Genomic DNA, 57,671 nt, shown 5'->3' with positions numbered 1-57,671 from the left:
TGGCCGCGGCCGCACCGGTCCTCGACCGCGTCGAGGAACTCCTCGCGGACTGCACGGCCGGCGTGGTCCTGGCCGACGCCGAGGCCCGCGTCCTGACCCGCCGGGGCGGCGACCCCGCCGTGGTCCGCCTGATGGACCGGGTGCACCTGGCACCGGGCTTCAGCTACGCCGAGGAGGCCGTCGGCACCAACGGGATCGGCACCGCGCTGGCCGAACGGGGCCTGAGCACCGTCTTCGGATCCGAGCACTTCGCCGAACCGCTCCGGCGCGCCGCGTGCGCCGGCATGCCCGTACGCAACCCGCTCACCGGACGCCAGGAAGGCGTGGTCAACCTGACCTGTCTGCGGCAGGACGCCTCGCCGCTGATGGCCGCGGTGGTGCGGCAGGCCGCCGCCGACATCGAGGAACGGCTGCTCGACCGGTACTCCGGCAAGGAGCGCGCGGCCCTGGACGCCTTCCTCGCCGCCGGCCGCCGCACCAGCGGTCCGGTGATCCTCGTGACCCCCACCCTGCGCACGGCCAACACCGACGCGGTCAGCCTGCTGGAGCCGCAGGACCTGCGCCAGTTGGGCGCGCTGGCCGCCGATCTGCTGGCCGCGCCGCCGGACGGCCGCCGCAAGCGCGTCGACGCGTCGCTACGGCTGGCCTCCGGCCCCGACGTACGGGCCCGCTGCACCCTGATCGGCCCGCCCGACCGGCCCATCGGCTGCCTGGCCGGTGTGACGATGCCGGAAGGCCGGGCCGCAGCCGCCGCGGAAGGCCGTCCCCCCGTCCCGCCGGCCCTGGCGCGCTCCGCCCCGGCAGCGCTCCCGGCGCTCCTGCCGGGGCTGGCCGGCAGCTCGCCGTCCTGGCGTTCGGCGAGCCGGGACGTCGCGTCCGCCTGCCGGCAGCGGCTGCCCACCCGTGTGGTGGGCGAGGCGGGCGTCGGCAAGCTGGCGCTGGTGCGCGCCGCCCACCACTGGGTACGGCCCCGGGCCGGGCTGCGCGTCCTGGACCTGGCCGCGATCCCGCGCACCCCGCACGTACTGGCCCGCGCCGAGGAGGCCCTGCGGGACGAGGACGGCACGGTGGTGCTCCAGCACCTGGAACTGGCCGGCCCGGAGCTGATGCGCCGGCTGGAGGCGCTGTTCGCCGGGGCCCGGCGCAACCGGGGTACGGGCCCGTGGGTGGTCGGCCTCCACACGGTCACCGGCCCGGGGCCGGTCCCGCCCGCCGGCCCCGTGCCCCCCGCGCTGGACAGCGCCGTCTTCCCGTGCACGGTGGCGGTGGCGCCGCTGCGCTACCGGCCCGAGGACATCCGCGACCTCGTCCCCGCCCTGCTGGCCCGGCACGACCGCGGCGGCACCGTGTCCTGCACCCCGGCGGCGATGCAGGTGCTCACCCGCTACGACTGGCCCGGCAACGTACGGCACTTGAGCCGGGTGCTCCAGCAGGCGGCCCGCGGGCGCCGGCAGGCCGACCTGCACCCGCACGACCTCGCGCCGGAGTGCCACAGTTCCTGCCGCCGCACCCTGACGCCCTGGGAAGCCGCCGAACGCGACGCGATCGTCCGGGCCCTGCACGACGCGGCGGGCAACCGCGACGCGGCGGCCCGGCAACTGGGCATCTCCCGGGCCACCATCTACCGCAAGATCCGGCTCTACGGCGTCACCGTGGCACCCGCGAGGGCCCGGTGAGGAGCGCACCGGCCACCGTCCGCGTGCCGCGAGTGACCCGGACACCTCAATAGCGCCCCGGAATTGCACAGTTGGACGTCACCTTTCGCTGCGCCGGGATGGATAGCATGACCGGGATGTCGTGCTGTGCGATCGCTGAGCGGAGCGGGGGCCGCGCACATGGGAAAGCCGGAATTAGCCGATATCTGGCCGCTGACCGCCATGCAAACGGGCATGTTCTTCCATGCCGGTTACGATCCGCGGGCCACCGACATCTACCGCAGCCAGACGGTCCTGGATTTCGAGGGGCCGCTCGACCTGGGACTTCTGCGGTCCACCAGCCGGCAGTTGATATGCCGCCACGCGCCGTTGCGGGCGGGATTCCGTACGCTGGATTCCGGGGAAACCGTACAGTTCGTGCTGCGCGAGGCGGACGTCCCGTGGGCGGAAATCGACCTGAGCGCGGCGGACGAATCCGCGGTGGAAGAGATGCTGGACCGGGAATGGCGGCGCCGGTTCGACCTCGCCGAATCCCCGCTGCTGCGGGTCACGGTGCTCCGGCGCGCCGCGGACCGGCACCGTGTTCTGCTGGCCCTGCACCACATTCTCTGCGACGGCTGGTCCATCGCGGTCTTCCTGCACGAGTGGATGACGCTGTACGCGCACGCGGGGGACGCCGCCTGCCTGCCGCCCGTCACGCCCTACGCCACGTACATGTCCTGGCTGGGCACCCGGGACCGGGACGCCGCCCTCGCCGCCTGGGGACAGGTGCTCGCGGGCGCCCGGCCCACCCTGGTCGCGCCCGGCAAGGGCACCCGCGCGCCGGCCGACCCCGCCGAGGTCCCGGTCGCCGTCACCGCGCCGCTGGCCGCCCGGCTGGAACGGCAGGCGCGCCGCCTCGGCGTGACGGTGAGCACCCTGGTCCGCGCCGCGTGGGCGCTCCTGCTCGGCAGGCTGACCGGCCGCGACGACGTGGTGTTCGGCACCACCACCTCCGGCCGGCCGCCGGAGGTGCCGGGCATCGAGAACATGGTCGGGATGTTCATCAACACGCTGCCCGTACGGGCGCGTTGGGGCGAACAGGAGCCGCTGGCGGACTTCCTGCGCCGGCTGTCCGCGGAGCAGGCCGCGCTGCTGGCCCACGAACACGTCGGCCTGTGGGAGCTGCACCACCTCACCGGCACCCGGGAACTGTTCGACACGCTGGTGGTCTACCAGAACCTCCCGCTGGAGATGCCGTCCGGTGACCTCGGCAACGGGGTCCGGCTCGACGAGGTCACCGGACGGGCGGCGGCCCACTACCCGCTCGTGCTCAACGCGCTGCCCGGCGACTTCCGGCTGACCTACCGCCCGGACCTGTTCGGCCGGGACGCGGCCGAGGCGGTGGCGGCACGCCTGGCGCGGGTGCTGGCGCAGATCGCGGGCGACGCCTCGGTCCGGCCGGCGGGGATCGACGCCCTGCTGGACGGCGAGCGGGAGCGGCTGACGGCCGGGGTGAACGTGGGGCCGCCCGGCGCGGCGGGGGAGACGGTGACCGGCGCGTTCGCGCGGGTGGTGGAGCGGTGCCGGGACCGGGTGGCGGTCGTGGGCGGGGACACGCGTCTGACGTACGGGGAGCTGGACCGGCGGGCGGACGCCGTCGCGCGCTTCCTGCGGGCGCGGGGAGTGGCGGCCGGGGACCGGGTGGCGGTACGGCTTCCCCGGTCCCCGGACCTGCCGGCCGTGCTGCTCGGCGTCGTCAAGGCCGGGGCGGCGTACGTGCCGGTCGACCCGGGCGGCCCGGCCGGACGCACCGGCCTGATGACCGGGAACGCGGCACCGGCCTTCGAGGTGACCGGAGCCGTGGTGGAGGACGCCCTCGCCGGTGCGGGCGGCACGGAGCCCGTACCGGTACGGGTGACGGCGGACTCGGCGTTCGCCGTGCTGTACACCTCCGGGTCCACCGGGGAGCCGAAAGGCGTCACGGTGACCCACGGCGGCGTCGCGGCCCTGGCCGCGGACCCCTGCTGGGGCGGCTGCGCCACCGGCCGGACGCTCTTCCACGCCCCGCACACCTTCGACGCCTCCCTCCTGGAGGTCTGGGTGCCGCTGCTCAACGGCGGCCGCGTCGTCGTGGCCCCCGCGGGCGTGGCCGACTCCGACCTGCTGACGGGCCTGGTCGCCGATGCCGGCCTGACGACGGTCCACCTGACCGCCGGCCTGTTCCGGGTGCTGGCCCAGGAGACCCCGGAGTGCCTGGCCGGCCTGCGGCACGTCCTCACCGGCGGCGACGTGGTGCCCGCCGAAGCCGTGGCCCAGGTCGCCCGCGCCTGCCCGGAGGTGGAGATCCGCCATCTGTACGGGCCCACCGAGGCCACCCTGTGCGCGACCGTCCACACCCTCCGGCCGGGCGCCCCCGTGCCGTCCCCCCTGCCGCTGGGCGGCCCGCGCGCCGGCGTCCGCCTGTACGTGCTGGACGGCGGGCTGCGTCCGGCACCGGCCGGTGTCCCGGGGGAGCTGTACATCGCCGGGCTCGGCGTCGCACACGGTTACCTGCACCGGCCCGCGCACACCGCCGAACGGTTCGTCGCCTGCCCCTACGGCGGGCGCATGTACCGCACCGGCGACCTGGTCCGCTGGAACGCGGACGGGCACCTGGAATTCCTCGGCCGCACCGACGACCAGGTCAAGATCCGCGGCTACCGCGTCGAACCGGACGAGACGGCCGCCGTCCTGGCCCGCTGCCCGGAGCTCGCCCAGGCGGCCGTGGCCGTACGGGAAGACGCCCCCGGCCACAAGCGGCTGGTCGCGTACGCCGTGCCCGCGCGCCCCGGCACCCCGGTCGCCGACGCCGTACAGCGCTTCGCCGCGGCCCACCTGCCGGAATACCTGCGGCCCGCGGCGACCGTCGTGCTGGACCGGCTCCCGCTGACCGCGAACGGCAAGGTCGACCGGGCCGCCCTGCCCGCACCGGACCCGGCCCCCGAAGCCGCCGCCGATCCGGCGGCCACTCCGCACGAGGAAGTGCTCTGCTCGCTCTTCGCGCAGGTGCTGCGGGCGCCCCGGGTCGGGCCCGGCGACAGCTTCGTCCGGCTCGGCGGCGATTCCCTGCTGGCGACCAGGCTGGCGAGCCGGATCCGTACCGTACTGGGCGTCGAGGTCTCCAACCGGATGCTGTTCGAGCACCCGACCCCGGCCCTGCTGGCCCGGCGGCTGGACCGGCTCGGCGCCGCGCGCCCGGCGGTGGTCCGGGCCGCGCGGCCCACTCCGCTGCCCATGTCGTCCGCGCAGCAGCGCATGTGGTTCCTCGACCGGCTGGAAGGCCCGGAGAGCGTCAACAACATCACGCTGTGCCTGCGGCTGAGCGGCGCACTGGACCCGGCGGCGCTGGCGGCGGCCTGGCGCGACACGGCCGCGCGGCACGAGGCGCTGCGCACGGTCTACGGGGAGGCGGACGGCGGCCCCTACCAGCAGGTCCTGGCGGAGGCCGCGGTACGGATACCGACGGTGGACGTGTCCGAGGACCGGCTCCAGGACGCGCTCGCCGCCGAAGCGGGCCGGGGCTTCGACCTGACGGCCGCGCCGCCCTGGCGCACCACCCTGTTCGCGACCGGACCCGGCGAGCACGTCCTGCTCGTGGTGCTGCACCACATCACCGCCGACGGCTGGTCGCTCGGCATCCTCGCCCGGGACCTGTCGGCCGCTTACACGGCACGCGTCGAAGGGCGCGCACCGGACTGGGCGCCGCTGGCCGTCCAGTACGCGGACTTCACGCTGTGGCAGCGCGCGCTGCTGGCGGACGAGGAGGACCCGGCGAGCCTGTTCGGCAGCCAGCTCGCCTACTGGACCGGGGCCCTCGCGGACCTGCCGGACGCGCTGGACCTGCCCGCCGACCGGCCGCGCCCGGCCGTCGCGAGCCACCGGGGCCGGACGCTGGCCGTCCGCACGTCGGCCTCCACGCACCGGCGCCTGCTGGAGATCGCCCGGGAGTGCGGCGCGACCCTGGCGATGGTGACGCAGGCGGCGTCGGCGGTGCTCTTCTCCCGGCTGGGCGCGGGGGACGACATCCCGTTCGGCGCGCCGGTCGCGGGCCGGGTGGACGAGCCCCTGGACGACCTGGTGGGCTGCTTCCTCAACACCCTGGTGCTCCGGACGGACGTGCGCGGCAACCCCACGTTCGCCGAACTGGCCGCCCGGGTCCGCGAAGCCGACCTGGCCGCCTACAGCCACCAGGACCTGCCGTTCGACCGCCTGGTGGAGGTGCTGAACCCCGACCGGTCGCTGTCCCGGCAGTCGCTGTTCCAGCTCGGCTTCGCCTTCCAGAACACCCCGGGCACCGCGCTCTCCTTCGCCGGGCTCACCACCCGGGCCGAGCCGTGCGCACTCTCCTCGACACGGTTCGACCTGTCGCTCCTGCTGCGCGAGCGGCACGACGCGGACGGCGCCCCGGCGGGCCTGGCCTGCCACCTGGAGTACGCCACGGACCTGTTCGACGCGGACACTGTACGGGCCGTGGGCGACCGCCTGGTCCGCGTGCTGGAGCAGGCCGCGGATGATCCGCACACACGGATCGGCGACCTCGACGTCCTGGACGAGGCCGAACGGCACCTGCTGGTCGAAGGATGGAACGCCACCGAGCGCCCGCTGCCCGACGGCACGTTCGTGGACCTCTTCCGGGCGCAGGCGGCCCGGACCCCGGACGCGGTGGCGCTGCGCTGCGGCTCCGAAGCCGTGACGTACACCGAACTGGACGCCCGGACCGACCGGTTGGCGCGCTTCCTGGCCGGTAAGGGGGTGGGGCCCGAGACCCGGGTCGGGCTGTGCCTGCCGCGCGGGGTGGACATGATCGCCGGGCTGCTGGCGGTGTGGAAGGCCGGCGGCGCGTACGTACCCCTGGACCCGGACTATCCCGCTGACCGGCTCGCGTACATGGTGGCCGACAGTGGCGCGGCCCTCGTCCTGAGCACGGCCGGCACCTCGGCCGGCATTCCGCCCGGACCGGCGGTGGTGGCGCTGGACGACGCGGCGGGGATCATCGACGCCGAGGCCACCGAGCCCGTTCAACTTGAGACTGCGCTCGACCAGTTGGCGTACGTGATCTACACGTCCGGTTCGACGGGACGGCCCAAGGGCGTGGCCGTCCCGCACCGTGGCGTGGTGAACCTCGCCGCGGCGCTGCGGCCGGTGCTGGACGCGGGCGAGGGAGTGGCCGCGCTGCAGTTCGCGTCGTTCAGCTTCGACGCGGCGGTGATGGACGTGGCGGTCACCCTGGCCGCCGGGGGCACCCTGGTGATCGCCACCGGACCGGAGCGCGCCGACCCCGTGGCGCTGGCCCGCCTGGTCGTCTCCCACGGCGTCACCACGGCGTGCATGGTGCCCTCCCTGCTCGGCATGCTCGACCCGGCGGCCCTGCCGGGGATACGCAACCTGGTCGTGGGCGCCGAGCGGCTGACCGCCGGCCCGGCGAGCCGGTGGGCGGGGCGGACGCGGATGTGGAACACCTATGGCCCCACCGAGGCCACCGTGATCAGCACCGCCGCCCGGGTGGCCCCGGACACCGGCCCGCGGGACAAGCCGCCGCCGATCGGCCGCCCGGTCGGCAACGTCCGGACATACGTGCTGGACGACGCCCTGCGGCCGGTGCCGCCCGGGGTGACCGGCGAGCTGTACACCACCGGCCCCGGCCTGGCCCGCGGCTACGCCAACCGGCCCGCCGCGACCGCGGAACGCTTCGTGGCCTGCCCGTACGGCGGCCGGATGTACCGCACCGGCGACCTCGTGCGCTGGACCGCGGGCGGCGAGCTGGAGTTCCGCGGCCGGGCCGACGACCAGGTCAAGATCCGCGGGTTCCGGGTGGAGCCGGGCGAGATCGAGGCGGTGCTCACCGCGCATCCGGCGGTCGCCCAGGCCGTGGTGACCGCCCGTGCGGACCGTACCGGCGACCGGCAGCTGATCGGCTACGTCGTCCCCGAGGAGCGCGCCGACGGCGGGCCGCCCCCGGACGCGGACCCGCAGCTGCTGCGCGACCATGTGGCCCGGTTCCTGCCCGGCCACCTCGTCCCGGCCGCCATCGTGCCCCTCGACGCGCTCCCGCTGACCCCGAACGGCAAGGCCGACCGGGCCGCCCTGCCCGCCCCGGACCGGATCCGCCCGCCCGCCGACCGCGGCCCGCGCACCGCGACCGAACACGCCGTCCACCGGATCTGGTGCCGGGTGCTGGGCCGCCTGGAGTTCGGCATGCGGGAGAAGTTCTTCGACGCGGGCGGCACCTCGCTGAAGCTGATGGCCGTACGCGGCGAACTCGCCCGGTTCAGCGGCCGGGACCTGCCGGTCGCGCTGTTCTTCGAACACTCGACCATCGAGGCGATGGCCGAGACCGTCGACCGCCTGCGGCTGGTCCCCGTGGACGACGACCACAGTCACGAGCTGTAGCCCGCACCGGCCGGACCGCCACGAGCATCGGAGAGACACATGAGGACGGGTGACGTCGCGATCATCGGGGCTGCCGGGATCTTTCCCGACGCGGCGGACCCGGAGACGTTCCACGACAATCTGCGCCGGGGCCGCGACAGCGTCGGCGGGCCGGGACCCGCCCGGCTGCACGCCGGCGACGACCCCGGCGAACGGTACCTCGCCATGGGCTACCTGGACCGCATCGACCTGTTCGACCACGAGCTGTTCGGCATCCCGCGGCGCGAGGCCGAGCTGATGGACCCGCACCAGCGGCTGCTGCTCCAACTCACCCACCAGGCCATCGAATCCGCGGGCTACGCCCCGGCCGCGCTGCGCGGTTCGGCCGCCTCGGTCCTGCTCGCCGCCGTGGAGACCGGCCCCGAATGGGCGGCGGAGACCGACCGCGACGTGGTGCAGATGCTCGGCACCTCCACGGCCGCGCTCGCCGCCCGCCTCAGCTACCTCTTCGACCTGCGAGGGCCCGCCCTGGTGGTGGACACCGCGTGCAGCAGCGGACTGACCGCGGTGAGCCTCGCGGTCCGGCAGCTGCGCAACGGCGAGACGCCGCTGGCGATCGTCGGCGGCGTCAACCTGCTGCCCCCACCGGTCAGGAAGGCCGACTGGACACCGCTGCCGGGCCTGGAGTCCAGCGACGAGCGCTGCCGCCCGTTCGACGCGGACGCCAACGGCATGACCGCGGGGGAGGGCGGCGGCATCGTCATCCTGAAACCCCTGTCCGCGGCGCTCGCCGACGGCGACAACGTGCTGGCCGTCCTCAAGGGCGTCGCCGTCAACCACAACGGCTACCGCGCCGCCACCATGGCCGCGCCGAGCCAGGCGGCACAGGCGGCCGTGCTGACCGAGGCGTGGCGGGACGCGGGCGTCGAGGCGGGCACCATCGGCTACGTCGAATGCCACGGCTCGGGCACGCCGCTCGGCGACGTCGTCGAGGTGGACGCGCTGCGCCGCGCCTTCTCCGCCGCGGGCGTGACCGGCCGGCAGTGCGCGATCGGCTCGGTCAAGGCCAACATCGGGCACCTCGGCAACGTGGCGGGCATCGCCGGCCTGTTCAAGGTCATGGCGGCGCTGCGGCACGGCGTCCACTACCCGGCCGTCAACTTCACCGCCCCCAACCCGCTGATCGACTTCAGCGGCCCGGTGTACGTCAACGAGCGGCCCCGCGCCTGGCAGCCGGACGCACCCGCCGTACGCCGCGCCGGGCTGAGCAGTTGGGGCATGACCGGCACCAATGTGCACGCCGTGCTGGAACAGGCGCCCGTCCTGGCGCCGCAGGCGGCCCCCGCGCCGGACACCGAACTGGTCACGGTCTCGGCCCGGTCGGCCGGCGCTCTGGACCGCTACCGCACCCGGCTGGCCGACTTCGCCGAGCGCACCGACCAGCCGCTGCCGGCCGTCGCGCACGCGCTGAACCGGGGCCGTGACGACCATCCGTACCGGCTGGCGGTGACCGCCACGACGACCGGCGAACTCGCCGCGCGGCTGCGCGCGGTGGCTGTCCCCGGGGCCCCCGCGGCCGACGCGCCGCGGCCCGTCCTGCTGTTCTCCGGGGACGCGCTCCTGGACGACGCGGCCTGGGCGCGGCTGTGCGCGCAGTTCCCCGTCCCCGTCACCTGCGCGGAACTCGACGCCGCCACCCCCGACCCGGCCGGCCGCACCGTCGTACGGCAGTACGCCCTCTACCGCGTGGCCGAGTCGCTGGGGCTGACGGACGTCGGCCTGATCGGCTCCGGGGCGGGCAACCCGGCCGTCCGCGCCGCACGGGACAAGGCCGCGCTCGCCGACGCGGTCGCCGAGGCCGTCCGGAAGCAGCCCGACGCGGCGCCCGACCGGGCCCGGCTGGAGCCGGTGGCGGCCGGCCTCGTCCGGGACGGCGCCCTGCTCGTGGAACTCACCGGCGGGGGCGTCCTCGCACGCGAGATCGGCGCCCTGGCCCCGGATCTGCCTGTCGTGGACCTGGCCGGGGACGGGTCCCGCGCCGGAGTCCTGGCCCGCCTCGGCCGCCTCTACGAACTCGGCGCCGCCCTCGACTGGGAGCGCTACTACCGCGACACCGGCATCCGGCGCATCGAGGCACCGACGTACCCCTTCGCGCCGACCCGGTGCCGGTTCGGCCGCCCCCGCGCCGAGCGGCCCGCCACCTCCCGCCCTGTCGAAAGCGCGCCTGTGGCGCAGCCCGGCCGCGCGGAGGCCGAACGGCGCGTCGCCGCGGTCTGGTCCGACCTGCTCGACCAGCCCGCCGTCGGGCCCGACGCGGACTACTTCATGCTCGGCGGCACCTCACTGGTCGGCGTCGGGCTGCTGCGCCGCCTCCAGCAGGAATTCGGCGTACCGGTCACCTTCGCCGACCTCTACGCCCACCCCACGGTCCGCGCCCTCGCCGGGCGGCTGCACGAACTCACCACCGAGGCGCGCGGGGCCGACGAGCCCGCCACCGCGCCGGACGACCGTCCGATCCCGCGGATCGGCCGCGACGGCCCGCTGCCGCTCTCCTTCGGCCAGGAACCCCTGTGGTACCTCGACCAGGTGAACCCGGGCAGCCCGCTCTACAACGTCCCCGCGCCCCTGCACCTCACCGGCCCGCTGGACACGGCCGCCCTCCAGGACGCGCTGGCCGACATGGCCGGGCGGCACGAAGTGCTGCGCAGCGCCTTCCTGACCGACGAGAACAGCGCGCCGTACGTGGCGTTCACCGCCCCCGAACCGCTCCTGGCCGTCCTGGACGTCAGCCGGCTGCCCGAGGAACAGCGCGGCCCCCGCGTCCGCACCCTCATCCGGGACGCGGTCGCGCAGCCCTTCGACCTCACCCGGGACACCCTGCTGCGGGTGCTGCTGATCAAACGGGCCCCGGAGGACCACGTCCTCGTCCTGACCTTCCACCACACCGTCTTCGACGGCGGCTCCACCGCGCTGTTCACCCGCGACCTCGCCGAGTTCTACCGGGCGCGCAGCACCGGCACCCCGGCCCGGCTGCCCGAACTCCCCGTCCAGTACCAGGACTACGCCGCCTGGCAGCGTTCCCTGCCGGGCGGGCCCCGCTGGCGGCGCAGCCTGGACTTCTGGCGCGCGGAGCTGGCCGGGCTGAGCCGCCCCGAACTGCCCCTGGACCGCCCGCGCCCGGACGTGCAGTCGTACCAGGGGGAAGTGCTCCCCTTCCTCGTCGACGCCGAGCGCGCCGAGCGCGTACGGGAGTACAGCCGCCGCAGCGGGGTCACGACCTTCGTCACCATGCTCGCCGTGCTCGACGCGCTGGTCCACCTGTGGTCGGGGCACCGCGACATCGTCATCGGCGTCGCCACCTCCGGCCGCGTCCACCCCGACGTGCAGGACGTCATCGGCTACTTCAACAACCTTCCGCCCTTCCGCACCGACACCACCGCGGAGCTGACCTTCGACGAGCTGGTGCGGCGGTGCGCGGGCACCGTCGCGGGCGTCCTGGACCACGAGGAGATCCCGGTCAGCCAGATCGTCTCGGCGGGCGGCGCGCGGCGCGACCTCGCCCGGCACCCGCTGTACGACGTGACGTACACCTACCAGAACGTGCCGCAGTACGAAGGCGGCCTGGCCGGTGTGGACATCTCCCGGTACGCCGATACCGACGTGGGCGGCGTGGTCCCGGGCACCGCCAAGTTCGACCTGTCCTTCGGGATCGTGGACGCCGGGGCCGGGCCGATGATCGGCGAACTCGACTACGCGACCGCCCTCTTCGACCGGGCCACCGCGGACCGCCTCGTCCGGTGGTTCCCCGCCCTGGTCGCGGCGGCCGTGGCGGAGCCGGGCCGGCCGCTCGGCGAACTGGGGCGGGAGCGGGCGGCGCGGGCGGAGCGGCCCAGCGCGCCGCAGACCGTACCGGAGCCCGCCCCCGAGGCGCCCCGCGCCGCCGAGCCACCGCCGCACACCGCCGAGCCACCGCCGCACACCTCCGAGCCCGCCCGCGTGCCCGCCGCGGAGCCCTCACACGTGCCCGGACCGCCCGGCGACGCCGAAGCGGTCCTGCGCAAGCTCTTCGGCGACCTGGTGGGCGCCGCCACGGTCCGCGCCGGCGACGACTTCTTCGCCATCGGCGGCGACTCGGTGATGTCCATCCAGCTCGTGGCCCGCGCCCGCCGCGCCGGGGTGATGATCTCGCAACGTGACGTCTTCGAGCACCGGACGGCCGCGGCGATCGCGGCGGTGGCCACGGCCGGGGCCGCACCCCCGCGCGCCGAGCCGGACGACGGGACGGACCAGCGGACCCCGCTCACGCCCGTGATGCGGGAATTCGCCGGACGGGCGGGGATGCCGGGCCGGTTCGCCCAGACCGTGACCGTGGCGGTCCCCGCCGGAACGGACCCCGCCGCGCTGACCGCCGCCTTCCGGGCGGTGCTGGACCACCACGCCATGCTCCGGGCCCGGCTGACGGGGGAGGAGGGCACCGACCCCGCCACCTGGTCGCTGACCGTGCCGGGGGCCGCCCCGGACCGTACGGACAGCGCGGCCGACGCGGGTGCCACGGGCAGCGCAGACGGCACGGCCGACCGGGTCCGCCGGGTGGACGCGGCGGGGCTCGGCCCCCGGGAGCTGGCCGGTCTCGCCGAACGGGAGGGCCGGTCGGCGGCCGGACGGCTCGACCCCCGCGCCGGTGTGACGGCGCAGCTCGTCCTGCTGGACCGGGGGACGGCCGAGGAGAGCAGGCTGCTGCTCGTCGTCCACCACCTCGTGGTCGACGTGCTGTCCTGGAAGGTCCTGCTGCACGACCTGGAAGCGGCGTACGAAGCGCTCGCCGCGGGCCGTCCCGTGGCGCTTCCGCCCGTACCGACCTCCTTCGGGCAGTGGGCGCGCACCCTGGCGTCGCTCGCGGGCACGCCCGCGTGGCAGGCCGAACTCCCGGTGTGGCAACGCGTCCTCGCCCCCGGCGAGCCGCTGCCCGGCGGGCGGCCCCTCGACCCCGCGCGCGACACCACCGCGCACGCCGGACAGGTCTCCGTACCGCTGCCCGCCCCGGTGACCGCCGGGCTGCTGACGGCCGTCCCGGCGGCCTTCTACTGCGGCACCGGCGACCTCCTGCTCGCCACGCTGGCCGCCGCGGTGGCCGAATGGCGCGCGGCGCGCGGGGACGGCACGGGCCCGGTGCTGATCGACGTGGAGGGCCACGGCCGGGAACCGCTCACCGACGCCATGGACCTGTCGCGTACGGTCGGCTGGTTCACCTGCGCGTACCCCGTGCGGCTGGACCCCGGCACGGCCGATCCGGCCGAGGTCCGGGCCGGCGGGCCCGCCGCCGGACAGCTCGTCAAACGGATCAAGGAACAGCTCGGTGTCGTGCCCGGCAACGGCCTGGGATACGGAGCCCTGCGCTATCTGCACCCCGGAGCCGGGCGCGCACTGGCCGGACTGCCCGCTCCGTCGATCGGCTTCAACTATCTGGGCGGACTCCTCGGCGACGGCACCGCCGCGGACGGTGCCGCCCCGGACGGCGCGGCCGGCCGCTGGCGGCTGCTCGAACTCGGCGGCGAGGTCGCGGAGCACACCGCCCTGGGCCACGCCCTGGAGGCGTCCGGCTCGGTCGTGGACGGGCCGGACGGACCCGAGCTGCACCTGTCCCTGTGGTGCTCGCGCCACCTGATCGGCGACAGCGCGGCGCGCGAGCTGTGCCGGGGCTGGGCGGCGCTGCTGACCGGGCTGGTGGCGTATGCGGACCGGCCCGGCGCGGGCGGTCACGTACCGTCCGACTTCCCGCTGGTCGCGCTGAGCCAGCGGCAGATCGAGCAACTGGAAGCGGGGATCGGGGAATGAGCGTCGCCCTGCACACCACGGCCACCCACCTGCCCGGCCGCACCGCCGTGGCCGGCCTGCCGGAACTGGCCGAACTGGACGCCCCGGAACGGGCGGCGTGCCTGGCCCTCGGCATCGAGCAGGTCGCCGTCGGCGCGGACCTGTCCGCGACGGACCTGGCGGGCCGGGCCGGGCAGCAGGCACTCGCCAGGGCGGGGCTGAGCCCGGACCGGCTGGACGGCCTGATCCTGATCGAGCCCCGGGCGCCGGAGGCGTTCGCCACCTCCGAGGCGACCCGGCTCCAGGCGCTGCTCGGCGCCGGCCGGGCCTGGGCGTTCTCGGTGGGCGGCCTGGGCTGCGCCTCGGTGGTGCCCGGCCTGCTCGCCGCGGCCGGCCGGCTCGCCACCGATCCGTCCGCCGCCCACGTCCTGGTCGTGCACGGCAGCAAACCGGTCACCCCGCGCCGCTACCGCCACCCGGTGACCGTCAACGGCGACAGCGGCCAGGCCGTCCTGGTCTCCCGGGACGGCCCGCTGCGCGTCCGGGACGTCCTCCTGGAGACCAGCGGTACGTACTGGGACCTGTTCCACGTCGACTACCGGGGCCGGGCACCGGAGCAGTGGCGCGAGGAGTGCACCGACGTCCCCACGTACGCCTTCCGGCTCGCGGTGGAGTCCAGGAAGCGGATCGCGGCGCTGACCCGCCGGCTGCTGGAGCGCAACGGCCTGGACCGGGACGCGGTCGCCTGCTACGTCGGGCAGAACCTGTCCACCGCCGCGCACCGGATCGTCGCCGAGTCGCTGGACGTCGAGCTCTCCGACGCCTGCGCCGACAACCTGCGGGACAACGGCCACCTCGGCCCCAACGACGCCCTGCTCAACCTCACCACCGCCATGGACCGCGGCCAGCTGCCCGAGGGCGGACTGGCCGTCGTCCTCAACATGAGCCCGGCCGCGGCGTGGAGCGCGATGCTGGTCGAACACGGGCCGGGGGAGGGCGGCGCGGTCTGCCTCTAGTGCCCCGTCGCTCAGTCCGTGAGCTGCCGCGACGGATCGTCCCGCAGGTCCTTGCCGTGGCGGTGGAGGTCCTCCAGGGCGTTCAGCAGGACCGTGCGCCGGTGCCAGTCGAGCCATCGGCCGGCTTGGACGGCCAGCCCGTCCACGGCGGTGGCCTGGGGCCGCGTGAGGTCCTGTCCGGCCCGCGGGAGGTGGAGGGAGAACACACCGACGGTACGGTCGGCGGCCGACAGCATCGGCACGCTGTGCGCGGTGCGGCTGCCGACCGCCAGGATCATTTCGCGGGCGGGTTCGCTGATCGCCGCGTCGGTGGCGATATCGGCGACGACGCGGACCCGGCGCCGGGCGGCGAGCGCGCAGGACGTGCCCTCGCCGACCACGGCGAAGAAGTCCAGGAACTCCGCGCTGAGCCCATGGTGGTGTTCCATCCGCAGCCCGACCGCGGGCTCCAGCGTCTGGAGGTCCCCCATCTCGGCGTCGGTGAACGTGAGCGCCTGGTGCAGCACCTGCTTCAGCACCGTACTGCGGTTGACCTTGTCCGGCCGGTGGCCGGGCAGGAAGCGCAGCGGGGGAGGGGTCCGCCCGGTGCGGCCCGGGAACCACGGCCCCCGCTCGTCGTCGGGACGCGGCACCGACACCACGGCGGACGCCAGGGACCGCAGTTTCAGGTTGTGCTGTTGTGAACAGTGCTTCAGCAGCGCGAACGCGGTCTGCGCGTCCGGCAGCCGGTAGCGCTCCTGGAGCATGCCCTGTGCCTGCGAGATCAGCGGATGCGCCAGCAGCTTGCCGCGCAGGTCCCGTACTTCCCGGCGGAGCCGGTCGAGCTCCGCCTGCCCGCCGTCCGCCTGCCCGCCGTCCCGCGGCCCGCCGTCCCGGGTACCGTCCGCGCCCGACGGCGCGGCGGCCGCCTCGGGACCGTGCGCTGCCGACGGCGGCTCCACTGGCTCTTGCATCGCGTCTTCTCCCGGGTAGGACCGTCACCAGGGCGCCGCGAGCGGACAGCGGACAGCGAACCACAGATCACCGGCCACCCGGACGGCGCCTCGACTTGTGAACCTAACCCATACGCCGACGGCGCCGCGCACGGCGGGGGATGCGCCGTCAGGGCCTCGGGTCGGTGTGGCGCAGCCGGTGCGGGAACGCCTCGACGAGCGTGCCCCAGCCGCCGAGGGGGAGGAACACCGTCACCCAGGACCCGTCGGCGAAGCCGATCTCGTGCGTACCGTGCCGTACGTCCTTGCGGTCGCGCAGCCAGGTGACGTCCCGGCGGGCGACGGCGCAGGCGTGCTCGGCGGCACCGGCCGTCTTCTTCCCGTCCGAGGTGAGCCGGACGCGCACCACGTGCAGGCCGCCCTCGGTGAGCAGCAGCACCGACAGGTACTTCTCCTCGGTGCGCGGGCGCAGGGCCGCCGCCAGCCGCCCGGCCGCGCTCTCCCAGCCGCCGTGCCACTGCGCGTCGCGGTCCTCGCCGCGCCGGTCCCACGCGTCCAGCGCCGCGTTGAAGGGGTTGATCCGGTCCAGCGCCAGGTCGACGCGCTCCGCGCCGTTCAGCAGCCGGCCGCCGACCGTGGGCCGGTTGCCGAAGGCGTCCACCCGGTACGGCTTCGGCGGCTGCGGCACCCGCTCGCCCGGCTCGACGGTGTGCCCGTCCACCACGGTCTCGCCGGGCGGCAGCAGGGCCGCCGCCCGGGCCCTGGCCTCGCGCGCGACGGCGTGCCGGTCGGGCGGCGACAGCCATGCCTTGAAGCCGGACCAGGAGGTGAGCACTTCGCCGATCTTCATCCGAAAGCCTCCCGCACGGACTTCTCGGCCTGGTCGGGGCCGGGCCCCATACGCTCGTCGAAGCTCTGCGACGGCGGGCGCCTGCCGTACTCGTACGCCTCTTCCGCGAGCCCGGGGCCGTTCTCCGCGACGGAGCCCGTCACCGCACCGCCCGGGTCGACGCCGAGCATGCCTTTGGCGAGGTTCTTGCCCTGCTTCCACGCCAGGTACTGGGCGATGTCACCCGCCGCGGGCACCTCACCGCGCCGCAGACTCCCGACGATCTTCCACTTGGCGCCCTTCCACTCCTTGATCTTCGCACGGTCCAGCCCGCGCAGGTACCGGCGCAGCCGGGAGAGTTTCGCCAGGGCCTGCGTCTGCCGGGCGATGTCGGCGAGCTTGTCGGCCAGTTTCGCCGCGATGCGGGTCGCCTTGGCCGCCCGGTACGCCACGTTCGCCGCGCCTGCCAGCGGACCGATCGCCGCCGCCGCGCCTGCCGTCAGTACCGACAGGATCGCCGTGGTCGCGGCGGTGACCATCAGCGCCTCGACGATCTCCACGAGCAGGTCCGTCATCGCCTGCTCGGCGATCGTGCAGGCCGCCGCCGCCATCTCCAGCAGCTCGGCGACGGTGTCCATGTCGTCTGCCTCGTCGAGCAGCGCCTGTTCGAAGTCGGTCATGGTCCTGCTGAAGCCCTGGGCGGCCTCGCTCTCCCACACCCGCTCGACGGACTTGCGCTCGGCGACCAGGTCCGCCACGACGTCCCGCAGGTCACGGGCGGCGCTCCGCCACTCCTGGGCGGTCTTCTCCAGCAGTTCGCTGTCCCCGGTGACCCAGTCGAACCAGTCGTCGGCACCGCACTGCTTGAGTATGCCCTTGATGACCTCGTCGAGGGTGGCGGCGAGCGGATTGCTCCAGTCCAGGACGTAGTTGACGCGGTCGAGCGCACTGCCCGCGGCCTGGCCGGCACCCATCAGGCACCGCCCCCGAAGCCGCGCGCCGTCCCGTCCTCGTTGGCGTCGTAGTTGTCCGCGGACCCGCGGACCGCCTCGGCGACGGTGCGCAGCATCTCCGCGCTGTCCTCCAGGTCCGTACCGGACTGGTCCTTCTGCTCGGTGTAGTCGGCGCGCAGGCTGTTGGCCTCCGGCAACTGGCCGAAGGTGCCGTCCGACAGATCCAGCCCGGTCGTACGGCTGCGGATCTTCGCGATCCGGTCGGCCGCGCTCTCGGCGGCGCGTGCGTAGGTGCGCAGCGCGTCGCTCTCGACGTTGGTGCCCTGACTCATGAGACCCCCGTTGCCATTTCTTTGCCGAGTCATGACACACGAGCCCCCGGCGTACGTCAATCCGCTCCCTGGCCGACGGTGGTGTTGGCCCCTTTTTCGGCGGATGTGGGAGCGGAAATCGGCTCCGCGTACGGCATCAGCCGACCGTCTCGCCGGATGCCATCAGCCGCGCCAGCTCGGTCCGCGAGCGGACGCCCAGTTTGCGGTAGACGCGGGTGAGGTGGGCCTCGACCGTCTTGCGCGAGACGAACAGGGAGGCGGCCGCCTCGGTGTTGTTCAGGCCGCGCGCCACCTGGAACTCCTGCGGTGTCAGCTGTTGCAGGGCGCCGTCGCGGGCGTCCGGCGCCGCCGAGGGGGCGCCCGTCGCGGCCAGTTCACCGGCGGCCCGGCGGGCCCACGGTACGGCGCCCAGGCTCTCGAAGCGCGCCAGTGCCGAGGTGAGCGGCGTGCGGGCGGCGGTGGGACGGCGGTAGCGGCGCAGCAGTTCCGCCTCGCACAGGAGCGTACGGGCCTGCTCGAACGGGTCCCGGGCGCGCTGGTGCGCCACGAGCGCGGCGGCGAACGCGTCCCGCGCCGCCTCGTACGACTCGGCCAGCAGGCCCCGGCAGCGGGCGGCGGCGGCCTCCGGCGCGGCCAGCCCGGTGGCCCGCGCGCGCTCCTCCAGCCAGTCGGTGACCTCCGCGGCGCGCGCGGTGTTGCCCGCCCGCGCCTGCACCTCCGCGAGATCGGCAGCACACGGCACCACCAGCGGATTGCCCACCCCCTGCGCGGTGACCAGCGCGAAGCTCTGCTCCAACTGGTCGGCCGCGGCGCAGTGGTCACCGTGCGCGAGCGCCGCCAGGCCCAGCGCGGCGGACAGGTGCATCTCCAGGCAGCCGATGCCGTACCCGCCGACCTCCCGCCGCGCCCGGCTCACCTGCTCCCCGCAGCGCACCCGGTCGCCGCGCAGCGCGTCCAGCCGGGCGAGGCACGCGAGGCCGTAGCCGGCGCAGGAGATCTGGCCCAGCTCCTGCGCCCAGTGCAGCGCCTCGGTGGCGTCGCCGTACCCGGCGGTCCAGTGCCCGACGCGGGCCTCCAGGTCGCTGCGTACGGCCAGGGTGAACGGCAGCACACCGGGCGCGCTGTGCCGACGGGCCTCCTCCGCCGCCTCGGCCAGGGCGGCGGCGGCCTGCTCGTCCGGGCCGGTGGCGGCGGCAGCCCGGTACCAGGCGCGCAGCGGCCCGCGGGTGACCTCCGCGAGGGCGCCGAACGCGGCGAGCCGGTGCGCCAGCGGCGCCCTCCCGAGGACCAGCGGACGCAGCACGGGGTGGCGGAAGTCCAGCCCGTCGCCGGTGGCCGTCACGAGCCCGTCCTCCTCGGCCGGGCACAGCGCCTCCAGCGACAGACCGAGCACCGCCAGCGCCGCGCACAGCCCGGTCAGCTCCGTCGACCGGTGCGCGGCGAGCACGGTGAGCGCCTGCCGGGTGGCCTCGGGAAGCGCGCGGATCCGGGCCGACCAGGCCCGCTCCAGGTGCCGGCCCAGCGACGGCGGGTCGTGCATCGGCTCCTCGCCGCGCCGCTGTTCCGGGGTCAGGTGGTGGGCGGCCTCCAGGAGGGCGAGCGGGTTGCCGCCGCTGATCTTCACCAGCTCCGCCTCCACCGCCGGCGCGGCCACGATCCCCTGCTGCCGCAGCAGCTGCCCGCACTCGCTCCGCGACAGCCCGGTGACCTCGACGGACGGCAGGCTGTGCGGCGCGCCCGGCTCGCCGTGGTCGTCGCGCGAGGTGAACGCGAGGGCGACCCGCTCGCCCGCCACCCGCCGCGCGATGAACAGCAGCACCCGCTGGGAGGACGGGTCCACCCACTGGAGGTCGTCGACGAGGACGGCGACCGGCCGCTTCTCGCCGAGCGCGGCCAGCACGTTCAGCGCGCCCATGCACGCCGCGTACGGATTGGCCAGCGGCTCGTCCGACAAGGCCGGACACGATTCCAGCGCCGCGCGCTGTACCCCCGGGAGTTCCCTGAATTCTGAACGAAACGGGAGCAACAGGTCGGCCAGGACCGCGAACGGCAGGACCGTCTCCGACTCGATGCCCCGCGCCCACAGCGCGTTGTCCCCGGCCTGCTCGGCCGCGTACTCCAGCAGCGCCGTCTTGCCCACCCCGGGCTCGCCCCACAGCAGCAGCGCCGCGCCCCCGTCCGCCCCCGCCGCCAGCAGGTCGTCGAGCAGCCGGCGTTCGCGCTCGCGGCCCACGAGGCCCGCACTCGCCGGGCGGGGGAGCCGGGACCAGCCGGAGGTCCGTTGCCTGCCGTCCATGTCGCCCCCTGGGCGCTCAGGTGCCGTGTGCGGCCCGTACTCGGACGCCGGGGACCATCATGTTCCCCGGGAGAGCGGCCCTGAAGAGCCCGCGCGCACCGGGGGCACATGTGGGGACATCCCCGAAGCGCGGGCGCGGTGAACGGAGTTGAGTGGCAGCACGCGCGGACGGAGGACACGGGGGGCACGTGATGACAGGCTCCGCAGGACCCGGACCCCGGCTGGATGCGGTCGGGATCAAGGTCACGTTCTCCGACGCGCGGGCGGAGGTGGCCGCCAAGGCTCTGGCACCGGGCGACGGGGGCGTCTGGTGCCAGGTCTTCTTCTGCGAAGGTCCCCGCCGCCACCGGCCGGGAGAACTTCCGCTGCTGGAGGCCGGGGTGATCCTGCGGCTGCGGTCACGCCAGGGCAGGGCGGGTGACTCCACGGTCCGGCTCCGGCCCTGCCGCCGGGCCCGGGTGGCCGGCCACTGGCTGGACTTCCGCCGGAGCGGCGACGACGAACTCCGCCTGGAGAGCGACTGGTCGGGCGAGGGCCGGGTGCTGTCGGCCTCGCTGACCCGTACCCGCGACCGCCACGACATCGACGCGGTGGACCGTCGGGCACCGGCCGCCCCGGAGTGTCCTGGAGGCGCTGACAGCGGACACGTGACCGTACGTCACTCGTTGCCCGCCCTGGCCTGCGTGTCCGGCACCCGCCGGCGCGCGGTACGCCGACCGGAGAAGGAGACCACCATGGCCTATCCGCCAGGTCCGCCCGGTGAGGACTGGGGCGGCGACACCCCCTGGAACGGCCGGCCCCAGCCACCGCCCGCCGGGCCGCCACCGCAGTACCAGCCGCAGTACCGGCCGTACGCCGAACCGCCCCGGAGCTACCTCGTCCCGGCGGTCCTGGTGACGCTGCTGTGCTTCCTGCCCACCGGCATCGCGGCCATCGTCTTCGCCACCCAGGCCAGTGCGAAGTTCCACGCGGGTGACCACGCCGGTGCCGAGCGGGCGTCGGCAAGGGCGAGGCTGTGGACGTTCATCAGTCTGGGGGGCGGTCTGGTCCTCCTGCTCCTTGTGCTCATCCCGGGTGCGGCAGGGGGCGGCGGCCGCTGACCGTGCCGCCGTGGCCGTACTGCTGGGGCAGACAGGTGAAACCCGTACCGCTGGTGTGTCTTTTCCCGGCTCGCGGATAGTTCTGTGGCATTCGTCCCTGGCGGTGGGGTGCCGTCGCGCCGCGCGGCGTTCCGGCCCCGCGGCCTTCCGCCGTGGGCGGCGCCCGCCGACGCGCCGCGGACGAGCCCGGACCACCAGCGAGGTGCAGGAGTGCCATGACGACGACAGCCGACGACGCGCCACGGGAGAAGAGCCCGGACCCGGCGGGGGAGGAGACGGTCGCCTTCGCCTTCCCCCCGGCCGACGGGACGGAGGACGCGGCCCGGCGCGCCGTGCAGCGGGCCGCGGGCCACTTGCTCGCGCGGCAGCACGGTGCGGGCTGGTGGAAGGAGGTCTTCACGACGGACGTGAGCTATGACGCGCACGATCTGTTCCTGCGGCACCTGCTGGGCACCCTGGACGAGCGGGTGGCCGCGGCGAGCGGCCGGTGGATCCGTACGCAGCAGAGTGCCGACGGCTCCTGGCCCCTCGTCTTCGACGGAGCCGGCCACCTGGGCACCACCGTCCAGGCATACGTGGCACTCCGGCTCGCCGGGCACCGTCCGGACGAGGAACACATGCTCCGGTGCGCGGCATGGGTGCGCGAGCAGGGCGGCGTCGCGGCCGCCCAGCTGGAGCCCCGGGTGTGGCTCGCCATGTTCGGCCTGTGGAGCTGGGACGACCTTCCCGAGGTCCCGCCGGAGATCATCGCCCTGCCCTCGTGGGCGCCCATGAACATCCACTCCTTCAGCGCCATCATGCGGGTGGCCCTCGTGGCCCTCGGCGTCATCAGCGCCCACCGGCCCGTGCGACCGGTCCCCTTCGGCATCGACGAGCTCTTCGCCACCTCCGACGGCACCGACGCCCCCGCGCGGGGACCGGCACCGCTCCTCGGCTGGGAGGGCGTCTTCCGGCGTGCGAACGCCGTGCTGCGCGGGTACCGCAGGGTCGCCCCCCGCCCGGTGCGCGGGGCCGCGCTGAACGCGTGTGCCCGCTGGCTGCTCGAACACCAGGAGGCGGACGGCAGCTGGGGAGCCTGCACCCCCATGACCACCTGGGTGCTCATCGCCCTCCACCTGCACGGTTATCCGTCGGACCACCCGGTGTTCCAGGCCGCGTTCAGGTACCTGGACGACTGCGCCTCCTGGCCCGAGGACGGCGTACGGAAGCTGCAGACCGTGCACAGTCCGGTGTGGGACACCTGCCTGTCCATGACCGCGCTGCTCGACGCCGGCCTGGCCGCCGGCCACCCCGTGCTGGTCAAGGCCGCCGACTGGCTCCTCACCCGGCAGTCCGACCGCCCCGGCGACTGGGCCGTACGGCGCCCCCGCCTCGCGCCCGGGGGCTGGGCCTTCCAGTTCCACAACCGGAACTACCCCGACCTCGACGACACCGCCGAAGCGGTCCTCGCGCTGTACCGCGTCGACCACCCCGACCGGGACCGCCTCGACGGCGCGGTGGACAGGGCGGCACGGTGGAGCATCGGCATGCAGTGCGCGGACGGCGGGTGGGGGGCCTTCGACGCGGACAACACCAGCGGCCTCCCCGGCAAGCTGCCCTTCTTCGACTTCGGCGAGTACTGCGTCGACCCGCCCACCGCCGATGTCACCGCCCACACCGTGGAGATGCTGGCGGCCCTCGGGAGGGAGCGCGACCCCGCCACCCGGCGCGCCGTGCGCTGGCTGCTCGGGCAGCAGGAGGACGACGGCGCGTGGTTCGGGCGCTGGGGGGCCAACCACATCTACGGCACCGGCTGCGTCCTCCCGGCCCTCGTCGCCGCCGGGACCCCGCGGGATCATCCGGCCGTCAGGCGCGCCGTCACCTGGCTGACGTCGGTGCAGAACGAGGACGGCGGCTGGGGTGAGGACTGGGAGTCGTACGCCGATCCCGCGTACCACGGCCGTGGCTCCTCCGCCCCGTCGCAGACCGCCTGGGCACTGCTCGCGCTGCTCGCCGCGGGGGAGCGCGACAGCGCCGCGGTGCGGTCCGGGGTGCGCTGGCTGACCGAACGGCAGACGGACGACGGCACCTGGGAGGAGCGGCGGTTCACCGGCACACTCGTGCCCCGGGCCGTGGCCGTCCACTACGACGGCTACCGGCACGTCTTCCCGGTCATGGCACTGGGCCGCTACACCCAGCGCCGGAGCCCGGGGGACACCCGCTAGCGGGACCGCCGGCAAGCGGTCCGTACGGCCGCCTCCGGCGGGCCGGCCGCGGTCACCGGTGCGTGCACCCCGGTGGCCGTGGCCGTGGCGGTGGCGACCGCGCAGTGGGAACGGGTGCGCAGATGGAAGACGAGCAGGGCCAGGGCGCTGGCCGCGACGGACCAGGCGAGCGAGAGCAGCGCGTGGGCCCACGGGGTGCGGGACGTGAACGCCGCGGCCAGCGTCAGCTGGTTCGCGCCGTACAGGGGGAGTATTTCCAGGCCGGTCAGGTCGACCACGTTGAAGACCGGGTTCTGCAGACCGGTGTCGACCAGGCTGAGCATGATGACGAGGAAGAAGCCCTCCAGCTCGCCCCGTACCAACGAGCCCAGCAGCAGGCCGATGCCGCCGTACGCGAGGCCGGCGCCGAGGACGCCGAGGGCCAGCGGGCCCAGCTGACGTACGGGTACCGAGGCCCACAGCACGGCCGTGGTGTACAGGGCCAGGAGCGCGGCGATGAGGGCGACGGCGGCGACCTTCGCCAGCAGCATCGGCAGACGCGGGTAGCCGGCCAGCAGCAGCCGGCGGTCCGTCTCCCCGGCCTTGAACGTCTCCATGAACATCACGAACCCGGTGACCAGGGTGACGGCGGCCAGGCCGTTGACGACCTGACTCACCTGACTCGCCCGGGAGACGGTGTCCGTGCCGAGGGAGCCGAGGAAGAAGCGCACCGGCCGGTCCGAGGCGCACAGCCGCGCCACGGCGATCCACACGGGGATGAACGCGACCGCCAGGAGCAGGGCCATGCGGTTGCGCAGCTGGCCGAGCAGCGTGCAGCGCAGCATCTCGGTGAACGCCGCAGGGTGCCGCCTCATCGGGTGCGCTCCTCGATGTCCAGGCGGCCCTCGCGCAGATGGCCGACCGCGTCGAAGTGGTGCAGGTCGTGCAGCAGGTGCGAGACCACGACGATCGACCGGCCCGCGTCGCGCAGCCGGGCGGCCAGCGCCCAGAAGCGCTGGTGGGTGTCCCAGTCGAACCCCTGGTACGGCTCGTCCAGCACCAGCAGCTGCGGGTCGTGCATCAGCGCGAGCAGCAGGTTCAGCTTCTGCCGCGTCCCGCCGCTCAGCTCCCCGGCCCGCCGGCGCCCGCAGTCGGCGAACGCCAGCAGGTCCATCAGCTCATGGGCCCGCGTCAGGTCCGGCAGCCGGTAGGCCACCTGGAACAGCCGCAGGTGCTGCAGGACCGTGAACGAGTCGTTCAGCACGGCGCGCTGCGGGCAGTACCCGACGGCCGCGGTGCGCACCACCGTGCCCCGGTCGGGCGTCAGCTGCCCCACCGCGATGCGCAGCAGCGTGCTCTTGCCCCCGCCGTTCTCGCCGACGACACCGACCAGCGCCCCGGGCGGTACGTCGAGGTCGGCGCCGCGCAGCACCTGTCTTCGGCCGTACGCCTTCCACACGCCGTCGATCCGCAGCCGTGACTGCCGTTGCGTACCCTCTCCCGGCACGTAGGGCCCTTTCGTCAGCGGAGTGTGTAGATGGAGGCGGCGAGGGCGAAGGTGTACCACTGTTCCACCAGGCGATAGCTGCGCTGGTCGGGCTCCGGGCCGCGCAGGAGCAGCACCCGGGCCGCCAGCAGCAGGCTCAGACCGCACAGGAACACGTCGGTGGCGACGAGCCACCAGTGCGGGCCGGCGGGCGCCATCAGGAAGGAGTGGATGAACACGGGGCCGACGGCGAAACCGGCGCACAGGAAGATCCGGGTGGGCAGTTCACCGAAGACCAGGGGCATCGTGGAGCGGCGGACCGCGCGGTCGCCGTGCATGTCGCGCAGGTCCTGGACGGACATGAGGAAGGTCACCGTGATCGTCAGCGTCCAGATCCAGCGCCAGGCGTCCGGCGTGAGGGCGGTGACGATCTCCCACGCGGCCGCCAGCTGGGCGATCACCCCGATCCCGGCGTAGAGGTTTCTGCCCAGCCAGTGGCGGCCCCAACCGTACTCGTGCTGGAGCAGGGAGAGGATCTGCCACATCAGGGCCCACTTCAGGACGCCCAGGCAGTAGCCGTACGCGGGGAAGGCGATCCGTACGGCGATCAGGCGCAGCTCGGCGCCCCGGATGGTGCTCTCGCCGGTGACCAGCGGCCGGAAGGGCTTGTTGAGACGGTCCTCCTCGACGCCGACGAGCTGGTTGGCCAGGGTGTGCTCGTAGATGAACAGCCAGAAGTACACCGCCCCCAGGGCCACGGTGGCCAGGGCCTGGGGCAGGGACAGGCGGGCGTGGACGGTGGCCGCCGCGACGAAGCAGGTACCGGGGAAGACCGTGGTCCAGCGGTCGACGCGGATGAACAGCCAGCTCAGGCGGATCTCCCGCCAGACGGTCTGCAGCGCCGCCACGGGAGCGCTCGTCGTCGTGGTCGTCATGGGGTGGCTCCGTGTGGTTCGGACGGCGGTTCCCGGCCCGTTCGCGTCCCGGTGCCGGCCGGTGGGCGGGACCGCCGGCGTCATGCCGTTCGATGGACGGCCGCCTCCGCGACGGCCTTGAGCGTGCGGACCTCGCTCGGGGTGAAGGGCGCCACCTCCAGGACGTCCAGGGCCCGGCGGTAGCGCTCCTCGATCATCCGCTCGACATCGGCCCGGGCTCCGGTGCTGGTGAGGATGTCGCGGACCTCCGCGGCCTCCGGCTCCCCCAGCTCGGGGTCGCCGATCAGCGCCCGCAGCCGGTTCGCCTGGGCGGGGGCGGCGGCCCGCAGGGCGCGGACGATGAGGCTGGTGCACTTGCCCTCGCGCAGGTCGTCCAGGCGCGACTTGCCCATCCGGTCCGGGTCGCCGAACACCCCCAGGACGTCGTCCCGGAGCTGGAACGCCTCCCCGAGGGGCACGCCGTAGGCGCTGCACGCGTCCATGACCCGCTGGTCCGCGCCGGCCAGGGCGGCACCGACCTGCATGGGCCGTTCGATGGTGTACTTGGCCGTCTTGTAGCGGACGACGGTCAGCGCCGTCTCCATGCTCACGTCGAGGTCGCCGGTGGTGAGCAGGTCCAGATGCTGGCCGGCGATCAGTTCGGCCCGCGCGAGATCGACGACGCGCAGCACGGCGACCCGGTGGGCGTCCGGCATGAGCGTGGTGTGCAGCAGTTCGTCGGACCAGACGAGGGCGAGGTCGCCCACCAGGATGGCGCCACTGGTGCCGAAGCGTTCCGCCATTTCCGGCAAGGGGTGGCGGTCGGCCAGGAGCCGGTGGACCGAGGGCCGCCCGCGCCGGCTGTCGGCCGCGTCCATGATGTCGTCGTGCACGAGGGCACAGGCGTGTGCCAGCTCGATGGAGGCGGCCAGCCGGACGGCCTGCGCGGGGTCCCCCTTCCCGCCCGCCGCACGCCACCCCGCCACGCACAGCAGCGGACGGACCCGTTTGCCCCCGTGGATGAAGTCCCGCAGCAGCAGGACGAGCGCCGACTGGCCGGGTACGGCGGCGCTCTGCGCCCGTTCCGTCAGAAACGCGTTCAGCAGGTCGTCGATGGCCGCGCGGGGTGCGAAGAAGTCGGATTCGACCGGAAGTGTCTCAGTACGCATCAGTAGGGGGCGTTCCAAAGCTGTGGCGAGGCGCGGACACCCGCCCGCCAAGGCGGGGGCCCGGTGGGGGCAGGGGCGGCCGGACATGCTTCTTGTTCATTCATCCCATCCTTCGATCGTCATCGACCCGTGCGCACGGACGAAGTGCAGGCGTAGTTGATGTACACCGAAGTCCACTATGAACCTCCATGAACACGCGTTTTTTACCTATTTGTCGTAGTCCTTTAGGGGGAGCGGCCGTCGGGGAGGCGCGCGGCCGGGCGTCCGGTGCGGTGCCGCGGAGGCGGGTCCGGCCGGTGCGCGCACAGGGGCGTCGCGGTGATCGGTGGCTGCTGCGGTCGGCTACTCCAGGCCCTCGCCCAGGGCGGCGATCGCCTCGGGGGTGTGGCCCGCCGCGAGGAGCGGGGCGCGGACATCGCGCTCCAGGTCGGGGAGGTAGCCGAGGAGCACGTCGGCGGGGCCGTGGACACGGACCCCGCGGACCGCGGCGGCAGGCAGCAGGAGCGTCTCGGCCGGGCCGACGGTTTCCCTGACCGCGCCGCAGGTCACCTCCGTCGCGGCGCCGATGTTGCTGAGCACCACGCAGGTGTCGAACGCCGGCATCGCCGACCCCGGCGCCCGGACCCGCCAGTTCTCCAGCGCGAAGTACGGCCCGGCGCACAGCATCCGCCGCGCCACGCCCTCCTCCGCCGGCAACCGCAGCCCGGAGTGGAAGTCCGGCCGGTGCTCCGGCCGCCACTGGCCGAGCAGCGCCTCGATGTTGGCCCGCCACCGCGCGTCGTCGATCGGGGCGCCGTCCTCCATGCGGTGGCGCATCGCGTGCTGTTGCAGGTCGGAGGTCTGCTCGATCTCGTACACGAGAGTGCCGGGGCCGAAGCTGTGCGGCGTGCCGCCCGGTACGTACAGGGTCTGGCCCGCGCGTACCGGCAGGCGCCGCAGCACGGCGTCGAAGTCCTGGTCGAGCAGCGCCTGCCGCAGCCGGTCGTGGTCCACGCCGGGCCGTACGCCCGCGAGCGCGGTGGTGCCGGGCGGCGCGTGGAGGATGTGCCAGGCCTCCGTCTTGCCGTTCGGCTCGCCGTCCTGCTCGCGGGCGGCCGTGTCGTCGGGGTGCAGATGCACCGGCAGCGGCCGGTGGGCGTCGATGAACTTGGTCAGCAGCGGGAACCGGGGGCCGCGCCAGCCCCGGCCGACCAGGTCGTCCGGGTGGCCCAGGGCCAGCTCCCGCAGCGTGTGGCCGGCCAGCGACCCGTTGAGCACATGCGCGTGTTCCCCCTCGACGTCACTGATCTCCCATGTCTCCGCCACCGGCCCGGCGGGCAGCCCGGTGCGGCCGAGCCGCTCGGCGACGGCCCGGCCGCCGAAGACGTGCTGCTTGACCGGCGTGGTCAGCCGCATCGGGTACCAGTTCACCGTTCGAGTACACCGTGCCGCGCGACGTTCCCGACGCATTACGCCGACCACGGCGCGCCCCGCGTCCGGCCGCGCCGAGGCCGTGCGGAACCCTGCGGAATCGCCCCGTTTACGGTCCCGGTGTACGGGCACGCGATGCACTGTCAAGGAAACGGCTCGACCGAAAAGGAGCGCGACCATGACTGCCGACAAGAAGGCTTCCACGAAGACCGAGCGTGCCAAGGGCGCGGTGAAGGAAAACGTCGGCCGCGCGATCGGCAACGAACGCATGACGGCGGAGGGCCGCGCGGAACGCGCCAAGGGCGACATACGTGAGGCCGGCGAGAAGGCCAAGGACGCTTTCAAGCGGTGACCGTGCCGATGTGACGCATCGTGCGCTCATCCAGGATTCCGGGCGGTGGTCCGGCGGAATTCCCGCCGGACCACCGCCCGGCCCGTTGCTTCCGCATTCCCGGGTCTCGTCATGGCACCGGACCGTGCGGCCTCAGTGGCGTGCGTACCGTCCGGCCATCGTGCGGAAGACACGCTTCGGTCGCCAGCGGGTCGCGTCGAGCATGCGGACCACGCCGTACGAACTGATGTCGTCATCGCCGGTCTTGTCGAAGCCGGCGAAGGTGAACCAGAGCGCGGTGTCCACGCCTTCTTCCTCGAAGACGTCCAAAAGTCCGGTGAAATAGCGGACCTGTTCGCCCTCGTCCGGCTGTGCGTCCGCGGGCGGCTGCCAGGCCATGCCGCCGCGCTCCCCGGCGCCCCGGTACGCGCAGGTGCCGAATTCGGTCACCGCGACCGGCTTTCCGTGGGCCAGGTGCCCCCGTATTTCGGACCGGAACCTGTCGGCGTTGTAAGCGGCGCGGTAGGCGTCCACGCCGACGAAGTCGAAGGGCCCCCAGTCGACGCTTTCCCACGGCCCGGCAGCGTAAGTGATCCGGCCGCCGAACCGCGTGCGGACCAGCGCGGCGACTTCGGCGAGGAAGGTATTGAGCCGTTCCTGAACCGGGCCGAGGGACATCCACCACTCCCGGTCCGCGGTGGCCATGGTTTCGAGCCGGTCGGAATAGGCGGCACCCGGCAGGAACCCCTGGCAGAACGCGCTCATTTCGCAGCCGGCGACGAACACCACCTCCGCACCGGCCCGGCGTACCGCCTCGGCCCGTTCCGCGCAGTCGGCGAAGAAGGGCAGCAGCTCCCCGGGCGCCAGGTCGACGGGAAAAGGCGCGAACCAGACTTCGAGGCCGGCCGCCGCCGCGTGTCCGGCGGCGATGCTCAGCCGCTCCGGGTCGCCACCGGATATCCGTACCGCATCGCAGTGCAGGGCGTCCGCGATCGTGGCCATGTCGTCCCGTACGGATCCGGAACAGAAGACCTTGCGGGAGCACTGCTCCGCGGGGAGGAATCCGGTGTCGTAGTTGATACCCCGTGCGCGCATGTCAGCGTCCCTTTCCGTGGGCCTGACCCAGGCCGTGTTCCAGCAGGTCGAAGGCGAGCTCGACGTCCGCGGCCAGACCGCGGCGGGTGTCCTCCAAGGAGGCGCCGCCGGCCAGCCGGTGGAAGAACGTCTCCTGGAGGGTGAGCAGCGACGCGGCGATCTGGGCCGCCATCAGGGGGGCCGCCGCATCCCCGTACTCCTCGGCCAGGACCGCTGCCAGGGCTTGCCGTTGCCGGTAGAGCAGGCCGCCGGCCGCATTGCCGAGCGTGGGGCTGTCGAAGATCACCCGGATACGGGAGACCAGCGTGTCCCGGTCGAGGCCCGCCGTACCGTCGGCGGCGAACGCGCGGTAGTGGGCACGCAGCGCGGCCAGGGCGGACGTGCCGGACGGCCGCCCGGCGACGATACCGGCCAGGTCGTCCTCGCCGACGCCTTGCAGGGCGAGCGACTCCTTGGTGGGGAAGTACGTGAAGAGCGTGGCCTTGGCGACCTCGGCGGCCTCGGCGATCTCGTTGACCGTGACGGCGTCGAAGCCGCGGTCGGCGAACAGCCGCCAGGCCACCGCCGCGATCCGCTGCTTGGTCTGTTCCTTCTTGCGCTCCCGGAGGCCTGTCATGGGGGGACGGTAGCGCAAAAATCATACCGAGTTCAAACCTGAACCTGGTATGAAATGCGGTGCGGCTTTGCCGGGCCACCCGCGGCACCGCGTCCATGACCGGGCGTGGTGCCGTACGCGTACCCGTCAGCCGCTGCCTCCGACGTCGACGCGCAGCCGCACCTGCTCCTCCAGGCGCTCCAGGCTGCGGTCCAGTGCGGCGTTGACCGCCTGCTCGCCCGGGTCGTGGCGGGCCTCGAAGAAGGACAGATGGACCGTCACCTCGCTGGCGCCGCTGCCGATGCCGGACACCTGGAGCCAGCCGGCGTAGCCGCCGGTCTCCCTGGTGCCCCACTCCAGCCGCATCTGATCGGGCTCGGCGCGGAACAGGGCGGGCGCGTCCTCGCCCGTACGGTCCTCGTGCACGGTCACCGCGGGCAGCTCCTCCGCACGGACGTGCAGCTCCTGGGGCAGCCAGCTGTCGAGCTGTCCGACACTGCCCGCCTGGTCGAATACGTGCTCGGGCAGCGCGGGCATCGTACGGGAACGCTCGTATTCGCTCATGCCTGATCCATCCTCGTCATCAGCCGTGCAGGCCCCTTCGGTAACCGTCTGCCCGCGGACGCCGCCGCAAGGCCCGCAACCACCCGTTCGCCGTGCCCGGGTCCGCCCTTCAGCCCTACCGGGGCCACCGGCCCGGCCGGACGCCGGACGCCCTCCGCGCGGCGCACTGATCGCGCGGAGGGCGTCCGGGGAGCGCCGGCCGTCGGACGGGACGGCCGGCGCGGGCCGTGCGGATCGTGCGTCAGTCCTCCCAGCCGTCGGGGAGGGAGACGTTGTAGACGACGCGTCCGTTCAGCTCGGGGTGCGGACGGACGTTCGCGCGGTACGGGGACTCGTTGGAGACCCAGAGCCGTTCGGTGGCGGGCCAGTACGAGAGGTTCTCGGCGGCTGCCGGAGTGCGGCTCCAGACCCGTACCGGGCCGCCGGAGTCGCCCTGGAACAGGCAGTACGGCTCACCGAACCGACGGCGCGCGTCCGGGCACATCGCGGTGAAGTAGAACCGGTTGCCCAGCTGCACGACACCCTGCGGACCGGCCAGCGGCACCCGGTACCCGGCGGTGGCCTGCACCAGGCCGCGGTGGCCGGTGCGCAGGAGGTGGCTGGTCGGGCTGAGCGGCCACCGCACCACACGGGACGTGGGCCTGCTGGTCTCGACGGTCACCAGCGACGGCGAGAGCGACGAACTGTGGTCGATGGAGGCGCCGCTGAAGCAGGGCGTCTCACCCGGACTGCTGCCGCACCCGTTGCGGCCGACGAAGGTGTACTCGCCGACCTGCGGCAGCGCGGCGGCCTGCCAGTTGGCGCTCACCGAGCCGCGGTGCACGCCCACACGCGCCGAGGACCTGTTGGTGGCCCACAGGTGGCGTACGTCGAAGACGCGCAGCCGCTCGCTGCTGTAGAGGAACAGGTAGGGGCCGTACCAGGAAAGGGTGTCGCCGTGGCCCTTCAGCGCCGCGAAACCGCCCCGCTGCGGGGCGACGAGCAGGGCGCTGCGGTAGCGCGGCCGGCCCCGGTCGGTGACGTCCGTGAACGACACCTTCATGAAGTGGTCGATCTGCTTGGCGCCGCGCCAGGGGCGGTTGTCCGGGCTGCGCGGGGCGCTCGGATGGCTGTAGCTGGACGCCCAGCTCGCGGCGACGATGCTGCGCCCCTGCCAGCGGCCGGACCGCGGCTCGGCCTCTCCCGAACCGGTCAGGCCCTGCGGGACGTACGCCCAGCCCAGGTCGTCCGACGAGCCGCGCTGCCAGCAGAAGCCGTCCGCGCCGGGCAGCGGCACCCTGGTCGGGCAGCGCGACAGGTGGACCGCCGGGTGCGCGCGGGTGTCCAGCCAGGAGGTCAGGGACACGGGGCGCAGCTGGCGGTGGCGCCGTTCGAGCGAGAGCACGCGCCCCCGGTCCGAGCCGTCGTAGCGGAGGTGGAACCCCTGGTGGCCGATGGGCGTGATGACCCCCCTGGACCTGCCGCCGGGCATGGCGCTCTGCGGGAGCTGCTCATGCCGGAAGGCCCGCTGCTCACCCTCGTGGGAGTAGCGGGACGAGTCCGCGGCGACCGAAGGTGGCTCCTGTGACGTCGCCGCCGGGGCGCCGACCGTGAGAACGGCGGCCAATGAACCCACGGCGGCCACAAGTGCCGTACACCGAGAAAACTTCAATTCTACCAGCCACTCTTTCCGCAATTCCGCCCCCGGAACGCCGGCGCACCGCACCGCGCCGGTGCGCGGCGACGGGGCAAGTGGCTGGCGGGAGGCGGGAATTGCAGAGTCACGGGGCTCCCCGAATGGCAGCTCCCTGATCACAGGAAGAAAGGATTCCACCACCGGGCCGCCTTGGTGGAGTACGCCGGCGTCAACAGGCTGGTACTTCACTCGGACGAGCTATAGGGAGAGCAGTTGTCGTGCTGCCGAGAGGTTTTCGTATGGCAAATATGATGGGCATTTCATGTGGTGATGGAGTACGGCGGAGTCACGCACTCGGCATGTCCCGTGCCCTCACGCACTCGGCGCGTCCCGTGCGGAACCCCGGCGCGGCATGCCGACGGCGGCGCCCGCGGAAGTCCCGCGCGGCGCCGCCGTCGGTGCTGTTATCCGGCCGTCCCGGCGCCCGCGCACGCGGGGTGCCCCCAGCCGTCCGCGTTCTTCGAGATCGGCTCCCCCTTGCCGTACGCCTGCCCGCAGCGGCACTGGCCGGGGAACCGCGCCGTGATGGTGCCCCGCGGCCGGGTGCCCTTGCTCTGGCGCGCACCGGGGACCCGTGCGGCGCGCGGCTGCCGCGCGGACCCGCCGGACGAGGCGGCGGGCGGCTCCGGCGCCGGCAGCGCGGAGCCCAGGGCGCTGCCGATGGCCTGCTGGGTGCGGGCGGTCTCGCTGGCCGCGCCGTCCGCCGCCGCGTTCAGCGGATCGCCGTCGACCTGGTGCGCCGGTACGTACACGAAGTCCACCTCCCGCCCGGCGAGCAGCTCGTCGATCGCGACGATCAGGTCCCGGTTGGCCACCGGCTTGCCCGCCGCGGTCTTCCAGCCCTTCTTCCGCCAGCCCGGCAGCCAGGTGGTGACCGCCTTCATCGCGTACTGCGAGTCCATCCGCACCTGGAGCGGCGCGGCCGGGTCGGTGGCCGCCAGCAGCTCCCGCAGCGCGGTCAGCTCCGCCACGTTGTTGGTCGCGGTGCCCAGCGGCCCGGCCGCCCAGCGCTCCACGGTGCCCGCGGCGTCCGCGATGACCCATGCCCAGGCCGCGGGCCCGGGGTTTCCTTTCGACGCCCCGTCGCACGCGGCGGTGATCAGTTCTGCCATCCTTCGATACTGCCAGGACTTTCCGCCGCGCCCGACCAGGGCCCCGGCGGGCGTGCGGAGCCCGGTCGGGCGCGCGGCGGCCGGCCGTGCGCCCGACCGGGGCCGTACCGGCTCAGCAGGTGGGGCGCTGGGCGTGGGCCGGGTCGAGGGCGTTCAGGACGAGACGGGTCGCCGTCCGGTCGTAGGTGATGTTGATGTGGGCGGTGGTGTTGATGAGGCAGTGGCTCTGGATGGTCTCGTTGCTGACGTTGCGGGCCGGTGCCAGGAACGCCGAGGTGTACGGGGTCACCACCTCGTCGTACCAGGTGGAGACCACGGTGTAGTCGACGGCCGGGTCGGTCTCGCCGCCCGCGTTCAGCTCCTTCAGGAAGCGCGAGCCGACGATCTGCTGCTCGCAGGCGGGACAGGCCGCGCCGACCACCACGTCGGCGCCGGGGATGAGGCGGGCCAGCAGGCCGAGGCCGATGAGCGAGGTGCCGTGGTTGGACGGGACGAGCGCGACGAGCTTGTCGACCTTGGCGGCTCCGCCGAGGTTCTTGATGTAGTGCCGCGGCATCATGCCGCCCTGTGAGTGCCCGACGATGTCGACCTTGTCCGCGCCGGTCGCCGCCCGCACCCGGTCGACGAAGGCGGCGAGCTGCCCGGCCGACTTCGCGATGTCGCCGGTGCCCAGGACGGGTCCCTGGCTGCCCCCGTAGTTGAGGGCGAAGACGCAGTAGCCGGCGTCCTTGAGCTTGGGGGAGAGGGCGGCCCAGTTGGCGTACCGGTTCTCCAGGGTGCCGTGGACGAGGACGACCGGGCGGGGGTGGGCCGGGCCCGGCCTGCACGACCAGTCGTTCGCGCCGGTGGGCTGGACGGTGGGCTTGCCGACCGAGTAGAGGAAGGCGGACAGGAAGTCGTTCTGCGGCGGTCCGACGGGGTCGGCGGTGGTGGCGTTGGACCGGGTGGCGGTGGCGGCAGTGCCCGGCCTTGCGGCGGCCGGGGCGTACGGAGCGGTCTCCGACTGGACGGCGGCCGTGCGTGCGGCCGGTGCTTGGGCGGTCGCCGTCCGGGGGGCCGCCTCGCGGGCGGCGGCCGGCGCCGCGGTCGTGCCGGCCAGCCCCAGACCGGCCGCCACCGCCAGACCGGTCAGCGTGGTGAGCGGCCGGCGCGGGCGTCTTGTGCGCATGGTCCCGTTGCTGCGCATCAGGTGTTCTCCTCTTGCCGTGGTTCGGTACGGACACAAGAAGGGCGGACGTCGGCACCGAACCGCCGTTCCGGAGCCGCCTGTTGCGTGGCGGGGTCCGGGGGGCTACCGGCGCGTAACGTCGGGACCACGTTCGCGCCGTGCGGGCGGCCGCACCAGCGAATGCGGGCAGGCAGCGGGAAATGTGTCACGTGCGTGACACTTCCGCGGGCCGCCGGGTCAGCCGTCGCAGCCCCCGGCGGCGGTCTGAGGCGGCGCCGCGGCGGGCGGACCGCGGGTGCCCTGGCGTGCGCGGAGGCTGGACCGGCGGGGCCCGAAGGGGGCACGATCCCGGCCCGGGGACACGAGCGTCCCGTTGCCCACGGTCCGGAGGAGACCCGCGATGCAGCACCCGCCCGGTGATACGTTCGCGCGCGGCCCGTGGCACGAACTGCCGTCGTCCTTCGGCTCGTTGCTGCGTCCGCGGATCGATGCCATAGCTGCCGACATGGTCGAGGCGATCCGCCAGGAGGTGCCCGCCTACCGCCGCCCCCTCGACTCCTCCATGGGACGCGACCTGGTCGACTCGGTGTGCCGCGCGCTGCGTCAGTTCGCGGAGCTGACGGAGGCGCCGGAAAGCGCACAGGACCACCACGTACGGCACTTCCGGCACCTGGGGCGCGTCGAATTCCTCAACGGACGCACCACGGACGGCATCCAGGCCGCCTTCCGTGTGGGCGCGCGGGTCGGCAGCCGCCGCTACGCGGAGATCGCCCGTACGGCTTCGCTGCCCACCGAGATCGTGCTGCCGCTGCACGAAGCCGTGCTGACGCACATCAACGCCCTGTCCAACGAGGCGGTCAGGGGGTTCGTCGCCGCCCAGGCCCGCGCGGAGGGCGAAGCGCAGCGCAGCCGCCGCGCCCTGGCGCAAGCACTGCTGGAGCAGCCGCGCGGCACACCCCGCGAACCGCTCGAAGCCCTCGCCGCACGAGCCCGCTGGCCGCTGCCCGGCAAGGTCGCCTGCCTCGTCGTACGGGGTGCGGCGGGCAGCCGGTTCACGGTGCCGGGGGCGGAGCGCGACGCCCTGACGCTGTCGCGCGGAGCGGACCTCGTGGTGATCCTTCCCGCCTCGGGCGACGGCGGTCCGGCCGGGATCGACGACGTACGGAGCGCGGTCCGCGGCCGGACCGCGGCGCTCGGCCCGGCCGTCGCGCCGCACGACGCCTGGGTGTCGCTCGTGTGTGTCCGACTGGCGCTGAACCACCACCGGGACACGGGCGCGCCGGAGGGAGGCCTGCTGCTGGTCGGCGACCGGCTGGCCGACGTGCACCTGCTCGGCGGCGCGCACATCGGGCGCCTGCTGGGGGACCGCGCGCTCGGCGCGCTCGACGGACTGCCCGCGGGCCGGGCGGTCCGGCTGGCGGAAACGCTCGACGCCCTGCTCATGTCATGGGGCCGTACCGCCCCCGAGGTCGCCCAGGCCCTGAACATCCACCCCCAGACGGCCCGCAGACGCCTGCGCCACCTGGAAACCCTCTTCGACGGGCGACTGGCCGACCCGGAATTCCGCTTCGCGGCACTGCTGGCGTTGCGGACGCGGGCGCTGGGGAGGTGAGGGGCGGCTCAGGGGCTGCCCGATGCGGCCGACCGGCCACGGCAGGGCCGGGAAACAGACGGACCGCACGCCCGGTCCAGGGCATGCGGTCCGGTGGTCACTCCGGCTTGAGGGGGTCGTGGCCGATGTCCATCAGGCCGTGGCGCCAGTCGGTGCCGCCGGCCTTGCCGTCCGTGCCGGCCGGCCGCTGGCTGCGGATGATCTCGACGACCCGGCGCATGGCCGCCGCGTCGTTCTCGGTGAGGTCGGTGCGGCGCTTGCCGAGGATCTCCAGGACCTGCCGGCCGAGGGGCCGCCCGGCCCGGTCGGGGACCTCCTCGCTGTTCTCCCCCGCGGCCTCGACGCTCAGCCACTCCTGCAGCTCACGTGAGGTCATGTTGACGGCCTTGTGGAACTCGTCCCACAGCTCGTCGCCGACCTGCGCTGTCATGGACGCCTCCTGGAGATCGTTCTGGACGTACGCAGACTGGGTGTCCACCGGCCCGCCCGGACAAACCCGGCGATCGGCCGTTCCGGTACGTCGGGACGCGCCGGACGGTGCCGTACGCCGTACCGCCACGGCGGCTCACGTGGTGTGCGCGCCGCCGGACCCGCGCAGCCCCGTCAGCACCGGCCGGTGATCGCTGCCGAGGTGGTCCGGCAGCACGGCGGACCCGGTGGCCCGCAGGCCGCGCAGCAGCACATGGTCGATGCGGACGAGCGGGAACGCCGCGGGCCAGGTGAACCCGGGGCCGCGCCCGGCCTCCTGCTGGGCGGCGGTCAGCTGCCGGGCCAGCGGGGCCAGGCCCCGGTCGCGCAGGCTGCCGTTGAGGTCGCCGAGCAGCACCACACGGGCCGCCCGGTCCCCGCGCACCCGGTCGGCCAGCTCGGCCGCGCTGCGGTCGCGCGCCTCTATGGTGAAGCCCGCGTCGGCACGCACCCGTACGGACGGCAGGCGCACGGCGTAGAAGGCGGTGTCGCCGCCCGGGGTGCCGACGAGCGCCCGTACGGCGTGCGGCCAGGCGCCGCCCAGGTCCAGGCTCGCCGACCCGCGCACCGGGTAACGGGACCACAGGCCGAGGGTGTTGGCCGTCACATGGTGGGGGTAGGCCGCGCTCAGCGCCCGTTCGTAGGCGGGCATCGCCGACGCGGGCACCTTCTCCAGCGCCACCACGTCGGCGCCCGTGCCGATCACCTGCCGGGCGACCTCGGCGGGGGAGGTGCGCTCGCCACCGACGTTGAACGTCAGGACGTGGAAGTCGGACCGCGCACCGTCCCCGCCCGGGAGGTAGCCGGGCAGGAACAGCACGGCCCACACCACCGTGGGCACCAGCGCGGCGGCCGTCCCCACCACGGAGCGGCGCAGCACCGCCCACCCCAGCAGCACCGGCACGGCGGCGCCGAACCAGGGCAGCGCGGTCTCGGCCAGGCTCCCGAGGTGGCCCGGTCTGTCGGGCAGCAGCCCGGGGAAGGCCAGCAGCACGGCGAGCAGGAGCGCGGGCACGGCGATACGGAGTCCGGGACGCCGCGCGCCACGGGCGGCGGCGCCCCGGGCGGACGACCTCACCGCGCCCGGCCTTCCTCCGTACGGCGCGACAGACAGCGCCACCCCGCGACGGCGAAGCCCACCGCCGTGCAGGCGGCCCCGAGCAGCCCCGCGCAGATCAGCCGGGTGGCGCCCGGCGGGGACAGGGCGACGGCGGTCACCATCAGCGCCGGCAGCACGGTCACGGCGAGGAGGGCGCGGAGGCCCCCGGCCGTGCCCGGGACGGACTGGGGCGGGCTCGGTACGGACTGGTGCGGCTTCACGGTGATCCTCCTCGGGACGTACCGGGTGGCGCGGTGCGGAATCGCTTCGCCGGGTCCGGCTGCTCGGCTGCTAGGCGGCGTCCGTGCGGCGGTGCTCGGCGGGGAGCAGCAGCACGCGGTCGTCGGCGTCGTACTCGTACAGCTCGGCGTAGCGGCCCCAGGTGACCGCGGTGGCCAGCTGCTGGTGCGCAGCGCGCTCCGAGGCGGCGCCGCAGAGCCGGCCGATCAGATACGGCTCGCGCAGCCGGCCGCTGTCGGAGGCCAGCAGGAGCGTGCGGATGGTGGCGACGAGCGGCACGTTGGCGAGCGCGGCGGCGGCGAACAGGTGCTTGCGCGGGAGGATGTCGGCGCGCGCGAACCCGCGGCCGGTGACCGTCAGGTGCAGCCGGTTGCCGGCGACCCTGGCGTAGCCGAGCAGCTGGGCCGCCTCGACCACCGGCATCAGATCGTCGACCTCGTACGACAGCGCGTCGGCCAGCGCGGCCAGGTCCACCGCCCCGCCCCGGAGATCCAGGACCTCCAGGAGCCCGGTGAGCGCTTCCACGGTGGCGTCCGGGAGCGGCTCGGCGGCCCGCAGCGGGTCCTGCCCGGGGCCGGCCGGGGACGCCGTGCGCCGGCCGGTCAGCGCTTCGTAGGCGTCCTCGACCAGCGTCTGGAAGCCCTGGTCACGGCGGTCGCGGGGCTGCGGCAGGGCGACCCGCAGCTCGGCCTTGATACGGCCGGGGTGGGTGTCGAGCACCAGGATGCGGTCGGCGAGCTGGACGGCCTCCTCAATGGAGTGGGTGACCAGCAGGACGGTGCGGGTGGGGGAGTCGGGGTGGGCGAGCAGTTCCAGGAGCTCGTTGCGGAGGGTCTGCGCGGTCAGCACGTCCAGGGCGGAGAACGGCTCGTCCATCAGGAGCACGTCCGGCTCCACGACCAGGGCGCGGGCGAAGCCCACCCGCTGCCGCATACCGCCGGACAGCTCCCTGGGGTAGGCGTTCTCGAAGCCGTCCAGGCCGACCATGTCGATGGCGCGCAGCGCCCGGCCGCGCCGCTCGACGGCGTGCACGCCGCGGGCCTGGAGGCCGAGTTCGACGTTCTGCTGCACGGTCAGCCACGGCATCAGGGCGAAGGACTGGAACAGCATCGCGGTACCGGGGTTGGGGCCGGTGACCGGCTTCCCCCGGTAGTGCACGGTGCCGCCGGAGGGCGCCAGCAGACCGGCGACGTGCCGCAGCAGCGTGGACTTGCCCGAGCCGGACTTGCCGAGCAGCGCGACCACTTGGCCCTCGTGGAGGTCGAAGGTGACGTCGTCGAGGACCGGCAGGACGCCGCCGGAGGGGCCGGGGAACTCCTTGCGGAGGTTGCGTACGCTGATGACGGGCGTGGTGTTCATGACATGACTCCGAGGTGTCGGCGGCCCGGGGGCGCGAAGGTCCGGGTCCGGGCCGGGGGAGTGGAAGAGGGGCGGCCCGCGCGGCGGCTACAGGGCGCAGCGCCGCACCGCGAAGCGGTACAGCCGCCGCCAGAACAGCCGGTTGATGACGACGACGTAGACGCTCATCAGGACGGCCCCGAGGAAGTTGCGGGCGAAGTCGCCGTCGGCGGTGGCCTGCTGGATGTACGCGCCGATGCCGACCGCGGTGAGGGTGGTGCTGCCGTAGGTGACGATCTCGGCCTGGATCGAGGCGTTCCAGGCGCCGCCGGACGCGGTCAGCGCCCCGGTGACGTACGAGGGGAAGACCGCCGGCAGGATCAGCTTCGTCCAGCGCAGCCGGCCGCGCAGCCCCAGGTCGGCGGCGGCCTCGCGCAGGTCGCCGGGGATGGCGCTGGCCCCCGCGATGACGTTGAACAGCACGTACCACTGGGCGCCGAGCGCCATCAGCACGATGCAGCCCCAGTTCAGCGAGATGCCGGAGGCGCCCAGCACGATGACGACGAGCGGGAAGACGAAGTTCGACGGGAAGGACGCCAGCACCTGCACGACCGGCTGGGCGATCCGGTTGACCTTCGGGTGCATTCCGATCCACGCGCCGACCGGCACCCACACCACGGTCGAGAAGGCGACCAGCAGCAGTACCCGGCCGTACGTGATCAGCGCGAGCAGTGCGTCGTGGCCGATCTCGGGGAGTGGCACGTGGGCCAGGACGTAGGAGCCGGCCTGCCAGGCGATGGCCGCGACGGCCAGCGCGCAGAGCACGGAGAAGGCGAGGTCGGCCCGCTTGCGCCGGGCCTCGTCGGACTCCGTGCGGAGCCGCCCGCCGCAGGTGCCCAGCACCCGCATCGCACGGTCCAGCCGCTCGCCGGCCGGGCGCAGGGCGCGCCCCAGGCGGCCGAGCAGGGTGGAGCGGCGCAGCAGCTCCAGGAACCGGCTGCGCGGCTGCTCGGCGATCTCGCAGTCCTCGGTGCGGAACCGCTCGGCCCACGCGGTCACCGGCCGCCAGAAGAAGAAGTTGACCGACACCACCATCGCGACCATGACGACGATGGCCAGGGCCACCCGGGAGCCCTCCCCGTCGGTCAGCGCCTGGGCCACGTACGAGCCCATGCCCGGCAGGGCGTTGTCCCGGCCGTTGACGCTGATCGTCTCGGAGGCGCTGAGCGCGAACCAGGCGGCGCCGAAGCTGATCATGCCGTTCCAGACCTGGGCGATCATGCCGCTGGGCACGTCCAGCTTCCAGAACCGCTGCCAGCGGGTCAGCCCCATCAGCCGGGCCGCCTCGTCCAGCTCCTTGGGCTGGGTGCTCAGCGACTGGTAGAAGGCCAGGGCCATGTTCCACACCAGCGCGGTGAAGACGGCGAAGACCGACGCGCATTCCAGGCCCAGCGTGGAGTGCGGGAACAGGGCGACGAAGCCGGTGACGGTGATGCTGAGGAAGGTCAGGACCGGCACGGACTGCAGGATGTCGATCGCCGGGACGATCACCTTGGCGGCCCGCCGGGACCGGGCGGCCCACGTCCCGAACACGAAGGTGAACAGCACCGCGGGCACCAGCCCGGCGAACATCCGCAGCACGGAACGCGCCGCGTAGTACGGCAGGTGCCGCGGATCGGTGGAGACGGCCGGCGGATTTCCGGGGTCGAAAGGCCGGTCGGCGGTGGCACCGACGCGGATCACGAGATAGAGGAGAGCGAGGACGCCGCAGAGGATCAGTACGTCCACGGGGCGCAGGCGGGCGGCGCGGAGTGCGCCGCCGGCCGGGAACCGGCGGAATTTCGGCATGGGAGTACCCGTAAGAATTCGTGCGGGCGGGCCGGCGCGGTGGCGAGGCGGCCGCCACGGGGCAGCACTGCCCGGCAGGGAGGCGCTGCGGGCCCTCCGGCCCGGTCAGCGGGAACGACGGCGAGCGGGACTGGGAGGATCGCCGTGACGCACAACGACCACCTCCTCGAATTCTTCGGCACGGGAATGCTGCGGCCGCGTTCGGCCGGCACCGAAAAGGATGATGGCACGCAATGCGTGACGCGGTCAAAATTCCCGGGAATTCCTGACGGATCTGAAAGCGACTTCAGAATTCACGACGGAGGGCGGGCGGGTACGGGGCCGGCCGGAAATCCGCATTTCCTGAGAACGCCTTCAGGATTTCCTGAAAGCGCCTTCAGGAATGAGCCGCGCGGGGTCGGCTCCGGCGGGCCGCGGCCGGCCGGGCCCCGGGGTGACCGCCTCTTCCGGGGTGATGGGACAATGGCGGTGATGATTAAGGAAGACCACCGCAGCGAGAACCAGACCGACCCGGCCGTGCCCGAGGACGACGAGGCCGGCGCCGTACGGCAGCAGGCCCGGCTGACCCTGGCCGGCCAGGCCCGCGACGCCGACGAGCTGAAGATGCTCCTGGAGATGCTGGGCCTGCACCCCTCCCAGGAGGGCGAGAGCTGAGTCGTACGCGGGCGGGCCCGGACACCTGCCGGACCCGCCCGCGTACCGGTTCGGAGGTGCGGTGATCAGCGCCCCTGCAACGCCTTGACGTTGTTCCCGAACGACCACGCCTTCGAGCCGTCCCAGTTGACCGACCAGGTCATCAGGCCCTTCAGCCCGCCGCGGTAGGTGTTCCACGCCTGGCCCACCAGGCCCGGCGACATGTACCCGCCGCCCGCGCCCGGCTGCGCCGGCAGACCCGGTACCTGCTTGTCGTAGGGCACCTTGATGGTCGTGCCCTGGATCACCAGCCCCTTGTTCAGGCAGTCCGTCTGCGCCGTGAAGCCCTGGACGGTGCCCGCGGAGTACGCGTCGCCCGAGCAGCCGTACATACTCCCGTTGTAGTACTGCATGTTGAGCCACCAGAGGCGGCCGTTGTCCGCGTACTTCTTCACGATCGGCAGGTACGCGCCCCAGATCGAGCCGTAGGTCACGCTGCCGCCGGTGACGTACGCCGTCTCCGGCGCCATCGTCAGGCCGAAGTTCGACGGCATCCTGGCGAGCACCCCGTCGATGATGCGGATCAGGTTGGCCTGCGAGGCCGACAGGGTGTTGATGCTGCCGCTGCCGGTGAGCCCGGTCTCGATGTCGATGTCGATGCCGTCGAAGTTGTACTTCTTCAGGATCGGCACCACGGTCTCGACGAACCGGTCGGCGACCTTGCCGGAACCGAGGTCGATGCCCGCCGCCGCGCCGCCGATGGACATCAGGATCGTCTGGCCCGCCGCCTTCGCCTCGCACATCTCGGCCGGCGTCGCGACCTTCACCGTCGCGTCCATGCCGTCCTCCCACAGGACCGTGCCGTCGGAGCGGATGACGGGGAAGGCGGCGTTGATCACGTTGTAGCCGTGCTGGCGGATGCGGGGGTCGGTGATCGGCGTCCAGCCGAACGGCGGGTGGACGCCGTTGGCGGCGCCGTCCCAGTTCTCCCAGTAGCCCTGGAGCACCTTGCCCCCGGGTCTGGACTTGACCGGGCAGGTGGTGTCCCGGGGCGCGGCGTGCGGCGCCGCGGCGGCCGGCAATTGGGCGGCGCAGACCATCGCCAGACCGATCCCGAGCAGGCGGAACGCCCGACCGAACATGATGTGCTCCTTTCCGGCCGTGGCCGGCGGTGACTGAGGAGGGGGCCCAGTGGAGCGTGGGTGGGGGAGGCACGGGGGCGCGGGGGCGGACGGCGGCGTGCGGGTGGTGGCCGGAACCCGTGCGCCGCGCTGCCCGAACCGTAGGGTGACCCACCGGGGCCGTCAATAGGTCTGGACCAAGTCGGTACGGGGTGGGTGTGCCGCCCGTACATCACGCGTGGGGCAGCGCCGGTTCCCCGCCGCCACCGGCCGGCGACGCGTCGTCCGGGTGTGGTCGACTCGATGCCGGCAGGTCACGGACGCGCCGGAGCGGTGAGCAGAGCAGGAGCACGGCGGCGAGCGGAATCCCCGCCGTGGTGATCCACAGGGCCGTGCGCGGGCCGAGCGCGGAACCGAGCGCGCCGCCGAGCAGCGAGCCGAGCGGGATCGTGCCGTAGCCGAGGAAGGCCGTGCCCGCGGTGACCCGGCCGAGCAGGTGCGGCGGACAGTACCGCTGCTGGAAGCCCGCCTTGAGCACGTTCCCGGCCACCACGCCCGCGGCGACGCAGCAGCCGCCGGCCATGAAGAACACCACCCCGGCACCGTCCGTGGTCAGCGGGATGAGCAGCGCGAACAGGGCGAGGCCGAACTCGAACAGCAGCGTCGCCCGGGCCGTCCCCACCCGCGCGGCGACCCGGCGGGCGGCGAAGGCGCCGAGCACGCCCCCGGCGCCGGTCGCGGCGGCCAGCCCACCGACCATGCCGGGCGACAGGCCGACGTCCCGGACGAGGAAGACCACCTGGATCGACTGGTAACCCATCAGGGCCAGGTTGGAGGCGGCGCCGAACAGTGTGAGCGTACGCAGCCAGGGATCACCGGCGATCAGCCGCAGCCCCGCACCCACCTCACCGAACAGCGCGCCGGAATGCCGCTCGGACCAGTCGACGCGAGGCTCGCGATGCCGGATGCCCGTCAGGCACAGCACGGAGACGAGGAACGTCGCGGCGTTGGCGAACATCCCGTTCACCGCCCCCACCGCCTGCGCGATCAGACCGCCGGAGCCGAGCCCGGCGAGCTGCGCGGCCGACGCGCTGCCGTGCAGCTTGGCGTTGCCCTCGGCCTGGTCGTCGGGGGCCAGGATGCTGGGCAGGTAGGCGGTGTAGGCGGTCTGGAAGAACACCGCCGCCGTGCCCGTCAGCAGGGCGACGGCCAGCAGCAGACCCGTACTGAGCAGGCCGCACCACGCCGCGACCGGCACGGCCGCGAACAGAACGCAGGAGACCGCGGCGGCGGCGACCATGACCGGACGGCGCCGCAGCCGGTCCACCCAGGCGCCCACCGGGAGGCCGATGACCAGCCACGGCAGCCACGCGGCGGCGCTCAGCAGCCCCACCTCGAACGTCCCCGCGTGCAGCGTGGATACGGCGATCAGCGGCATCGCCACCCCGGTGACCGACGCGCCGAACTTGCCGGCGGTCTCGCCGCACCACAGCAGCCGGAAGTCGCGGTGCCGCCGCAGCAGGCCACCGCGTATCCGACCGGTCACGTCTCGCCGCGCTCTCTGCGCGGGAAGGACTGGAGCTGGACGACGACGGGCAGCGCGTCCGGTGCCGCCGCGGCGTCCGGAGGCGGGGTGTGACGGGCGATGACGTCGAACAATTCCGCGTTCAGCGCCGCCAGTTGCTCCGGCGTCAGCCGGAGCCCGGGCCAGTCCGCGACCGTACCGGCGCGCCGCCAGGTGTCGTCCCAGTCCTCGTTCACATAGTCCGTGACGCGGTTGAAGTGCAGCCGCACCAGTTCGTGCAGATAGACCGAGAGCGGGCCCCGGCTGCCGGGGTCGTCCCGGAAATCGGCGGTGTACAGGTCGTTGTCCGCCTCGGTCCGCCGCCACCAGCGCTCGCGTCTGGTGCCGCGTCCGGTCTCCTCCTCGATGAAGCCGTGCTCGGCGAGGTGGCGCAGGTGCCAGCTGATGGTGCCGGTGTTCTCGCCGAGGCGGGCGGTGAGGCGGGTGGCGGTGGCCGGCCCGTCGAGGGTGAGCAGTTCGAGGATGCGCATCCGCAGCGGGTGCGCCAGTCCGCGCAGGCCGCGGGCGTCGAGACGGCGGGAAGGGCGGCCTCCGGGGGCGTGGTGAGCGGGGGTTGGGGTCTGTTCCGGGTCATCGGCCATGGCGGCAGCGTAAGTTGCAGAGGACTGTTTGCATAGTGTCCTCTGCATGGCAATCTCTGCAGAGAAGACTCTGCCAATGGTGTCCGTCGCCATGGTCACCGGCCAACCGGCCGGTGACCATGGCGCGTTGCGTTCGGTGTTCCGGTGCCGGTTGTTCTGTTCCTTCGTGGCCGTGGCTACTGTCGCCTGCCCCATCGGGAGCTACCGGAAGGGCAGGAGTGACGCATGACGGACGGACAGCACGGAGACCGGGGACCGGCCGGAAGAGCGGAGCAAGGGCCGGGCCGCAGGCAGGTGTTGCGGTACGGAGCGGCCACGGCGGGTGCCCTGGGGGTCGCGGCGCTCCCCGACGCCGCGCCGGCGGTCGCGGCCGGGCGCCGGCCGGGCCGGTCGGTGGCCGTACTGGGCGCCGGCGTCGGCGGGCTGACCGCCGCACACGAACTGGCCGAACGCGGCTTCCAGGTGACGGTGTACGAGCGCAAGGCGCTGGGCGGCAAGGCACGCAGCATCCCCGTACCCGGTACCGGCACCGGCGGGCGGCGGGACCTGCCGGGCGAACACGGGCACCGCGGGGTGTTCGGCTTCTACCACAACCTCCCGGACACCCTGCGGCGCATCCCGTACCCGGGCAACGCCCACGGCGTCCACGACAACCTCACCTCCGTTCCGTGGATCGCCTTCGCCCGCGACGACGGACGGGCCGACCTGCCGATCCCCACCACCCCGTTCGAGGGGCGGACGCTCGACGTGGACGCGCTGCGGCGCATGCTGGTCGGTGCCGTGCAGCAGCTCTTCCACCTGCCGTTGCACGAAGCCGCCTTCTTCGCCCGCCAGCTGGCCATCCTGATGACCAGCAGCAGGGAGCGCGCGTTCGGGCAGTGGGAACACATCAAGTGGCTGGACTTCCTCGCCGTCGAAGGCAAGTCCGCCGAGTACGCGAAGCTGTTCGGCGGCGGCGCCCAGGTCATCCAGGCGCTCAAACCCGAGGACGCCAGCAGCCGCACCTGCGGGCAGGGGGTGGAGGCGATCCTCTTCTCGCTGCTCCAGCGCGGTACCGACGGCCCCTCCAACAGGATCTTCAACGGTCCGACCAGCGAGGCGTGGATCGACCCGTGGGCGCGACACCTGCGCGGCCTCGGTGTGCGCTTCGCGATGGACCACACCGTGGACGCCCTCGAACTGAGCGGCGGGCGCATCACGGCGGCCCGCGCCGCCACGCCCGCGGGTCCGGTCCGTATCGAGGCGGACTGGTTCGTGGCGGCCGTACCGGCCGAACGCGCGCGGGCGCTGTGGAGCGCGCCGATCCGCGCGGCGGACCGGCGGCTCGCCGGCATGGACCGCCTGCGCACCACCTGGTCGCACGGCATCCAGTACTTCCTGCGCCGCCCCGTCCCGGTGGTGCAGGGGCACGTGGCGTACATCGACTCGCCCTGGTCGCTGGTCTCGATCAGCCAGTCGCAGTTCTGGCGGAGCGACTTCCCGCGCACCTGGGGCGACGGGCAGGCGCGGGACTCGTTCTCCGTCGTGGTCTCCGACTGGGACGCCCCGGGTGCCCTGTACGGCAAGCCCGCCAAGCAGTGCACGCGCCAGGAGATCGCGGCCGAGGTGTGGGCGCAGATGAAGGCGGCCCTGGAGGACACCGGGCGCACCTACCTGCCGGACGACGTCCTGCACTCGTGGTTCCTCGACCCGGCCGTCTCCGGGACCGGCGGGCCCGAACCGGCCAACGACGAGCCGTACCTGCTCAACGACGCCGGGTCCTGGGAGCACCGCCCCGACGCGGCGACCGCGATCCCGAACCTGTTCCTGGCCGCCGACTACGTCCGGACGTACAGCAACGTCGACTTCACGTCGATGGAGACCGCGAACGAGGCCGGCCGGCGTGCCGCGAACGCGCTGCTGGGCGCCGCGGGATCGGGCGCCGACCGCGTCCGGCTGTTCGCCGGGTACCGGCCGCCGGAATTCGAGGCGGCCAAACTCCTGGACGCGACCCGCTACCGGCTCGGCCTGCCGCACATTCTCGACACCCCATGGCCGCTCCCGTAACGGCGCCGGCGCTCACCGTGCCCTGACACCGGCACTCCGGCAGCCCTTGCTTCCCGCTCTGCCCGTCCGGCGCTCCGCGCCCGAGCGCACCACCGTTCCCGCAGCTCACGCCGGGTACCCGGAGAAAAGGAAATACCCCGGACCGATTGACGGCCGGGGTATTTCTCTGAGTATATTGGGTGTTTCCATGTCTAGCGGAGTTCTTGAACATGGCCCACCCGATACAGCACACGATATCCGAGCGGAGCTGAATTGTCAAACGAGGAATTGCGGCAGGAGCAGGAATTCACCGACCTGCTCTACGAGTGCCTCGCCGAACTGCGGGCCGGAGCCGAATCCGCCGTCGAGCGGGCGCTGCCGCTGGAGGGGAACAACTTCCAGGCGCGGCTGGAGCGCGACGTGACGGTGGCCGAGCAGTCCGGACTGCTGGCCGCCCTCGACGCGGGGGAGAACGGCCTGTGCTTCGGCCGGCTGGCGTTCCGGGACGGCGCCGACCACCACATCGGCCGCATCGGCATCCGCCGCGACGACGCGGACCGTACGCCGATGGTCATCGACTGGCGCGCCGACATGGCCCGCCCGTTCTACCTCGCCACCGGCCACACCCCCATGGGCCTGCGCCGCCGGCGCCACATCACCACGCAGGGCCGGCGGGTCACCGCCCTGCACGACGAGATCCTGGACCTGACCGACACCGAACGCACCGGCCACGAGGGCACCGACGCGGACGCCGTGCTCCTGGCGGCCCTGGACGCCGCCCGCACCGGCAGGATGCACGACATCGTGCAGACCATCCAGGCCGAACAGGACCGGATCATCCGCGCCCCGCACCGCGGCGTCCTGGTCGTGGAGGGCGGTCCCGGCACCGGCAAGACCGCCGTCGCCCTGCACCGCGCCGCGTACCTGCTGTACGCCCACCGCGAGCAGCTGGCCCGCCGCGCCGTGCTGATCGTCGGCCCCAACCCGGCGTTCCTCGGCTACATCGAGGAGGTGCTGCCCTCGCTCGGCGAGACGGGCGTGCTGCTCGCCACGCCCGCCGAGCTGTTCCCCGGCGTGACCGCGACCGGCACCGACACTGCGCGGGCCGCCGAGGTCAAGGGCGGCGCGGCGATGGCGGACGCGGTGGCGGCGTACGTCCGCGACCGCCAGTCCCTGCCCGACCCCGCCCTCGTCATCGACCACGAGGACGGCGAACTGCTGCTGGACGCGGACATCGCCGCCGCGGCCCGGGAGCACGCGCGCGCCACCCGGCTGCCGCACAACCTGGCCCGCCCGTACTTCGCGTTCCACGTCATCGACGCGCTCACCGCGCAGCTGGCCGACCGGATCGGCGCCGACCCGTACGGCGGACCGAACCTCCTCGGCCCGGACGACATCGCCCAGCTCGGCAAGGCGGTGGCGGCCAGCCCCGAGGTGCACGCCGCGATCCAGGAGCTGTGGCCGGAACTCACTCCGCAGCAGCTGGTCGCCGACTTCCTCGCCGACCCCGTGCACCTCCCGGAAGCCGACGCCGACGCCATCCGTCGCGCGCCCGGCCACCACGGGCCCTGGCCGGCCGAGGACGACTGGACGCCCGCCGACGTGCCGCTGCTGGACGAGGCCGCCGAACTGCTCGGCGAGGACGACTCCGCGGCCCGCGCCGCCGAGGAGGCGGAGCGCCAGGAGCGCATCAAGTACGCGCAGGGCGTCCTCGACCTCTCGTACGGCTCCCGCACCCAGGAGTTCGAGGACAAGGACGACGAGGACTCCGAGGTGCTGGCCGCGCACGACCTGATCGACGCGGACCGGCTCGCCGACCGCCAGGAGGAGGCCGACCACCGCAGCGCCGCCGAGCGGGCGGCGGCCGACCGCACCTGGGCGTTCGGGCACATCATCGTGGACGAGGCGCAGGAGCTGTCCGCGATGACCTGGCGGCTGCTGATGCGGCGCTGCCCGACCCGTTCCCTGACGCTGGTCGGCGACCCGGCGCAGACCGCGGAGCCGGGCGGCTGCGGCGCGTGGGAACCGATCCTCGCGCCGTACGTGGAGGACCGGTGGGAACACGTCCGGCTGGGCGTCAACTACCGGACACCGAGCGAGATCATGGAGATCGCCGCGCAGGTGCCGCGCTCCACGGACCCCTCCTTCGAACCGCCGCGCTCGATCCGCTCCACCGGTGTGCGCCCCTGGTCGCTCGGCACCACCGACGACGACCTGCCGCGGGCGGTCGCCGACGCGGTCGTACGGGAGACGGCCGACGGGGCGCAGGCCCGTACCGCGGGCGGGAACCGCGGTGCCGACGGTGCGGCGGAAGGCGGTCCGGTGGAGGACGGACCGGTGGAGGACGGTCCGGCAGGGAGCGGTGCGCCGGAGGGCCGGCTCGCGGTCATCGCCCCGCGGGCCCACCACGCGGCCCTGTCCGCCACGCTGTCCGCCGCCGTGCCCGAGCTGTCCGCCGGCCCGGACCTCGACCTGACCCGCCCGGTCGTCCTGCTCGACCCGCGGCAGGCCAAGGGCCTGGAATTCGACACCGTGATCGTGGTCGAGCCGGCCGAGTTCGGCACCAGTGACCTGTACGTCGCGCTCACCCGGGCCACCCAGCGGCTGGGCGTCGTCCACGCGGCGGCGCTCCCCGCGGCGCTGCGGTCCCTGGCGGAGGCCGCACCGCACCGGGAGGCGGAGGCGGCCGGCGCCGGCCGCTGACCGTACGGCACGTCCGCCTCCTCGGCCGGCGACCGTACGGTCCGGGGCGCCGCACACCGTGCGCGGCGCCCCGGACCGCCGGACCCCGGGCCGTTTGCCGAACCGGCAACAACCCTTGGACGGGGCGTGGGCCGCACTGGATGATCACACCCGATGACGTGCGGAGACCGTACGCAGATCGTGTGGAGCCGTACGGCGCCGGACGACGGAACGAGGAGACCACGATGCATCAGCACGCCGACGCAGCCGCTCCGCCCGCGGACCGGGCACCGCACCGTGCCGGACACCGGGCGGAACACCGGCTGGTGGAAGTCCCCGGCGGCCGCATCCACCTGGTCGAACAGGGCACCGGCCCGCTGGTGCTGCTGCTCCACGGCTTCCCGGAGACCTGGCGCTCCTGGCGCCACCAGCTGCCGGCCCTGGCCGCCGCGGGCTTCCGCGCCGTCGCCGTGGACGTGCGCGGCTACGGACGCTCCTCGAAGCCGGCCGATGTCGCTGCCTACCGGATGACGGCGCACGTGGCCGACAACGTCGCGGTCGTACACGCCCTGGGCGAGCGCACCGCGACCGTCGTCGGCCACGACTGGGGCGCCACCATCGCCGCCGACACCGCGCTGCTGCGGCCCGACGTCTTCACCGCCGTGGGCCTGCTGGGCGTGCCGTACGCGCCCCGCAACGGGTTCCGGCCGTCGGACGCCTTCGGGATGATCGGCGGGGACGAGGAGTTCTACGTCGGCTACTTCCAGCGGCCCGGCCGCGCGGAGGCGGAGATCGAGCCGGACGTCCGCGGCTGGCTCCAGGGCTTCTACGCCAGCCTGTCCGCCGACACCATGGCCCCCGAAGGGAGCCCCAGCTGCTTCTTCGTCCCGCCCGGCGAGAAGATGTCCGCCCGGTTCGTCCAGGGCGTCCGCCCGGCGTGGCTGCCCGAGGCCGAACTCGACGAGATCGCCGCGGAGTTCGAGCGCACGGGGCTCACGGGCGGACTCAACCGCTACCGCAACGTCGACCGGGACTGGGAGGACCTCGCCCCCTGGGACGGCGCGCCGATCACCCAGCCGTCCCTCTTCATCGGCGGGGACCGCGACGCGTCCGCCACCTGGCTGGCCGACGCCATCGCAGCCTTCCCCACCACGCTCCCCGGCCTCTCCGCCACGCATCTGCTCAAGGACTGCGGCCACTGGATCCAGCAGGAACGGCCCGACGAGGTGAACCGCATCCTGACCGGGTGGCTCCGCTCACTGACCTGAGGAACCGGCGTTCCACGGGGCCGGTGCGGGCGGTACCGGGCCCGGGGCGGTTACTGCACGTATTCGGAGAGGGCGCGCACCAAGCCTGCCCACCTGCCGGCCCGACCGCCAAGCGAGCTGCTGCCCCTGGCCACCTGGCCAGGGGGGCAGCTCGCTTGGGACTTCAGCAGAAAACGTCCAGTGGGACCGCCAGGTCGTGCGGATCCAGACCCCGGTCCGTCCAGGCCTTCATCTCGTCCCAGCCGCCTTGCCGGTCCCGACGAGCCCCGGCGCCGCACAACGCGCCGCTCTCGTCAAACTGCACCGCAACTTGCCCATGCCTTTGCCCGATTGGCCGGCGTAGCCCGAACACAGCATGTCGCGGCGGAGCCGCGCTGCCCATCTGGTGTGCGCCCGTCGGGCGTCAGTGCGGGGGAGTGGCGCGGAGTCGCCCCTGCGGGGGTGTCTTTTCGGCCGGTTGCGTACCGGTCGGCGCACCGGCCGCGTCCGGGGCGCTTCGGCCTACGGCCCGACCGGGCAGCTTCCCCGTCTACACCGTTTGAACACGTGCTGTACGGGAGTGCTGGTGGGACGCGACAAAGATCTCATGACGGCTCTGCTCAACGTCCGCAAGGTGCTCGGCGAAGAGATCTCGGGACTGGGCCGGCGTCTGGACGACTCGCGGCGCGAAGTGCTGGAGCGCCTCGGCGCGGAAACGGCGGACCTGCGCGATGAGGGACGGGAGACCCGGGACCGCGTGAACCGCGGCGCCACCGCCGCCGCGGAGGCGGAGCGGTCGGTGGTGCAGCTGCGACAGGAACTCGCCGAGGTACGGCAGTCGATCGCCGGACTCCAGCAGACGCTGGACACTCTGGCGCAGCATCCGAGGTTCCGTACGGAGCCCCCTGCTCACCAGGGCGAATCCGGTGAGAAGGGCGAGTCCGGCGAGAGGGAAGAGCCCGGCTGGGACGATCCGGAACCGGTCGATGCCGGGCAGGTGACGCCCTTCCCGCCACTGGCGAGCGGCGCCGAGGACGAGAACGCGGGAGCGGACGAGGCCACCGACGCAGATGACGAGGACGGAGGCGGTGACGACGGAGATGACCAGGACGGTGTCGGCCCGGCCGCCGACGCCGATGACGACCCCGGCACCGACGGCGCACCCGTGGGCGACACGGTGAGCGTCCCCCTCGGCTACCCGCCCCGGTCGCACATCCGCCGTGAGACGCAGGAAGACATCGACCACGGCGTGCTGCTGCTGAAGGCGGCCCAGGCCGGAACGGTGGTCCTGGTCTGCCACCGCGAGGCGTGGGAGTTCTTCACGGCCTGTGCGGCCGACAACGAGCACTACCGCGCCGCCCACGAACTCGCGGACGAGGGCGACGGCCGGGTACGGGCCGTGCTGTCCGGCCGCTCCGTCATCGGCGCGCTCATCGCCCTGCGGCAGACTCGCGACGACCGTCAGCTGGACGGTACTTGGGCCCTGGCAAGCGCCTTCTACTCCCGTATCGCCGAGGGGCTGCGCACCACGGGCCGGGGCGGCGGGCGGCCGCTGACCGTGGTCTTCGACGACGGTGTGGGCGGCGGGCCGGACTGACCGCCGCCCGGGCCGGCCGGCTCCAGCCGCAGGTCGACACCTACGGCGCCCTGCCCGGCGGGCAGTTCGTCTAGTCGGCCGTGTCGGCGTACTGCGCCAGCCCGTGCCCGAAGGACCAGTCGGCCGACCCGTTCTCGGTCACGGTGACGAACACGTTCCGCGGCTCCGCGCCCGCGTAGGCGTGGGCGAGTTCGGCGATCCGCCGGTACAGCGCCCGTTTCTGTACGGGCGTCCGGCCGGACCGCATCGTTATCGCGATGTAGACGATGCCGTCGTCGCGGTCCGGGCCGAGGTAACCGCCGTAGCGCAGCGTGCCGTTGGTGCCGTCGTGGTCCGTGAGGACCTGGAACAGGTCGTCCGGCGGGATGCCGATCGTCTCTCCGAGGGCGTCGTGCACGGCGCGGCCGAGCGCGGCGAGTCGCTCGGGTCCGGCCCGCAGTGCGTCGATACGGACAAAAGGCATGGTGGTGGCTCTCCTTCCGGTGTGCCGGTCCTGTGTCCCGGCCGGAATGATCGTACATACCAGTAGGTACAGAAGGCTCCGCGGGTTCGGCGAGTGACGCAGGTCACTTCCGGTTCTGTCACATCAGGGCGAGCCGTCCCGTCATAGGTGTGCAGTCAACGACAACGGCAGAAACGGCAGAGGAGCCACCATGGACGCCCGTTTGAACCTTCTCGGCAACGCGACCGCAGGCAAGTTCCTGAAGCACGTCATCTCGGCCGGGCGGGTCCTGTCGGACTCGGCGCTGCCGGCCGCGACGCAGGAGCTGGTGAAGATCCGCGCGAGCCAGATCAACGGCTGCGGAGCCTGCACCGACATGCACACCAAGGAAGCCGCCGCTGCCGGTGAGACGTCGGTGCGCCTGAACCTGGTCGCGGTGTGGCGGGAGGCCACGGTCTTCACCGAGGCCGAGCGCGCCGCGCTGGAGCTGACGGAGCAGGGCACCCGCATCGCGGACGCGGCCGGCGGGGTCCCGGACCACGTCTGGGCGAACGCCGCCAAGCACTACGACGAGGAGCAGCTCGCCGCGCTGGTGTCCCTGATCGCCCTCATCAACGCCTTCAACCGGATGAACGTCATCGTCCAGCAGCCCGCGGGCGACTACCGGCTCGGCCAGTTCGCGTGACCGGCGCCGGGGGGCGGAGTGCGTGCCACTTTGCCCCCGGCGGCCGTCCGCGGTCGTTCGCGGATCAGTCGTCGACGGTGTGCAGCACGTCCCGCAGGTCGACGAACTTGAAGTCCGTCGAAGGGCGTTCTCCGTCCCCGGGGGTGTCGTGCCCGTCCTGGACGACGAGCAGCCCCTTCGGGTACTTGGCGCCCAGCGGCGCCTTCAGCGCGGCGGCGCCGTCGCACTCCTCCGAACCGTCCAGGGCCGGTGAGGCGGCGGTGACGCGGAAGCCGCCCTCGTACTCGTTGTCGTCGGACATCTCGCGGTCGTAGGCGACGAAGGTGTCGTCGCCCTGACTGGAGGCCAGCAGGTAGCCGTCGCCGTCGGGCTCGGTGACCAGGGTCAGGCCCTCCACGTCGGCCGTCAGGTGCCGTCCGCCGTATCCCGGGTCGGCGCCCGCGACGCACTTCTCGGTCGCCTCGTCGTAGGTGGCGGGGACACCGTATTCGCGGACCTTGTCGACCAGTTCCGGTGTACCGGTCAGATCGGCGCGCAGCCGCCAGATCCCGACGTCCTCCTGCCCCGCGTACAGCGTGCCGTTGTCCTGATCGACCACCATGCCCTCGACCTGCGGGAGTTCGCCCGGTTCGGCGCAGGGGGACCAGGACCCGCCGTTGGGGAGGCGGAAGGCGGCGGGCAGGTCCAGGGTGCGCACCGTGCGGTAGCCGACCGTACCGCCGGCGCCGGGGGTCAGCTCCAGAAGGGCGAGGGTCGTCCGCTCGCGGCGGCTGACCAGGGCGTACGAGCGGCCGGTGGTCCGGTCGGTCCAGGTGGCCAGGCCGTACGCGGTGCGCTGTCCGTCGATCTCCTGCTGGGAGGCGGAGAAGACCGGCGGGGCCGCGGGGTCGGTCACGTCGGTGAGCGGGCCGCCGGGGCGGTCGCGGTCGATGCGGTAGAAGCGCAGCCGGTCGCCGCCGCGGTCGCTGACCACCGCGAGGTCGGCACGGCCCGAGGGCAGCCGCAGGCCGGATATCAGGTCGACGTTGTTGAACCGGCCGGCGGCGTGGCCGGGACCGGGTGCGGCGGGCGCGGGCAGCGACTGCACCTCGCGGGCGTCGAGGTCGTAGACCCGCAGGCCGCCCTTCTTCGCGGTGGCGATCACCAGGCTGCGGCCCGGGTCGGCGGCGTTGCGCCAGATCGCCGGGTCGTCGGCGTCGGCCTCGCCGCCGGCCGCGTCGTCGTGCAGGGCCGCGGTCTCGGCCCGCGGGGTGACGGCGGGCGGCGCGGCGGACGAGGCGGCTTGGGCCGGCAACGGCACGGCCGCGAGGCCGAGTGCCGTCAGTGCCGTGGCGAGCGCGAGCCGTGCCGTCCGGGCGCTGCGGGGGGTGGCCACGTAGGGGCTCCTTCATGTCGGGAGGATGGTGGAAGGGGAAAGCAGGGGGAGTCTGGGACGCTCGGGTGACGGTTTACCGGCAGGTAACGTTTCCGGGGTGCGTGCGACAGGTGAACGGCCCGTGCTGTGAGGGGAGTTGGGGCCGTTCAGTCGAGGACGCCGATGTCCAGTCGCCGGAGGCGTGCCGGGGCGGCGAAGACCTCGTAGCCGGTGATCAGGTCGTTCTCGATGGTGAAGGTCAGCGCGTACCGCAGACGGCCGTGCGGGGCCACGAGGAGGCCCACCGTGCCGTTGACGAGGGCCGGTTCGGCCTGCCGGGAGCGGTGGGCGAAGAGGAGGGTGCCCTCGGCCACGGCCCGCGCGCCGCGGAGTTCGGGTGCCACCCCCGGTGGCAGCGCGGTGGGGTCGGCACGGCGTACGACATCGGGGTCCAGCAGCGCGAGGACCGCCGGGAGGTCGCCGGCGCGGACGGCGGTCAGGAACGCCGAGATGACGCGGCGGTGCCGGGCGAGGTCGGCCGCCGGGACGACGGGCGTGCCCCGTACCTTGTGGCGCGCGCGGCTGGCGAGCTTCTTCGTCGCGACCGGCGTGCGCTCCACGAGGGGGGCGATCTCGTGGAACGGCACCGCGTACATGTCGTGCAGAACGAGGACGACACGTTCGGCGGGGCCCAGCCGGTCCAGCACCACGAGCAGCGCCCGGCTCACCGAGTCGGTCAGGAGGGCCGTGTCCTCCGGCCCCTCAGGGCCGTCCGGCGCGACGGAAGCCGGGACCTCGTCGAAGGCCGGTAGCTCGGCCAGGTCTTCCCGGCGCGACGTCCGCGTACGCAGCACGTCGAGGCAGATGCGTGTGACCACCGTCCGTAGCCAGCCGTCCAGGTTGTCCACCGCGTCCGCGTCCACGCGGCTCAGGCGCAGCCATGCCTCCTGTACGGCGTCGTCGGCCTCCTCCGGGGAGCCGAGCATCCGGTGTGCGACCGCCCGCAGCCGGTCGCGCTGCCCCTCGAAACGTTCCGCCAGCCCCTCGCGCGCGTCCACCGGTCACCTTTCCTCGTTGTGCTCCGTCACAGGTGATGACGGACGCACCGCCCGAGAAGTGACAGGAGAACCGATGACGTCCCTGCTGCACCTGGATTCCAGCGCCGACCGCTCCGGCCGGTCGGTCAGCAGGCAGCTGACCGCCCTGTTCGCCGACACCTGGCGCGCCGTGCACGGCACGGCCGGATACCGCTACCGGGACCTGGCCGCCGACCCCGTGCCCCCGCTGGACACCGCCTACTGCTCACTCGGCCGGCGGGTCGAGGAACGCGGCCTCGTCCCGCCGGACGAGGTGGACGCACTGATCACCGACGCCGCCGAGCGACGGGCGTGGGCGCTGACCCGCCCGCTGGTCGGCGAACTGCTGGCGGCCGGCACCGTGGTGATCGGCGCGCCGATGTACCACTACTCGGTGCCCGCCGCGCTGAAGGCGTGGATGGACCGGGTGGGGTTCCCCGGGGCGTTCACCGGCCAGGAGACCGGGCAGCGCCTGCTGCACGGGACCCGGGTCGTGGTGATCAGCTCGCGGGGCGGGGCGTACGGGCCGGGCACCCCGCGGGAGGGGTGGGACGTCCAGACGCCCTGCCTACGGGCGTACTTCGGCGAGCTGGGGGTGGCGGCGGACGACATCCGGTTCATCAGCGCCGAGCTGACGATGGCCGGTCTGGTGCCGCGGCTGGCGCGGTTCCGGCCGCTGGCGGCCGGCTCGCTCGACGCGGCGCGGGCCGAGGTGACCGCACTGGCCGGTGCCGTGCCGGAGGCGCCGGCCGCCGGACGGGCCGCCCGCCCGGCCACCCCGTCCGCCCGGCCCGCCTGACCCGGTCCCGGGCCCCGTCCCGTGCGGGGCCCGTCTCACCCCTTCCGGGCCGCCGTCTTCCCGAACCAGTCCAGGCACAGCACCAGCGCGTCGTCCACCGACTCCGCGTCGCGGTGCTCGGTGAGGTCGCGCAGGATGGCGCGGGGCACGCTCGCCGCGGGGAGCAGGCTGGTGGCGTGTATCGCGCGCGCGAGGGCGTGCTCGCCGTACTCCTCGCCCG

Annotated in this window: 43 protein-coding genes (2 of these 43 only partly in view); 15 read left to right on the top strand and 28 right to left on the bottom strand. The window is 73.8% G+C overall.

What is annotated here, in order from left to right; all coding sequences use genetic code 11:
- From ACH4FX_RS29230 to ACH4FX_RS29215, 4 genes are all read left to right on the top strand, one after another.
- On the top strand, window positions 1-1,676 hold the 3' portion of the coding sequence (locus ACH4FX_RS29230; protein ID WP_398483910.1) for a sigma-54-dependent Fis family transcriptional regulator. The gene continues 226 nt to the left of window position 1, outside the view; 1,676 of the gene's 1,902 nt are visible here — the last part of the coding sequence; its start codon lies beyond the left edge, outside the window; its stop codon occupies window positions 1,674-1,676.
- A gap of 159 nt (window positions 1,677-1,835) precedes the next feature.
- Entirely contained in the window at window positions 1,836-8,066 is a 6,231-nt protein-coding gene (locus ACH4FX_RS29225; RefSeq protein WP_398483908.1) for an amino acid adenylation domain-containing protein, read from the top strand.
- Between the two features lie 39 nt (window positions 8,067-8,105).
- Entirely contained in the window at window positions 8,106-13,880 is a 5,775-nt protein-coding gene (locus tag ACH4FX_RS29220; protein WP_398483906.1) for a condensation domain-containing protein, read from the top strand.
- A complete protein-coding gene (locus ACH4FX_RS29215; RefSeq protein ID WP_398483904.1) occupies window positions 13,877-14,875 on the top strand; it encodes a 3-oxoacyl-ACP synthase in 999 nt (332 codons plus the stop codon). The genes ACH4FX_RS29220 and ACH4FX_RS29215 overlap by 4 nt, the downstream gene beginning before the upstream one ends.
- Before the next feature lie 11 nt (window positions 14,876-14,886).
- Here the strand turns inward: ACH4FX_RS29215 and ACH4FX_RS29210 are convergent, their stop codons facing one another.
- The 5 genes from ACH4FX_RS29210 to ACH4FX_RS29190 all read right to left on the bottom strand — a co-directional run bounded on the left by ACH4FX_RS29210 (window position 14,887) and on the right by ACH4FX_RS29190 (window position 20,217).
- Complete coding sequence (locus ACH4FX_RS29210) at window positions 14,887-15,828, bottom strand: ANTAR domain-containing protein (RefSeq protein WP_398483903.1); 942 nt, start codon at window positions 15,826-15,828, stop codon at window positions 14,887-14,889.
- Window positions 15,829-15,976: 148 nt separating this feature from the next.
- Complete coding sequence (locus ACH4FX_RS29205) at window positions 15,977-16,657, bottom strand: hypothetical protein (protein WP_398483901.1); 681 nt, start codon at window positions 16,655-16,657, stop codon at window positions 15,977-15,979.
- Entirely contained in the window at window positions 16,654-17,610 is a 957-nt protein-coding gene (locus ACH4FX_RS29200) for a WXG100 family type VII secretion target (RefSeq protein WP_398483899.1), read from the bottom strand. Before ACH4FX_RS29200 ends, ACH4FX_RS29205 begins: the two co-directional genes overlap by 4 nt.
- A complete protein-coding gene (locus ACH4FX_RS29195) occupies window positions 17,610-17,921 on the bottom strand; it encodes a hypothetical protein (RefSeq protein WP_398483897.1) in 312 nt (103 codons plus the stop codon). The genes ACH4FX_RS29200 and ACH4FX_RS29195 overlap by 1 nt, the downstream gene beginning before the upstream one ends.
- Before the next feature lie 136 nt (window positions 17,922-18,057).
- On the bottom strand, window positions 18,058-20,217 hold the full coding sequence (locus tag ACH4FX_RS29190) for an AAA family ATPase (protein WP_398483896.1): 2,160 nt from the start codon (window positions 20,215-20,217) through the stop codon (window positions 18,058-18,060).
- Window positions 20,218-20,408: 191 nt separating this feature from the next.
- On the opposite strand from ACH4FX_RS29190, the gene ACH4FX_RS29185 reads away from it, so the two are divergent.
- Both ACH4FX_RS29185 and shc read left to right on the top strand, forming a co-directional pair.
- On the top strand, window positions 20,409-21,317 hold the full coding sequence (locus ACH4FX_RS29185; RefSeq protein ID WP_398483894.1) for a CD225/dispanin family protein: 909 nt from the start codon (window positions 20,409-20,411) through the stop codon (window positions 21,315-21,317).
- Window positions 21,318-21,532: 215 nt separating this feature from the next.
- Window positions 21,533-23,521: a squalene--hopene cyclase gene (gene shc, locus ACH4FX_RS29180; RefSeq protein ID WP_398483892.1), complete on the top strand. Its 1,989-nt coding sequence runs from the start codon at window positions 21,533-21,535 to the stop codon at window positions 23,519-23,521.
- Here shc and ACH4FX_RS29175 read toward each other — a convergent pair.
- From ACH4FX_RS29175 to ACH4FX_RS29155, 5 genes are all read right to left on the bottom strand, one after another.
- On the bottom strand, window positions 23,518-24,375 hold the full coding sequence (locus ACH4FX_RS29175) for a hypothetical protein (RefSeq protein WP_398483890.1): 858 nt from the start codon (window positions 24,373-24,375) through the stop codon (window positions 23,518-23,520). The genes shc and ACH4FX_RS29175 overlap by 4 nt on opposite strands.
- Window positions 24,372-25,007 (bottom strand): ATP-binding cassette domain-containing protein, encoded by a 636-nt coding sequence (locus ACH4FX_RS29170; protein ID WP_398483888.1) that lies wholly within the window; start codon window positions 25,005-25,007, stop codon window positions 24,372-24,374. Before ACH4FX_RS29170 ends, ACH4FX_RS29175 begins: the two co-directional genes overlap by 4 nt.
- A gap of 14 nt (window positions 25,008-25,021) precedes the next feature.
- Window positions 25,022-25,921, bottom strand: coding sequence for a UbiA family prenyltransferase (locus ACH4FX_RS29165; protein WP_398483886.1), 900 nt, complete (start codon window positions 25,919-25,921; stop codon window positions 25,022-25,024).
- 80 nt (window positions 25,922-26,001) lie between these two features.
- Window positions 26,002-27,069: a polyprenyl synthetase family protein gene (locus ACH4FX_RS29160; protein ID WP_398483884.1), complete on the bottom strand. Its 1,068-nt coding sequence runs from the start codon at window positions 27,067-27,069 to the stop codon at window positions 26,002-26,004.
- A gap of 342 nt (window positions 27,070-27,411) precedes the next feature.
- Window positions 27,412-28,479 (bottom strand): type I phosphomannose isomerase catalytic subunit, encoded by a 1,068-nt coding sequence (locus ACH4FX_RS29155; protein ID WP_398483882.1) that lies wholly within the window; start codon window positions 28,477-28,479, stop codon window positions 27,412-27,414.
- A 178-nt stretch (window positions 28,480-28,657) separates the two neighbouring features.
- On the opposite strand from ACH4FX_RS29155, the gene ACH4FX_RS29150 reads away from it, so the two are divergent.
- Window positions 28,658-28,831: a CsbD family protein gene (locus ACH4FX_RS29150; protein ID WP_398483880.1), complete on the top strand. Its 174-nt coding sequence runs from the start codon at window positions 28,658-28,660 to the stop codon at window positions 28,829-28,831.
- 132 nt (window positions 28,832-28,963) lie between these two features.
- On the opposite strand, the gene ACH4FX_RS29145 is transcribed toward ACH4FX_RS29150, so the two are convergent.
- The 6 genes from ACH4FX_RS29145 to ACH4FX_RS29120 form a co-directional block, all read right to left on the bottom strand.
- Window positions 28,964-29,905, bottom strand: a complete 942-nt coding sequence (locus tag ACH4FX_RS29145) for a hypothetical protein (protein WP_398483879.1) — start codon at window positions 29,903-29,905, stop codon at window positions 28,964-28,966.
- A gap of 1 nt (window position 29,906) precedes the next feature.
- Window positions 29,907-30,521 carry a TetR family transcriptional regulator gene (locus ACH4FX_RS29140; RefSeq protein ID WP_398483877.1) on the bottom strand — a complete coding sequence of 205 codons (615 nt, stop codon included), beginning with the start codon at window positions 30,519-30,521 and terminating at the stop codon, window positions 29,907-29,909.
- Between the two features lie 126 nt (window positions 30,522-30,647).
- Window positions 30,648-31,064, bottom strand: a complete 417-nt coding sequence (locus ACH4FX_RS29135; protein WP_398483875.1) for an SRPBCC family protein — start codon at window positions 31,062-31,064, stop codon at window positions 30,648-30,650.
- 241 nt (window positions 31,065-31,305) lie between these two features.
- Window positions 31,306-32,670, bottom strand: a complete 1,365-nt coding sequence (locus ACH4FX_RS29130) for a hypothetical protein (protein ID WP_398483873.1) — start codon at window positions 32,668-32,670, stop codon at window positions 31,306-31,308.
- 473 nt (window positions 32,671-33,143) lie between these two features.
- Entirely contained in the window at window positions 33,144-33,851 is a 708-nt protein-coding gene (locus ACH4FX_RS29125; protein WP_398483871.1) for a ribonuclease H, read from the bottom strand.
- Between the two features lie 112 nt (window positions 33,852-33,963).
- Entirely contained in the window at window positions 33,964-35,037 is a 1,074-nt protein-coding gene (locus ACH4FX_RS29120; protein WP_398483869.1) for an esterase/lipase family protein, read from the bottom strand.
- Between the two features lie 382 nt (window positions 35,038-35,419).
- Between ACH4FX_RS29120 and ACH4FX_RS29115 the strand changes: the two genes are divergently transcribed.
- Window positions 35,420-36,631 (top strand): helix-turn-helix domain-containing protein, encoded by a 1,212-nt coding sequence (locus ACH4FX_RS29115; protein WP_398483867.1) that lies wholly within the window; start codon window positions 35,420-35,422, stop codon window positions 36,629-36,631.
- Between the two features lie 97 nt (window positions 36,632-36,728).
- Here the strand turns inward: ACH4FX_RS29115 and ACH4FX_RS29110 are convergent, their stop codons facing one another.
- The 5 genes from ACH4FX_RS29110 to ACH4FX_RS29090 form a co-directional block, all read right to left on the bottom strand.
- Window positions 36,729-37,061: a DUF3140 domain-containing protein gene (locus ACH4FX_RS29110; RefSeq protein WP_398483865.1), complete on the bottom strand. Its 333-nt coding sequence runs from the start codon at window positions 37,059-37,061 to the stop codon at window positions 36,729-36,731.
- Window positions 37,062-37,196: 135 nt separating this feature from the next.
- Window positions 37,197-38,177, bottom strand: a complete 981-nt coding sequence (locus ACH4FX_RS29105) for an endonuclease/exonuclease/phosphatase family protein (RefSeq protein ID WP_398483863.1) — start codon at window positions 38,175-38,177, stop codon at window positions 37,197-37,199.
- Entirely contained in the window at window positions 38,174-38,419 is a 246-nt protein-coding gene (locus ACH4FX_RS29100; protein WP_398483861.1) for a hypothetical protein, read from the bottom strand. The genes ACH4FX_RS29105 and ACH4FX_RS29100 overlap by 4 nt, the downstream gene beginning before the upstream one ends.
- Before the next feature lie 70 nt (window positions 38,420-38,489).
- On the bottom strand, window positions 38,490-39,797 hold the full coding sequence (locus ACH4FX_RS29095) for a nitrate/sulfonate/bicarbonate ABC transporter ATP-binding protein (protein WP_398483860.1): 1,308 nt from the start codon (window positions 39,795-39,797) through the stop codon (window positions 38,490-38,492).
- A gap of 87 nt (window positions 39,798-39,884) precedes the next feature.
- Window positions 39,885-41,624: an ABC transporter permease gene (locus ACH4FX_RS29090; protein WP_398483858.1), complete on the bottom strand. Its 1,740-nt coding sequence runs from the start codon at window positions 41,622-41,624 to the stop codon at window positions 39,885-39,887.
- 471 nt (window positions 41,625-42,095) lie between these two features.
- On the opposite strand from ACH4FX_RS29090, the gene ACH4FX_RS29085 reads away from it, so the two are divergent.
- Entirely contained in the window at window positions 42,096-42,278 is a 183-nt protein-coding gene (locus ACH4FX_RS29085; protein WP_398483856.1) for a hypothetical protein, read from the top strand.
- Window positions 42,279-42,343: 65 nt separating this feature from the next.
- On the opposite strand, the gene ACH4FX_RS29080 is transcribed toward ACH4FX_RS29085, so the two are convergent.
- The 3 genes from ACH4FX_RS29080 to ACH4FX_RS29070 form a co-directional block, all read right to left on the bottom strand.
- Complete coding sequence (locus tag ACH4FX_RS29080; RefSeq protein WP_398483854.1) at window positions 42,344-43,399, bottom strand: chitinase; 1,056 nt, start codon at window positions 43,397-43,399, stop codon at window positions 42,344-42,346.
- A 211-nt stretch (window positions 43,400-43,610) separates the two neighbouring features.
- A complete protein-coding gene (locus ACH4FX_RS29075; protein WP_398483852.1) occupies window positions 43,611-44,924 on the bottom strand; it encodes an MFS transporter in 1,314 nt (437 codons plus the stop codon).
- Entirely contained in the window at window positions 44,921-45,544 is a 624-nt protein-coding gene (locus ACH4FX_RS29070; protein ID WP_398483851.1) for a helix-turn-helix domain-containing protein, read from the bottom strand. Before ACH4FX_RS29070 ends, ACH4FX_RS29075 begins: the two co-directional genes overlap by 4 nt.
- Window positions 45,545-45,769: 225 nt before the next feature.
- On the opposite strand from ACH4FX_RS29070, the gene ACH4FX_RS29065 reads away from it, so the two are divergent.
- The 4 genes from ACH4FX_RS29065 (at window position 45,770) to ACH4FX_RS29050 (ending at window position 53,095) form a co-directional block, all read left to right on the top strand.
- Window positions 45,770-47,590: an FAD-dependent oxidoreductase gene (locus ACH4FX_RS29065; RefSeq protein ID WP_398483849.1), complete on the top strand. Its 1,821-nt coding sequence runs from the start codon at window positions 45,770-45,772 to the stop codon at window positions 47,588-47,590.
- 267 nt (window positions 47,591-47,857) lie between these two features.
- The gene (locus ACH4FX_RS29060) at window positions 47,858-50,272 is read left to right on the top strand and encodes a HelD family protein (protein ID WP_398484008.1); all 2,415 of its coding nucleotides are present in this window, start codon (window positions 47,858-47,860) and stop codon (window positions 50,270-50,272) included.
- 224 nt (window positions 50,273-50,496) lie between these two features.
- Window positions 50,497-51,519 (top strand): alpha/beta fold hydrolase, encoded by a 1,023-nt coding sequence (locus ACH4FX_RS29055; RefSeq protein ID WP_398483847.1) that lies wholly within the window; start codon window positions 50,497-50,499, stop codon window positions 51,517-51,519.
- Window positions 51,520-52,105: 586 nt separating this feature from the next.
- Window positions 52,106-53,095 (top strand): hypothetical protein, encoded by a 990-nt coding sequence (locus tag ACH4FX_RS29050; RefSeq protein WP_398483846.1) that lies wholly within the window; start codon window positions 52,106-52,108, stop codon window positions 53,093-53,095.
- 70 nt (window positions 53,096-53,165) lie between these two features.
- Here the strand turns inward: ACH4FX_RS29050 and ACH4FX_RS29045 are convergent, their stop codons facing one another.
- A complete protein-coding gene (locus ACH4FX_RS29045) occupies window positions 53,166-53,558 on the bottom strand; it encodes a tautomerase family protein (protein ID WP_398483844.1) in 393 nt (130 codons plus the stop codon).
- A 190-nt stretch (window positions 53,559-53,748) separates the two neighbouring features.
- Here ACH4FX_RS29045 and ACH4FX_RS29040 point away from each other — a divergent pair, with 190 nt between their 5' ends.
- Complete coding sequence (locus tag ACH4FX_RS29040) at window positions 53,749-54,222, top strand: carboxymuconolactone decarboxylase family protein (RefSeq protein ID WP_398483842.1); 474 nt, start codon at window positions 53,749-53,751, stop codon at window positions 54,220-54,222.
- Between the two features lie 64 nt (window positions 54,223-54,286).
- Here the strand turns inward: ACH4FX_RS29040 and ACH4FX_RS29035 are convergent, their stop codons facing one another.
- Window positions 54,287-55,597 carry a phytase gene (locus ACH4FX_RS29035; protein ID WP_398483840.1) on the bottom strand — a complete coding sequence of 437 codons (1,311 nt, stop codon included), beginning with the start codon at window positions 55,595-55,597 and terminating at the stop codon, window positions 54,287-54,289.
- A gap of 146 nt (window positions 55,598-55,743) precedes the next feature.
- Complete coding sequence (locus tag ACH4FX_RS29030) at window positions 55,744-56,634, bottom strand: sigma-70 family RNA polymerase sigma factor (RefSeq protein ID WP_398483838.1); 891 nt, start codon at window positions 56,632-56,634, stop codon at window positions 55,744-55,746.
- 73 nt (window positions 56,635-56,707) lie between these two features.
- On the opposite strand from ACH4FX_RS29030, the gene ACH4FX_RS29025 reads away from it, so the two are divergent.
- On the top strand, window positions 56,708-57,451 hold the full coding sequence (locus ACH4FX_RS29025) for an FMN-dependent NADH-azoreductase (protein WP_398483836.1): 744 nt from the start codon (window positions 56,708-56,710) through the stop codon (window positions 57,449-57,451).
- Between the two features lie 35 nt (window positions 57,452-57,486).
- On the opposite strand, the gene ACH4FX_RS29020 is transcribed toward ACH4FX_RS29025, so the two are convergent.
- Window positions 57,487-57,671, bottom strand: partial view of a PP2C family protein-serine/threonine phosphatase gene (locus tag ACH4FX_RS29020; protein ID WP_398483835.1) — the 3' portion only. The gene runs 967 nt beyond the window's last position; only the last 185 of its 1,152 coding nucleotides appear in the window; its start codon lies beyond the right edge, outside the window — the gene reads right to left on this strand; the stop codon is at window positions 57,487-57,489.

The organism is Streptomyces sp. NPDC018019, from assembly GCF_044327805.1.
Taxonomy (GTDB): domain Bacteria; phylum Actinomycetota; class Actinomycetes; order Streptomycetales; family Streptomycetaceae; genus Streptomyces.
Note: the sequence above shows the minus strand (reverse complement) of the source record. Positions and strands in the feature narration are given on the sequence as shown.

Coding starts and splice junctions, on each gene's coding strand:
- ACH4FX_RS29070 (WP_398483851.1), bottom strand. CDS start 45,544: ATGGCCGATGACCCGGAACAGACCCCAACCCCCGCTCACCACGCCCCC.
- shc (WP_398483892.1), top strand. CDS start 21,533: ATGACGACGACAGCCGACGACGCGCCACGGGAGAAGAGCCCGGACCCG.
- ACH4FX_RS29225 (WP_398483908.1), top strand. CDS start 1,836: ATGGGAAAGCCGGAATTAGCCGATATCTGGCCGCTGACCGCCATGCAA.
- ACH4FX_RS29040 (WP_398483842.1), top strand. CDS start 53,749: ATGGACGCCCGTTTGAACCTTCTCGGCAACGCGACCGCAGGCAAGTTC.
- ACH4FX_RS29140 (WP_398483877.1), bottom strand. CDS start 30,521: ATGACAGGCCTCCGGGAGCGCAAGAAGGAACAGACCAAGCAGCGGATC.
- ACH4FX_RS29150 (WP_398483880.1), top strand. CDS start 28,658: ATGACTGCCGACAAGAAGGCTTCCACGAAGACCGAGCGTGCCAAGGGC.
- ACH4FX_RS29095 (WP_398483860.1), bottom strand. CDS start 39,797: ATGAACACCACGCCCGTCATCAGCGTACGCAACCTCCGCAAGGAGTTC.
- ACH4FX_RS29120 (WP_398483869.1), bottom strand. CDS start 35,037: ATGCGCAGCAACGGGACCATGCGCACAAGACGCCCGCGCCGGCCGCTC.
- ACH4FX_RS29160 (WP_398483884.1), bottom strand. CDS start 27,069: ATGCGTACTGAGACACTTCCGGTCGAATCCGACTTCTTCGCACCCCGC.
- ACH4FX_RS29085 (WP_398483856.1), top strand. CDS start 42,096: ATGATTAAGGAAGACCACCGCAGCGAGAACCAGACCGACCCGGCCGTG.
- ACH4FX_RS29190 (WP_398483896.1), bottom strand. CDS start 20,217: ATGGACGGCAGGCAACGGACCTCCGGCTGGTCCCGGCTCCCCCGCCCG.
- ACH4FX_RS29205 (WP_398483901.1), bottom strand. CDS start 16,657: ATGAAGATCGGCGAAGTGCTCACCTCCTGGTCCGGCTTCAAGGCATGG.
- ACH4FX_RS29200 (WP_398483899.1), bottom strand. CDS start 17,610: ATGGGTGCCGGCCAGGCCGCGGGCAGTGCGCTCGACCGCGTCAACTAC.
- ACH4FX_RS29210 (WP_398483903.1), bottom strand. CDS start 15,828: ATGCAAGAGCCAGTGGAGCCGCCGTCGGCAGCGCACGGTCCCGAGGCG.
- ACH4FX_RS29080 (WP_398483854.1), bottom strand. CDS start 43,399: ATGTTCGGTCGGGCGTTCCGCCTGCTCGGGATCGGTCTGGCGATGGTC.
- ACH4FX_RS29125 (WP_398483871.1), bottom strand. CDS start 33,851: ATGGCAGAACTGATCACCGCCGCGTGCGACGGGGCGTCGAAAGGAAAC.
- ACH4FX_RS29115 (WP_398483867.1), top strand. CDS start 35,420: ATGCAGCACCCGCCCGGTGATACGTTCGCGCGCGGCCCGTGGCACGAA.
- ACH4FX_RS29145 (WP_398483879.1), bottom strand. CDS start 29,905: ATGCGCGCACGGGGTATCAACTACGACACCGGATTCCTCCCCGCGGAG.
- ACH4FX_RS29215 (WP_398483904.1), top strand. CDS start 13,877: ATGAGCGTCGCCCTGCACACCACGGCCACCCACCTGCCCGGCCGCACC.
- ACH4FX_RS29165 (WP_398483886.1), bottom strand. CDS start 25,921: ATGACGACCACGACGACGAGCGCTCCCGTGGCGGCGCTGCAGACCGTC.
- ACH4FX_RS29185 (WP_398483894.1), top strand. CDS start 20,409: ATGACAGGCTCCGCAGGACCCGGACCCCGGCTGGATGCGGTCGGGATC.
- ACH4FX_RS29135 (WP_398483875.1), bottom strand. CDS start 31,064: ATGAGCGAATACGAGCGTTCCCGTACGATGCCCGCGCTGCCCGAGCAC.
- ACH4FX_RS29195 (WP_398483897.1), bottom strand. CDS start 17,921: ATGAGTCAGGGCACCAACGTCGAGAGCGACGCGCTGCGCACCTACGCA.
- ACH4FX_RS29065 (WP_398483849.1), top strand. CDS start 45,770: ATGACGGACGGACAGCACGGAGACCGGGGACCGGCCGGAAGAGCGGAG.
- ACH4FX_RS29220 (WP_398483906.1), top strand. CDS start 8,106: ATGAGGACGGGTGACGTCGCGATCATCGGGGCTGCCGGGATCTTTCCC.
- ACH4FX_RS29090 (WP_398483858.1), bottom strand. CDS start 41,624: ATGCCGAAATTCCGCCGGTTCCCGGCCGGCGGCGCACTCCGCGCCGCC.
- ACH4FX_RS29050 (WP_398483846.1), top strand. CDS start 52,106: ATGACGGCTCTGCTCAACGTCCGCAAGGTGCTCGGCGAAGAGATCTCG.
- ACH4FX_RS29175 (WP_398483890.1), bottom strand. CDS start 24,375: ATGAGGCGGCACCCTGCGGCGTTCACCGAGATGCTGCGCTGCACGCTG.
- ACH4FX_RS29045 (WP_398483844.1), bottom strand. CDS start 53,558: ATGCCTTTTGTCCGTATCGACGCACTGCGGGCCGGACCCGAGCGACTC.
- ACH4FX_RS29110 (WP_398483865.1), bottom strand. CDS start 37,061: ATGACAGCGCAGGTCGGCGACGAGCTGTGGGACGAGTTCCACAAGGCC.
- ACH4FX_RS29055 (WP_398483847.1), top strand. CDS start 50,497: ATGCATCAGCACGCCGACGCAGCCGCTCCGCCCGCGGACCGGGCACCG.
- ACH4FX_RS29025 (WP_398483836.1), top strand. CDS start 56,708: ATGACGTCCCTGCTGCACCTGGATTCCAGCGCCGACCGCTCCGGCCGG.